Annotated in this window: 30 protein-coding genes and 1 pseudogene; 14 read left to right on the forward strand and 17 right to left on the reverse strand. The window is 36.1% G+C overall.

What is annotated here, in order from left to right:
* Nucleotides 1–448: 448 nt before the first annotated feature.
* Nucleotides 449–2,659: a phosphoketolase family protein gene (locus ACP6PL_RS09065; protein ID WP_426544724.1), complete on the reverse strand. Its 2,211-nt coding sequence runs from the start codon at nt 2,657–2,659 to the stop codon at nt 449–451.
* Between the two features lie 192 nt (nt 2,660–2,851).
* On the opposite strand from ACP6PL_RS09065, the gene ACP6PL_RS09070 reads away from it, so the two are divergent.
* From ACP6PL_RS09070 to ACP6PL_RS09095, 6 genes are all read left to right on the forward strand, one after another.
* On the forward strand, nt 2,852–4,252 hold the full coding sequence (locus ACP6PL_RS09070; RefSeq protein ID WP_426544726.1) for a cytochrome P450: 1,401 nt from the start codon (nt 2,852–2,854) through the stop codon (nt 4,250–4,252).
* Nucleotides 4,253–4,548: 296 nt separating this feature from the next.
* Nucleotides 4,549–5,922: a cytochrome P450 gene (locus ACP6PL_RS09075; protein ID WP_426544728.1), complete on the forward strand. Its 1,374-nt coding sequence runs from the start codon at nt 4,549–4,551 to the stop codon at nt 5,920–5,922.
* Nucleotides 5,923–6,022: 100 nt separating this feature from the next.
* A complete protein-coding gene (locus ACP6PL_RS09080) occupies nt 6,023–7,396 on the forward strand; it encodes a cytochrome P450 (protein ID WP_426544729.1) in 1,374 nt (457 codons plus the stop codon).
* A gap of 333 nt (nt 7,397–7,729) precedes the next feature.
* Nucleotides 7,730–8,701, forward strand: coding sequence for a quinolinate synthase NadA (gene nadA / locus ACP6PL_RS09085; RefSeq protein ID WP_426544731.1), 972 nt, complete (start codon nt 7,730–7,732; stop codon nt 8,699–8,701).
* Nucleotides 8,702–9,058: 357 nt separating this feature from the next.
* A complete protein-coding gene (locus ACP6PL_RS09090) occupies nt 9,059–9,679 on the forward strand; it encodes an SAM-dependent methyltransferase (RefSeq protein ID WP_426544733.1) in 621 nt (206 codons plus the stop codon).
* 6 nt (nt 9,680–9,685) lie between these two features.
* The gene (locus ACP6PL_RS09095) at nt 9,686–9,835 is read left to right on the forward strand and encodes a hypothetical protein (RefSeq protein WP_426544735.1); all 150 of its coding nucleotides are present in this window, start codon (nt 9,686–9,688) and stop codon (nt 9,833–9,835) included.
* Nucleotides 9,836–9,959: 124 nt separating this feature from the next.
* Here ACP6PL_RS09095 and ACP6PL_RS09100 read toward each other — a convergent pair whose 3' ends face one another.
* A complete protein-coding gene (locus ACP6PL_RS09100) occupies nt 9,960–10,811 on the reverse strand; it encodes a Uma2 family endonuclease (RefSeq protein WP_426544737.1) in 852 nt (283 codons plus the stop codon).
* Between the two features lie 246 nt (nt 10,812–11,057).
* On the opposite strand from ACP6PL_RS09100, the gene ACP6PL_RS09105 reads away from it, so the two are divergent.
* From ACP6PL_RS09105 to ACP6PL_RS09115, 3 genes are all read left to right on the forward strand, one after another.
* Entirely contained in the window at nt 11,058–12,236 is a 1,179-nt protein-coding gene (locus ACP6PL_RS09105) for a hypothetical protein (protein WP_426544739.1), read from the forward strand.
* Entirely contained in the window at nt 12,214–12,528 is a 315-nt protein-coding gene (locus tag ACP6PL_RS09110; RefSeq protein WP_426544741.1) for a hypothetical protein, read from the forward strand. The genes ACP6PL_RS09105 and ACP6PL_RS09110 overlap by 23 nt, the downstream gene beginning before the upstream one ends.
* 212 nt (nt 12,529–12,740) lie before the next feature.
* A complete protein-coding gene (locus tag ACP6PL_RS09115; RefSeq protein ID WP_426544743.1) occupies nt 12,741–13,808 on the forward strand; it encodes an LOG family protein in 1,068 nt (355 codons plus the stop codon).
* 195 nt (nt 13,809–14,003) lie between these two features.
* Here ACP6PL_RS09115 and ACP6PL_RS09120 read toward each other — a convergent pair whose 3' ends face one another.
* Nucleotides 14,004–15,479, reverse strand: coding sequence for a DUF2079 domain-containing protein (locus tag ACP6PL_RS09120; protein ID WP_426544745.1), 1,476 nt, complete (start codon nt 15,477–15,479; stop codon nt 14,004–14,006).
* A gap of 175 nt (nt 15,480–15,654) precedes the next feature.
* Here ACP6PL_RS09120 and ACP6PL_RS09125 point away from each other — a divergent pair, with 175 nt between their 5' ends.
* On the forward strand, nt 15,655–15,879 hold the full coding sequence (locus ACP6PL_RS09125) for a hypothetical protein (RefSeq protein ID WP_426544747.1): 225 nt from the start codon (nt 15,655–15,657) through the stop codon (nt 15,877–15,879).
* A gap of 436 nt (nt 15,880–16,315) precedes the next feature.
* On the opposite strand, the gene ACP6PL_RS09130 is transcribed toward ACP6PL_RS09125, so the two are convergent.
* Nucleotides 16,316–17,821: a DUF2079 domain-containing protein gene (locus tag ACP6PL_RS09130; protein ID WP_426544749.1), complete on the reverse strand. Its 1,506-nt coding sequence runs from the start codon at nt 17,819–17,821 to the stop codon at nt 16,316–16,318.
* A gap of 575 nt (nt 17,822–18,396) precedes the next feature.
* On the reverse strand, nt 18,397–19,377 hold the full coding sequence (locus tag ACP6PL_RS09135; RefSeq protein WP_426544751.1) for a glycosyltransferase family 2 protein: 981 nt from the start codon (nt 19,375–19,377) through the stop codon (nt 18,397–18,399).
* 360 nt (nt 19,378–19,737) lie between these two features.
* On the opposite strand from ACP6PL_RS09135, the pseudogene dxr reads away from it, so the two are divergent.
* From dxr to ACP6PL_RS09155, 4 genes and pseudogenes are all read left to right on the forward strand, one after another.
* A pseudogene (gene dxr, locus ACP6PL_RS09140) lies at nt 19,738–20,904 on the forward strand (1-deoxy-D-xylulose-5-phosphate reductoisomerase); the annotation flags it as partial.
* A 21-nt stretch (nt 20,905–20,925) separates the two neighbouring features.
* Entirely contained in the window at nt 20,926–21,369 is a 444-nt protein-coding gene (locus ACP6PL_RS09145; protein WP_426544777.1) for a tetratricopeptide repeat protein, read from the forward strand.
* 331 nt (nt 21,370–21,700) lie between these two features.
* Nucleotides 21,701–23,218: a site-2 protease family protein gene (locus ACP6PL_RS09150; RefSeq protein ID WP_426544753.1), complete on the forward strand. Its 1,518-nt coding sequence runs from the start codon at nt 21,701–21,703 to the stop codon at nt 23,216–23,218.
* Between the two features lie 296 nt (nt 23,219–23,514).
* Entirely contained in the window at nt 23,515–24,069 is a 555-nt protein-coding gene (locus ACP6PL_RS09155) for a Uma2 family endonuclease (protein ID WP_426544755.1), read from the forward strand.
* A gap of 136 nt (nt 24,070–24,205) precedes the next feature.
* Here ACP6PL_RS09155 and ACP6PL_RS09160 read toward each other — a convergent pair whose 3' ends face one another.
* The 12 genes from ACP6PL_RS09160 to ACP6PL_RS09215 all read right to left on the reverse strand — a co-directional run.
* On the reverse strand, nt 24,206–25,408 hold the full coding sequence (locus tag ACP6PL_RS09160) for an NAD(P)/FAD-dependent oxidoreductase (RefSeq protein ID WP_426544757.1): 1,203 nt from the start codon (nt 25,406–25,408) through the stop codon (nt 24,206–24,208).
* A gap of 276 nt (nt 25,409–25,684) precedes the next feature.
* A complete protein-coding gene (locus ACP6PL_RS09165; protein ID WP_426544779.1) occupies nt 25,685–26,461 on the reverse strand; it encodes an amino acid ABC transporter ATP-binding protein in 777 nt (258 codons plus the stop codon).
* Between the two features lie 122 nt (nt 26,462–26,583).
* Nucleotides 26,584–27,795 (reverse strand): amino acid ABC transporter permease, encoded by a 1,212-nt coding sequence (locus ACP6PL_RS09170; RefSeq protein WP_426544759.1) that lies wholly within the window; start codon nt 27,793–27,795, stop codon nt 26,584–26,586.
* Nucleotides 27,796–28,112: 317 nt separating this feature from the next.
* Nucleotides 28,113–29,279 (reverse strand): amino acid ABC transporter permease, encoded by a 1,167-nt coding sequence (locus tag ACP6PL_RS09175; RefSeq protein ID WP_426544761.1) that lies wholly within the window; start codon nt 29,277–29,279, stop codon nt 28,113–28,115.
* Between the two features lie 216 nt (nt 29,280–29,495).
* On the reverse strand, nt 29,496–30,533 hold the full coding sequence (locus ACP6PL_RS09180) for an amino acid ABC transporter substrate-binding protein (RefSeq protein WP_426544763.1): 1,038 nt from the start codon (nt 30,531–30,533) through the stop codon (nt 29,496–29,498).
* 162 nt (nt 30,534–30,695) lie between these two features.
* Entirely contained in the window at nt 30,696–30,932 is a 237-nt protein-coding gene (locus ACP6PL_RS09185) for a hypothetical protein (RefSeq protein ID WP_426544765.1), read from the reverse strand.
* A 730-nt stretch (nt 30,933–31,662) separates the two neighbouring features.
* Nucleotides 31,663–32,367: an HAD family hydrolase gene (locus ACP6PL_RS09190; protein WP_426544767.1), complete on the reverse strand. Its 705-nt coding sequence runs from the start codon at nt 32,365–32,367 to the stop codon at nt 31,663–31,665.
* Nucleotides 32,368–33,224: 857 nt separating this feature from the next.
* The gene (locus ACP6PL_RS09195) at nt 33,225–34,136 is read right to left on the reverse strand and encodes a class I SAM-dependent methyltransferase (RefSeq protein WP_426544769.1); all 912 of its coding nucleotides are present in this window, start codon (nt 34,134–34,136) and stop codon (nt 33,225–33,227) included.
* A gap of 74 nt (nt 34,137–34,210) precedes the next feature.
* Entirely contained in the window at nt 34,211–34,870 is a 660-nt protein-coding gene (locus ACP6PL_RS09200; RefSeq protein ID WP_426544781.1) for a TVP38/TMEM64 family protein, read from the reverse strand.
* A gap of 1,361 nt (nt 34,871–36,231) precedes the next feature.
* Nucleotides 36,232–39,798, reverse strand: a complete 3,567-nt coding sequence (locus ACP6PL_RS09205; RefSeq protein WP_426544771.1) for a WD40 domain-containing protein — start codon at nt 39,796–39,798, stop codon at nt 36,232–36,234.
* A 486-nt stretch (nt 39,799–40,284) separates the two neighbouring features.
* Nucleotides 40,285–40,674, reverse strand: coding sequence for an SMU1112c/YaeR family gloxylase I-like metalloprotein (gene gloA2 / locus ACP6PL_RS09210; protein WP_426544773.1), 390 nt, complete (start codon nt 40,672–40,674; stop codon nt 40,285–40,287).
* Between the two features lie 38 nt (nt 40,675–40,712).
* Nucleotides 40,713–40,914 (reverse strand): hypothetical protein (locus ACP6PL_RS09215; RefSeq protein ID WP_426544775.1); only part of this gene is annotated, 202 nt, incomplete at its 5' end.

Here is a 40,914-nt window from a genome sequence, read left to right on the forward strand (position 1 = left end):
TTTAACCAGAGGTAATTATCAATTATCCATTATCAATTATCAATTAATGAACTTATTTTTAACCTGTTTTTTCCTAAAGTCCAGTTATCGGGATTTTATATTACGCACCAATCACCATATCAAGTATGGGCAATTTGCGGAATGCTGCTAATTGTGAGGATCGCCAAATTAGATAAACCCGCCCCCATCCCATGTTCAATTTTTCCATAAACGTAGGGGCGGGTTTCACCAGAAATTTATCGGGATAAATATTACCAGGACTTACGCATGAGATACGAAAAACTAGGAGCTGAGATTGCTTCCCTGTCGGTCGCAATGACGAAAATACGTTGTAGTGCGTAAGTCCTAATTACATTAAATAAACCCGGTTTCTTCAAGAAACCGGGTTTCTGATTCCGTCTGCGTAAGTCCTGAAAAATTAGGGTTTGGTTTCCAAACCCCTACCATCTCAATGTACCAATTCAATTGCTCGCTTAGTTAAAGTCTCAGCAGTTATACCATTAAAATTCATCACCTGAGCAGCACTAGAGGCCGTATCACCTCGTCGCCAAGCAAACGTATCTCGCTTAACCTGACTCCGTAACATAATTGGTTCTAACATTAAACTCGCGCCACCAGTTACACCAATTAAAGCATCTCCGCCGAATAATTTCTCAAAACCAGCATCATCCAAAAATCCGCTATCAGGTTCAGAACAAGTATCCCAACCTGTATCCTGGGGACGATACAAACGTCGGGGGTTAATCACAGAAACTATCCGCACCCCAATACCTTCAGCTTCCAAAGCAGCAGCAGCTTCAAATACCGGAATTAATGGCATATCTCCCAGCACTGCAAAAACAACAGTCTTATCCCCTGCAACCTCTTCAAGAAGAATAGCACCATCCTGCAACCCTTGTCTTGTTTGTTCAAAAGTAGTCCGAATAGGTAATGGTGACTTACTAGCAGTAATAGTCACACCCTTATTTTTAGTAGTCAACGCCCAATCATAACAAACTTGAATACTATTAGCATCGGGTGGGAACAGGGCAAACACATTCCCATTCCGCATCATTGCTGCAAAATAAGCCTCAATTTCCGGACGTTGGTGTGTCCAACCATTACGCCCCTGCTCTAATGCTCCCGCAGTAAATAATGTAATTGTTGAAGGAGTGAGGTGACGTAATTCTGCCATTGCTTGCGTCACAGTTTGCCAAATAGGTACGCCGTTAATAGCAAAAGATTCATAAGAACACCAAACTGTCCGCGCTCCCATCAATGCTAAACCCGCTGCCATTCCAGCACAAGCATCTTCGCTCAAAGGTTCGTAAACCTGACCTTTCGGACCTTGGAAATAAATGTCGTCTGGAGTGGGGTGAATAATTTTCAATGCTTGGTTAATATTATTAATACCTGATGCAGCGTTACCATCAGCATTGGTAATTAGGAAATGAGGATCTTTTTGACCGACATGAGCTATTAATGCTCCCATTGCAGTTGTGGCAACTTTGGGGTCGCCACCAACAGCATATTCTTCTAAAGGTAGTTGACCTAATTCTGCTAATGGGTACTCAAATTCAGTGACAACAGTTTTAGAAGCAGGACCTCCACCAGCACGTTCGCAATTTTTCCGTACTAACTCCCAAGCTGCTACTGGTAACGCGCGTTCTTTGAGAGCATTCATGATTTGGGGACTGTCGAGGGTGTCTTTTGGATAGAGGTTATGAGATTTTGAACCTCTAGCATGAACCCCTGCACCCTTGAGTTGTTTGATAATAAAAATGGTGAGTTTGCCACCAAGTGCAGATTTTCCTGCTTTGTCAATATTTTCTAATACTGCTTTGGTAAATTCCAGACGTTTTTCCAAGGAGAAGGCGCTGCTATCAACGTAGTCACCTGATTGGTTTTTGTCGTCGAAGTCTTTCGCATCTACCAATATGACTTCTGCAAAACCATTACCTTTCCAGTAGGCAATCATTTCTTCATTGGTTTTGGTCGAGACCATACTGTGGTGTTCTTGACTATAACCATTCCACACTAATACTGGTAAAAAGTTGGTGACATCAGGATAGGCAGTGTTGAAGTGTGCCATGGCACTAACTGGATAGGGTTCCCCCATCCCACCATCTCCTAAAGTGAAAGGAAATAGGGTATCGCGATGTAATAATGCTGCTGCCATAGCAAAATGTTGGCCTTGACCTAGTGGACCTGCGGGATTTAAAAGTCCCGGAATATAGCCAGATAGGTGTCCGAGAAGTCCGTGCATTTCCCGGAAGCGATCGCGCATTTGTTGGACTGTGAAGATTTCCATATCTTCTAGGGAGCGGTCAAGAAATACCGCGCTATAGAAACCGGGGGCGTGGTGTCCGACTTCTGTTAGAATATTTTTGTAGCCTAACATAACTAAGGCTGCATAAGCTTCAGCTTGACTGGCAAAACCGCCTGGGTGTCCTGATGCTTTACTGCCTGTTACTTGTAGCATTAGATAACGGAGAGCATCGGCGTAGAGTAGGGTTTGATATACGCCAGTAGGGTCGCTTGGTGAGGCGATCGCTTTACTACCTTCTGCTATTGCTGGTGTTTTAGCGTGGGTCTCAAAATCAGGCCAAGCTTCTCCGAAGTATTGAATACCTTCGCAAAAATCTGGGACTGTTGTTGGTTTTGGGGTTGTTGCAGTCATAGCAATTTTCCTATTTTTCTCTTTCTTATTTCTGCTTAATAATAATTTAACATCTGTGGGGATCGATGTTAATTCATTTTACTTTAGATAGTAATAAGTTTGGGCAATGTTGTTCAAGTTATAGACAATCAAAAAAATTAATAGTTACAATAATCAAAAAATCCAAAAGATAACTAAATTAAGAATATAACAATGACACAACTGCCAGGTCCAAAATCTCCACGTTTGATTCAACTCCTCCAGTGGGTAGCCGAACCCTTGACATTTATGGAAAAATGTGCAATGCAATACGGCGACGCATTTCAAATAAAATTGAATTACCCAATGGTATTTATCAGCCATCCCAAGGCCATTGAGGAAATTTTCAAGGCTAACCCAAAACAGTTCGACTGTGGTGTGGGAAATCAGGTGTTGCTACCATTGTTAGGAGATTTATCCCTGGCTTTGCTAGACGGTACTCCTCACCAACGTCAACGTCAACTATTGATGCCACCTTTTCATGGAGAAAGGATGCAAGCTTATGGTGAGTTAATTTGTAATATCGCTGGGCAAGTAGCTAGTAAATGGCAAGTGGGGGAACGATTTTCCATGAGAGAATCAACCCAAGATATATCTTTGAAGGTAATATTACAGGCAGTTTTTGGTTTATATGAAGGAGATAGATACAATAAAATAGAGCAAATTTTGAGTGAAGCTCTAGAGTCGTTGGGTTCTCCCTGGAAATCAAGTATGCTATTTTTAAAGTTTCTACAAATAGATTTGGGTGCTTGGAGTCCTTGGGGTAGATTTATTAGACAACGGCAAGAAGTTGACGAGTTGCTGTACGCAGAAATTTCTGAACGTCGTCAACAACTAGATCCTACAATAACACAGGCTGGAAGCATGTGCCACAGGTCTGACATTTTGACAATGCTTTTGTTAGCACGAGATGAAGAAGGGCAACCCATGAGCGATCTAGAATTGCGGGATGAATTGATGACATTGCTGTTTGCCGGACATGAAACTACAGCAACCGCATTAGCTTGGGCGTTTTATTGGATTCATCACCAAGCAGAAATTTATAATAAGCTATTACAAGAACTGGAAAACCTTGGAGATAACCCAGACCCAATGGCAATTATGAAACTGCCCTATCTGAATGCAGTTTGCTGTGAAACCCTGCGTATTTATCCAGTGGCAATAATTGCATTTTCACGAATAGCAAAACTACCAATAACGATAATGGATCGAGAATATCCAGAGGGAACTGCTTTAAGTCCCTGTGTTTATCTAACTCATCACCGAGAAGATTTGTATCCTGAACCAAAAAAATTTAAACCAGAACGATTTTTAGAACGTCAATACTCCGCTTACGAATTTTTACCTTTTGGCGGTAGTAATCGACGTTGTATTGGAGCAGCATTTGCCATGTTTGAAATGAAACTGGTATTAGCAACTATTCTTAGACACTATAATTTAGCATTGGCAGAGAAACAACCAGTAAAAGCAGTACGTCGGGGTGTAACTTTAGCTCCTGCGGGTGGAGTAAAAATGGTGATGACTGGGAAACGTATGCAGGCAGAAAAAAAATCCCCTTTTGTGGCAACTGTATAAAAATCTGTTAAATTGTAGGAAGTTAACAGTAGAATAACAAACCCAAACTACTAGGACGTCTAGCTTTAAAATGTGGGTAAAGAGCGAGTCAATGAAGACCTCTCCCCCGACCCATCTCCTGCAAGGAGAGGGGCAAATTCTTCTCCCCCTTCCCTCCTCCCCCCTTTCCAAGGGGGGTAAGGGGGGATAGGAAGGGTGTTGGGGGGTTAGGTTTTTTTACCCACAAATTTAGCCTAGACACGCTACTACTGTTAATTTTCCCTCTTAAAAAATCCCAAAACTCAAAATTAATTAATATGAAATCAATCAAAGGATCGAATACACTACCCTTATTTGAGAGACTGAAATTAATTTTCGCTCCACTCAATACTCTTGAATCCTATGCTAAGAAGTATGGAGATATTTTTACAATGATAACTGCTGTAGGTGAGGTTGTATGTGTCAGTAGTCCAAAAGTTTTGCAGGAGATATTGACAAAGGATAATAAAGAGTATGAATCTCCTGGTAGTAAAGTTTTACAACCTTTGTTTGGGGAATACTCAATGTTGTCCTTAGAAGGCGATCGCCACCGCCGAGAACGCAAATTATTAATGCCTCCCTTTCATGGCGACAGAATGCGGAACTATGGTGAGTTAATCTGTAACATCACCAAAGAAGCAGCCAGCAATTTAACAGTGAGTCAAACATTTATTGCTCGTAAACTGATGCAAGAAATTACGATGCAGGTGATACTCCAAGCTGTTTTTGGTCTATATGATAGCCCCCGCTTATCACAAATTAGGTTAATGTTGACAGATTTTATAGAACTCACAGCCTCTCCACTCCGAGCTAGTTTATTATTTTTTCCCTGGTTGCAAAAGGATTTGGGTTCTTGGAGTCCTTGGGGTAAGTATCAGCGTCAACAACAAAAACTTAATGAACTCCTATATACAGAAATTGCTACTCGTCGCTCTCAACTAGATCCGAATCGTACTGATATCCTGACCTTAATGCTATTAGCACGAGATGAAGAAGGTCAAGGTATGACAGACCAAGAAATTCGGGATGAGCTGATAACAATGTTAGTTGCTGGTCACGAAACTACTGCAACAGCTCTAGCTTGGGCAGTTTATTGGGTTCACAAACAACCAGAAGTATATCAGAAATTAATGGAAGAGTTGGAAACTCTGGAAACCGATGCTGACCCGATGACAATTTTCCGTTTACCATATCTCACAGCAGTTTGTCAGGAAACCTTGCGAATATATCCGGTGGCAATTTTGACATTTCCTCGTCGGACAAAACAACCTGTTGAGTTGGAGGGTTATCAATTGGAAGCAGGTAAAATGATTCAGGGTTCTATTTATTTGACTCATCACCGGGAAGATTTATATCCAGAACCGAAAAAGTTTAAACCAGAGCGATTTTTAGAGAGGCAGTTTTCTCCTTATGAGTATTTACCCTTTGGAGGTGGTAGTCGTCGTTGTTTAGGAATGGCATTAGCAAATTTTGAGATGCGGTTGGTATTAGCAACTCTATTATCTAATTTTGAGATGGAGTTAGCAGAAAATCGACCAGTGAAACCTCAACGTCGAGGATTGACTTTAGGACCTGCTGGTGGAATAAAAATGGTGATGAAAGGGAAACGTATGCAGGCAGAAAAAAAATCCCCTTCCTTCGTAACTGTCTAAAATATTGTTAAACTGTAGAAAGTTAATAGAAGAGTGACATACTCATGCTTACTGTTAACTTCTAAAACTCAATAGTCCCAAAATTCATCACTAATCTAACATGAAATCAATCCCCGGGCCAAAAACACCAGCCCTATTTCAGAGACTGCAATTGCTTCTTGCTCCACTCAATACTCTTGAATCCTATGCCAAGAAGTATGGAGATATTTTTACAATGATAACTTCTCTAGGTAAAGTTGTTATAGTCAGCATTCCACAAGCTTTTCAGGAGATATTGACAAAGGATAATAATGAGTATGAAGCTCCTGGTAGTAAACTTTTACAATCAATGTTTGGAGAATACTCAATGTTTTCCTTAGAAGGAGATCGCCACCGCCGAGAACGCAAATTATTAATGCCTCCCTTTCATGGCGACAGAATGCGGAACTATGGTGAGTTAATCTGTAACATCACCAAAGAAGCAGCCAGCAATTTAACAGTGAGTCAAACATTTATTGCCCGCAAACTGATGCAAGAAATTACGATGCAGGTGATACTCCAAGCTGTGTTTGGTCTATATGATAGCCCCCGGTTATCACAAATTAGGTCAATGTTGGCAGATTTTCTTGAACTCACAGCCTCTCCACTTCGAGCTAGTTTATTATTTTTTCCCTGGTTGCAAAAGGATTTAGGTCCTTGGAGTCCTTGGGGTAAATATCAGCGTCAACAAGAAAAACTTAATGAACTCCTATATACAGAAATAGCCACTCGTCGTTCTCAACTAGATCCGAATCGTACCGATATCCTGACCTTGATGCTATTAGCACGAGATGAAGAAGGTCAAGGTATGACAGACCAAGAAATTCGGGATGAGCTGATAACAATGTTAGTTGCTGGTCACGAAACTACTGCAACAGCTCTAGCTTGGGCAGTTTATTGGGTTCACAAACAACCAGAAGTATATCAAAAATTAATGGAAGAGTTAGCTACTTTAGAGGGAAATACTGACCCCATGACAATTTTCCGTTTACCCTATTTGACAGCAGTTTGTCAGGAAACCTTACGAATATATCCGGTAGTAATTTTGACATTTCCTCGTCGGACAAAACAACCTGTTGATTTGCAGGGTTATCACTTGGAAGCAGGTACAATGATTATGGGTTCTATTTATTTAACTCACCACCGGGAAGATTTATATCCAGAACCAAAAAAGTTTAAACCAGAGCGATTTTTAGAAAGACAATTTTCTCCTTATGAGTATTTACCCTTTGGAGGTGGCAGTCGTCGTTGTTTAGGAATGGCATTAGCAAATTTTGAGATGCGTTTGGTATTAGCAACTCTATTATCTAATTTCGAGATGGAATTAGCAGAAAATCAACCTGTAAAACCTCAACGTCGAGGATTAACTTTAGGACCTGCGGGTGGAGTAAAAATGTTGATGAAAGGGGAACGTAAGCAGATAGAAAATAAATCTCCTGCGGTTGCAACTGTATAAAATATTGTTAAACTGTACGAAGTTAACTGTAGAATGACACACCCAAAGTATTGTTAACTTCCAGTCTTAAACAGTCCCAAAATTTAGCCCTTGCAACAATTTTTCGGTTGCCCTAAAAGAAGTTTTAATTTCTGCGGGACGTTCCATGGAACGTTCCTACAAGGTTTTTTCTTAGGAGTGTATTCTATATTTCCAAAAACTGCTATAAGTTCTGGGGAAATATATACTCAAGTTTAACTTTTTGATGAATTTTACTATAATTAATCAAACTATATAAAGTGGCTATAATTGGCCACTTATTCACAAATAGATTACAGAAAAATTTAATTAATAATGTTTGCAACCCAACATCGAACCAACCAAAATTTTAATAGTATACCTCACGATTTGTTTGAAGCGATCGCCGACCTTAAGCAAGAATTAAATGCTGTTATTCTAGCTCACTATTATCAAGAACCGGATATTCAAGATATTGCGGACTACATTGGTGACTCTCTTGGTCTTTCCCAACAGGCTGCTGAAACTGATGCAGATGTGATAGTTTTTGCAGGAGTTCATTTTATGGCGGAAACTGCGAAAATTCTCAACCCTAATAAACTGGTACTTCTACCAGATTTAGATGCAGGTTGCTCCCTTGCTGATAGTTGCCCACCAGAAGAGTTTGGTAAATTTAAAGCTGCTCATCCTGATGCAATAGTAGTTTCTTATATTAATTGTAGTGCTGCTATTAAGGCAATGAGTGATATTATCTGTACCAGTTCCAACTCTGTCAAAATAGTTAAACAAATACCAATAGACCAACCTATAATTTTTGCCCCAGATAAAAACCTAGGTCGCTATGTCATGGAGCAAACTGGACGGGATTTGATTTTGTGGGAAGGCAGTTGTATTGTTCACGAGACATTCTCTGAGAAAAAGATTGTGCAATTAAAAATAGAGCATCCCGAAGTAGAGATTATTGCTCATCCAGAATGCGAAGCAACAGTATTGCGTCATGCAAGTTACATTGGTTCAACCACTGCTTTATTAAAATATTGTCAGGAAAGCCAAAGTCAAGACTTTATTGTGGCAACCGAACCGGGAATTATTCATCAAATGCAAAAGAAAGAACCCAGTAAAAACTTTATTCCAGCGCCAGCAATGAATAATTGTGCTTGTAACGAATGTCCTCACATGAGGCTGAATACTTTAGAAAAACTGTATCTGGCAATGAAAAATCAGACACCAGAAATTATGATTCCTGAAGAAACACGAGTAGCAGCATTGAAACCTATTCAAAAGATGTTAGAACTTTCATTTAATTAGGTAAAAATTATAGATAGATTCCTTGAAACATCTGCAAAAATTAAAGTTTGCCTTTCAAGGAACTCAGCTCAAGCTGTTTACACTGTGAATTGAGTAATGATATAAAAAGATTAGAGCTTTCAATTGTTTAGATATAAAGTATAGTAGATAATAGAATACATGACCAATAAATAATGTCTCAAGAGTCCCCTTGGCTGCGCCACGAGCAGTCGCTCTACAAGGGGATAAAAAAGGAAATTTAGGATTTTCTTACCTCCTAATCCAGCCGGAGGAACTGATAACTGATAACTGATAACTAAAATGACAGAAGCAGTAAAAGTTGCCTAACAATATTATGATAAGACCAAAACTGACAGAATGTACGCGACTATCTGGGGTGGAGAATATATTCATTATGGCATCTATACCAGACCTAACGAACCCATCCACGATGCTTTCCTGCGTATAGTAGAAACTATTGCCCAAACTCTGGAGAAAATAGACAGAAATTCGCAGGTCATTGACCTGGGATCTGGATATGGAGGGGCAGCTCGGTATTTAGCGAAAACCTATGGCTGTTCTGTCTGTTGCCTCAACTTAAGCCAGTTGCAAAATCAACGCAATACTCAACTAAATCAAGAAAAAAACTTATACCATTTGGTAAAAGTAACTCAAGGCAGTTTTGAGAATATTCCCTATTCAGATAACTCTTTTGATATTGTTTGGTCTCAGGATTCTATTTTGCATAGTAGCGATCGCCATCTAGTTTTCCAAGAAATCAAGAGAATATTAAAATTAGGGGGCGAATTGATTTTTACTGACCCCATGGAAAGTGATAATTGTCCCCCAGGAGTATTGCAACCTGCTTTTGACCGTTTGGGAATAAGTGACATGGGGTCTTACCGCTTTTACAGTCAAATGGCAAAAGAGTTTGGTTTTGAGGAAATACATTTTATCGACCTTTCCAAAAATGTGCCTACCCACTATCGACGTTTTTAGGAGGAAGTGCGACAGCGATACGATGAATTGGTAAAATTGACTTCAACGGAATTTGTAGACAAAACTTTGAATAGCATTCAACCTTGGATTGAACGTTATGAACAAGGATATATGCAATGGGGAATTTTACATTTTCGTCTGTTGGAGAAAAATTAATCAACATAACCAAGATTTGAGGAAAGGACTTACGCAAAACCCAGGTCATTAATGTCATTGCCACGATATAAAGCAATTTCAAACCCTGGCGTTTCGTTGTTAAAATGCGTAAGTCCTGATGATATTAGACAGAATCAGGATCTATCCCTAACTCTTTTAGTTTAGCTGCCAGACGTTCAGCACGTTGCTGTTCTTGTTCGGCTCGTTGCTGTTCGTGATCAGCCCGTTGCTGTTCTTGTTCAGCCCGTTGACGTTCTTGTTCGGCACGTTGCTGTTCTTGTTCAGCCCGTTGCTGTTCCTGTTCAGCACGTTGACGTTCTTGTTCAGCAACTTCCCCAGGCAATAATACTAAGTTTCCTTGCCCATCATAAAATCTTAACCACACTGCCGACTCTTGCAGAATAGTTCCTTCCCAAGTCCCTAACCATAGCTCTAACCTCTGGCACCACAAGCATCCCTTATTATTCTTCTGTAACTCCTGATATTGATGATTTTTTAGTTCCCATCCCTGTAATGACTTCGAGTCAAATGGATCGAAGATAAAATAATAGGGAGTACGGAATGTTTGCTCATAAATATCCTTTTTCTTGCCAATATCTACATTAGCAGTTGAAGGAGATGTGAGTTCAACTATCATATCAGGATAACGACCTCCTTCTTCCCAAACTACCCATCCTTGACGATCTGTATTGCCTTGAACATTCAAAACCACAAAGAAATCAGGACCTTTGAAATCGCGATTTCTGGCTTGATCGCTGCTATAATAAATAAACATATTGCCGCCTGCAAAAAAGTCATTGCGGTCTGACCAATATTGATACAAGGAATCAATCAGAACATTCATGGCAATACGGTGACGGTTGCTTTCCAAGGGTTCTCCATCATCAAAGATTAAATCTGTAGGTGGCATGGGTGGTTCCCAGTCGGGAGTAACTTCGGTTAGTAACTCGGTTTTGGGAGATGTTTCTGTAGTCATTGTTAGCCCCCTATTTTTTGGTTTCATTATTTAGAGTAGCATAAATTTAATAATATTATGTTGGGTTGAATAGTCTAAATAAACATTAATAGCTAATAGTAAATAAGGAAGAAAAAGAATATTCACGATAATAGGAAACAGGATTTTTTTTCTCTTTGGTGTATTAAGGTGACGATCTGAATGGATTTATTTTTTCTATTAAAATGAAAGTTGTTAATTGTACAAATACTCTTTTTTCTACAGATTATGGATTGCAAAATATTTTATTCTTGGCAGTCAGATTTACCGAATAATACAAATCGTGGATTTATTGGGGATGCTCTTGAGAAAGCTGTAAAATCTATTCGTAATGATGATTCTATTACAGTGGAACCAGTTATAGATAGAGATACTAAAAATGTACCTGGTTCCCCAGATATTGTTAATACTATTTTTGATAAAATTGAGCAGGCTCAGATTTTTGTCTGTGATGTTTCGATTATTAATAAAGATGCAGATTCTCGCCCTACTCCAAATCCAAATGTATTAATTGAGCTTGGATATGCAATGAAAACTTTGGGAGAGGGAAATTTTATTATGGTGATGAATATTGCTTTTGGTAATCCCGAACAACTACCTTTTGACCTGCGAATGAGACGGGTTATTACTTACAATATGCCTGTGGATAATCAAGAAAAATCTCCAGAGCGTCACAAGTTAGCAAAAGATTTTGAAAGAGCTATTCGTCCTATTTTGCAAGAATTGGAAAAGGAAATAAAAAGAAAAAGTTCAATTGCAGAAATAGTAAAAAAAGATATAATGGAAGGAGATATATATGGTGCGGGAGTTAATTGGTATATCAGATCCTTAAATTCTGAAATAGTACAACTTGCACCAAAATATTCTAAAAAAAGGGTGATAAATGAAAGTGTACTGATAAAAGCAATCGATCTAACAGAAGAACTGGTTATAGAATTTGCTGGTGTTGCAGAAGTAATAGCAATTACAACAGAATCTAGTGATACAGCTATTAGCTTATATCAAGGTTTTGGAGAAATTATTAGTAATTATTCTCAGCCAGTAAAGCTTTATAAAATTGTAGATAAAAATAGACATCAAGATTCTGAGTCTGTGAGGCAAGAAAAATCCTTTGATTTAGATTTATACAAGTTTATAGGTCACGAATTGTTTGTCATATATTTTTCTTTTCTAATTCGAGAAAATCGGTGGGTATTAATTTCAGAAATCCTGGAAAAAGAAATTTTTTATACTAGCTCTCCATTTGATATTCTTGAGAGCGAATCTATACCATTCAATGACATATCTCAACCTGTAGAATTATTTAAAAATTCCTCAAATAATCGTCATTCAGAGATATTAAAATCAACGTCATACAAATGGAAAACTTGCAGAAATTGTGCCAATGCAGAAATTTATAGAAGCTGATTTTTTCTTATTTCTCTTATCTGAAAGTAAAACAAGATATGACAGTGATTCATATTGGCATGGTTGGAGTTTATTGTACATGAAACAGACTCCTAAATATTTATTAGAAGCAAAAAAAGTAGATTTTGCCAAACAATTATTGTCGCCTTTAGGTTTAGAAACAATAGAAGAACTCCGCGATTTAATATCTCATGCCAAAACCAAATCAGAAAAAATATATAGCAACTCATCTATGACATCTCCCTATCTACCTTTAATAAATTTTCAATCAGAAGATATTGGCTCTATTTAATTAATTATTCATAACTTTAGTAGTGGATTAACATACCTAAAATCATAATAGTAGGGGCGGGTTTTAGTTAGAATTTTCATCCTCAACCTAAGATTAGATAAACCCGCCCTAATGCACAAAATTAGTTGCGTTAGTCTACTACAAATTACTGATAACTGATAACCAATATCTGCTATAAGTAAATAAAGTTGTCTAGGATATAGAAACAATCTATGGCCTCAGATTTTGAGAAATCTACAATTGAGTTTATCGAGGCAGAAGTAAGCAAGTTACTCAAGAATTTGCCCAACTTGAAACAGCAAAAATGGATCGGGCGATCGCTCTCTACTATAGTTAATATGGCAGCAGAAGAACTCGATCGCTTGGACTGGAAGATATTAGCTGCCTCTTTACAAGATATGGAAAAGGGTTTTCAAACATTTTATCCCTATCGTCATATTCGTAAAATTACTATATTTGGTTCTGCACGAATAACTCCAGATACTCCAGAATATCAAATGGCAGTAGCATTTGCTCGTCGAATTACCAAACAAGGTTTTATGGTAATGACGGGTGCAGGTGGTGGGATAATGCAAGCTGGTAATGAAGGTGCGGGAAGCGACAAATCTTTTGGTTTAAATATTCAGTTACCTTTTGAGCAAAACTCTAATGAATTTATCGCAGGTGATAATAAATTAATTAACTTTAAATACTTTTTTACTCGTAAATTATTTTTCCTCAAAGAAAGTGATGCTTTGGTATTATTTCCTGGTGGTTTTGGTACTATGGATGAGGCATTTGAAAGTTTAACATTAACACAAACAGGTAAATATGGTCCTGCTCCTCTGGTATTAATAGATTATCCTGGAGGAAATTATTGGCATGACTGGAATGATTTTATTCATAAACAATTACTGCGACGAGGTTTAATTAGTCCAGAAGATCCTAATTTTTATACTATTACTGATAATTTAGAATCAGCTTGTGAAGCGATCGCTAATTTTTATAGAGTATATCATTCTAGTCGTTATGTAGGAGAGAAGTTTGTAATTCGTCTCAACTCAGAAATTTCACAAAAAAATGTCGATTTTTTGAATCAAGAATTTAGGGATATTTTGACTGTAGGAAAGATTGAAAAAAGTCAAGTTTTACCAGAAGAGTCAGAAGATGAAACTTCTCATTTACCACGTTTAATTATGCACTTTAACCAAAAGGATACTGGTAGATTATATCAAATGATTAGTCAGATAAATCAAATGGGAGAAAATACAACAGAATTAACTCATCCAGAGCATAAGTAATTAGTAAGCATTCAGCAGTCAGCTATTAGCTTTCGAGTTACATCTACATTTCCTGTCACCTAGAAGTACAGATACAGCAGATTAAACCGTAAAATTTTTGTAGCACAGGCATCTTGCGTGTTAGCTGTGTACTTCACGCCGGATGGAACGCTGTATTAAAAAGCTGAGAGCTGAAGGCTAATAGCTGAATGCTGACTATTTATTTTCAAACAAATAAACATCATCCTGTTCATAACTAAGCTGAAATTCTGAATTAATTTTTAGTTTATCGACTAATTTCCGCGAATATTCCTGACTGCTTTTCCAACCGGGATAACGTACATTTACTAATATATAATCATACTCAGCTAAGGCTTCATCTCTAGGTAAATCCTCCTCTTCAACAATTAACTTAATAAACTGACGATGACTTAAATGAGGAGCAATTTCAGAAGTAGTTAAAACACCACCTTTTGTCTGAACTAAACTAATTGCCGTTCGTGCTGGTTGCCAAGTATCTAAATAATCTAAATAAATAGACCAAAAATAACCATATTTAGCTAAAGCCAAAAATCCTATGCAAGACCAAATTATGATAAATTTTGGTAAGCGGTTATTAACAATTGTAGATATATTTTTACCCTTATCTTCTTGAGGGCGACGCAAATTCCAGAGCCAATACCATAAACCACATTTACCATCAGCGATCGTATAAATTACAGTCATTAACAAAAAAGGTAATATTGGCAAAGAATATTGATGAATTAAATCTCGTTGAGCATCAATATCAGACAAAATATTCATAGCCAAAACTGGAGAAGCAGCTATTAAAGGAGTGAAATATTTAGGAGCAAGCCACCAAATTATCGGCAGATTTAGCAATAATAAATATTCTAAAGTCTTGAGAGAAATCAATCTACCAAATACCAGTTCAGGTCTTAAAAAAAGATTCAATAAAATTTCTGGAATAGAGTCTCCTAAATATCGATAACGTCCAACTCCTCCAGGGGGCAGACCATTCTTAAAATAAGGTATTAGTATCTCAGTAGCAATAATAAACCAAGCCGTACCAGCAAATAAAGCTATTGCACCGCAGACTCGCTTTTTTTCATAGAAATATAACCAAAAACCCATAGCAGCAATAGGTAAAGATAAAGCAGCTTTGCATCCTAAAACCCAGATAATAGCTAAACAAAACCAGAAAATTTTATCTAATTTGGCGGCTAAAATTGCTCCTAATATTGCTGGTAACGCCATTACCTCTGGATGAAAATCAAATAAGTTGAGATTAAACACCACTGGGTATAACAAATAAACTATTACTATGGCAAAAGCTTGCTTTTTATCTAACCCTGAATAACGGGCTAAACTCCAAGTAGGAAAAGTCCCTATTGCTAAACAAATTGCTTGTATTAGTAATAAGCAATAAACTGAAGGATAAATTTTATAAAATAATGCTACGGGATACATTGCCCAAGCAGCATGATTGCCCAAATGATGTACTTCTAAAAAGGAAGAAAAGGGGGATAAACCTTGACTTATTAAATAAGTAACTTGGTCATAAATTCCCATTTCAAAAGCACTAGATTGAAATAATAAGTGACGCACACTGCTACAGAGAAATAAAATTACGGCAGCAATAATAGTTATTGGAAGTAGAAAATTAGATTTTAATCGTTTGATAATTAGCATTTTTAGAAGGAACAAGGAAGAAGCAAGAAGGAAGAAGCAAGAAGTGAGGAATATTATAGCAATTATATTTCAGTTGTCAGATTTATAACTTGCGATAGAAGATTAATCAATCGCTGTCAAACTTTATCAACTATTAAAACTGCTAATCCTGTTTATTTTATCACTGAGGTATCTTATGAAAACCAGAACAACTAACGAAAAACAATTGATTCAAGAAGCACTTTTAATTCTTAAAGATCATTTAGAACTCTTAAAATTTTTCCAATTTGTTGCCGCTTGTAATTTAGGAGAAGGAGATTATCTTGAGTTCAGAGATAAGCTATTTGAACATGAAACCCACGAAAGGTTGTATCAAAAAATTCTTGAATTTAGAAAAGCTAAAGAAATAATGGATAATTGATAATAAAAACTATCTCTAATTAGGATTTGCTGAATAAAGTCTTTTGGTAAGGGTAGGAGTCATTTCAGTTAGCCTCTTGCCTCCTGCGGAGGAGCTACGCTAACAGAGGAACTGCCTCTTACAGAGGAGCTTCGCTAACGTTAACAGTTATCAGTAACCCCTACTTAAATAAGAGGCTTGAAATACTGAATCGGATATTTTTTTATCTCCTTAAAAGGGAAGGCTTGAGACCTTATCTATTGGTCAGGATAAATAGTAATTACAAAGAAGGTAGTAAGAACAATTGTATAAGTAATTTTTCTGCCATAGTCAACCCAAAATGCTAAATTTTTGAACCTGAAAGACCTAAAAGTTTGCACTTGAGTTTCAACCTAAAAAAACTAAAATCTTTACCTGTAAATGCTTTGATATTTAATCAGCAAATCCTAATTATCAATTATCCATTATCAATTACTTCTTCTTTCCTTTGAAATACTATTACATCATTTTCTTGATAACTTAATTCCCATTCTTGATTATTTTGGAGATTTTTAGACAGAATAATACCTGCCTCCTCAGTATCCGGCCAAGGATGACGTAAATTCAAAACTACATAATCGAATTCATCTAAATTATCTGGTTCTGTTTGATTCAATAATTTTACCATTGAACGATGAGTAAAATGGGGTGCTAATCGATTATCTGTAAGTACCCCACCTTTAGTTTTAACGTAACTAATTGCATTATTTGTAGCTTGCCAAGTATCAAAGCTACCTACATAAGAAAATAAACTTCCTAGATTACCAAACAAAAGAAATATTAAAGTAGACCACAAAATAATTATGCGGGGATATTGAAAATTTGGTATTGGTAATCTCAGATTAAATTTTGGAATTTCTAACTTAATTATCCAAGTTAATTCTCTCTCAATACTTTTATTTTCTGTTTGAGAAGCTGCTGCTAAACAGGAAATTGCTGTTAATAATAAAAAACTAATGGCAGGTAAAGAATACTGATAATTTAAACTTCTCTGAAATGATACTTCAGACAGAACATTCAACATAATTGTGGGAATAGTTGGAATGAGAGAAATAAGATTAGGTAAAACAGCCTGACTTGTCTGAAACAGTGGAAATATTCCCCAAATTACAGGTAAAAATAACACAAAAATATATTTGATAGTTTCAAAAGATAATATTTTGCCTAATACTAATCCTGGTTGTAGCAAAATATTAATTATAATTCCCACAACCGAATCTCCCAGATAACTATAACGCCCGACTCCAGCTACTTCTTTACCACTGAAAAAAGGAATAATTCCCTGAGTAACAACTATAAACCAAAAAATTCCTAAAACAAGAGCAATTAAACCACAAAACTTACGCTTTTCAAAAGCTAGTAACCACAAACCAATAAAAGCTACAGTCAATGATAAAACTGCTTTACAACCTAACACCCAAATAATAGCAATACAAAACCAGAAAATACGTTTTAGTCTAGCTGCTAAAATTGCTCCTAAAATAGCAGGCAAAGCCATAACTTCCGGGTGAAAATCAAATAAATTGATATTAAAAATTACTGGATATAAAAGATAGGAAATAGCGATCGCTACTGCTTGTCCTTGATTTAACCCCGCCAGTCTGGCCAAACACAAAGTCGGCCAACTTCCCAAGGCTAAACATATAGCTTGTAGTAAAAGTAGCCAATGGACATCAGGATAAATCATATAGAATAATCCTAAAGGATAGACAGACCAAGCAGCATGATTTCCTAAATGGTGATATCCCAAAAAAGAAGAAAAGGGAGATTCTCCTTGACTAATTAAATATACAACTTGGTCATAAATACCCAAGTCAAATCCTGTAGAGTAGAACAAAGCATGGCGTAAACTACTAGAGATAAATAGAACTAATGCTGCTAGAGCTATCATCCTACTCACAACAGGCGGTGGCAAAAACGTCATATTTTTAAATCTCACATTCCCCAAGTCAATTTGTCAGATAAAAAGTAGCACAAAGCACAAAAACTGGCGACTTTTATCCAGAATTTTTCTATTTGAGGATTAAAATATAGCAATTAGGAATGATTTATGAGATATTTCAGAACAATTAAGAAGGCTCAAAATCCTTCAATATTCTGACTCCTGACTCCTGTCTCCTGACTCCTAACTACTACTAAAATCTCACAACTGAAATATGATTCCTATATAAGCAATTAACTATTCCTACTCCATGCACTACCCTATATTCGTTACTACTATACTGACCTTGGGCAAGCTCAATATGCATGGGAATATTTTTTATTCATAACTATACTATGGAGCGCAAACATTAAATAACCATCTTCAGTAGTTACAATTTTCTTCCTAAGATTTTGCCACAAAATTTCCGTCCCGTGCTTCAATATTTTTTAAGTAATGATAGAAGATAAAAGGAGGATTTTTCTTACCAATAATCAGTATTTTTTACATAATTTTACGGATTAAATTTTGGGAAAAATTCCTAATATAAACATAACTATTATTAAAACAGTAAAAAGCTAATCAAAATCATAATTTTTAGGGTTATTTTCTAATGAGTTAGCAAAAAAATTACGTCGTAATTTTAATTGAATATCTTCTAAAAGCTTACGATTAACTGACATCAAATCAGCAATTAGAGCAAAAATAAATAGCTGAAATCCCATTAAAATTAAAATTGCGGCTAAGACTAAACTAGGGACATGAGCTCTCGTAGTGCCACTCCAGTATAGAATTAACCAACGTATACATAAGATGAAACCAAAACTAAAGGGAATAGTCCCTAAAATTGTGAAAAACTTTAGAGGCTTATAAGTCATAAAAATCCGAATGATCGTAAAAATCGATCTTTGGATATAAACTGGAATGCTTTTAACTAATCTGGATGGTCTTAAATAACCATTAGTTCTAATGGGGACAGAAATAATTGTCATTCCTTTTTGTCCAGCTTGGATAATAGTTTCTAGTGTGTAAGTATATTCATTAAAAACATTTAATTGTAGTGCTGCATTACGAGTAATAGCACGGAAACCACTAGGAGCATCAGCAATGTTTGTTTCACTAGCAATACGGACAACTAAACTACCTATTTTTTGTAAAAATTTCTTGATTGGTGAAAAATGTTTAATTTCTTGAATTGGCCTAGCACCAATTACTATTTCTGCTCTTCCATCTAAAATTGGTTCAATTAGTTTAGGTATATCTGCTGCACAATATTGATTATCAGCATCCGTATTAACAATAATATCAGCTCCATGTTGCAAACAGGCTTCTATTCCCGCCATAAAACCTTTTGCTAATCCTCGATTATATTTAAAATTAACAATATGATCTACTCCCGACGCTTTAGCGACTTCTACAGTTTTGTCAATACTACCATCATTAATAATTAACCATTCTATCCGATCTATACCAGGAAGTTGTCGAGGTAATTCAGTTAGAGTCATTCCTAAAGTAGCTTCTTCGTTATAACAGGGGATTTGTATAATTAGCTTAGTCATTAATCTTTTTTCCCTTTATTTCTTTTGGGGAAGTGGTATAATTTTTCCGCTCTTTAAATCAGGCAATACTGGAAAATTTTGATGGTAAAGATTGAGTTTTATCTGGGTTAACTTCAAAGTTTCTCTAATTTTTCAAAAAGCTCAATTTTCAACATCCAAATAAGCTTTTAAAATTAGTTTTTCAGAAATTATGGTTTACTTTGACTATTGATTTTTTTTGCCTATTTAAGTCTCTAATAAATCTTATAATCCCATAAATATGTATTTTGTGAATATATGTAATTGATATTGTACAGCTACTTAACACAAAATGACCAATGAATCGTATAGTGGAATTGTGGACAACTTTCTAAAAAAAATATGAAAGCAATTACAATCTTGGGATCTACAGGGTCCATTGGTACTCAAACCTTAGACATTGTGACTCACAACCCAGACAAATTTCGAGTTATTGGATTAGCTGCTGGAAGCAACGTAGAAATATTAGCCCAACAGGTCAGACAATTTCGCCCTCAAATTGTTGCTATTAATGATGAGTCCAAATTTTCGGCACTACAAGAGGCCATTGTTGACCTGGAACCTCAACCTATATTGCTTGCTGGCCAAGATGGTGTGACAGAAGTAGCTAGATATGGCAAATCAGAAGCTGTTGTGACAGGTATTGTCGGTTGTGCTGGTTTATTACCTACTATTGCTGCTATTGAAGCAGGCAAAGATATTGCTTTAGCAAATAAAGAAACACTTATCGCAGCAGGTCCGGTTGTTAATCCTTTAATTGAAAAATATGGAGTAAAATTATTACCTGCAGATTCAGAGCATTCAGCAATTTTTCAATGTCTTCAAGGTATACCTAAAGATGGTTTACGCAGAATTATTTTAACTGCTTCTGGTGGCGCTTTTCGAGATTGGCCAATTGAGAGATTATCAAAAGTAAAAGTGGCAGATGCTATTAAACATCCTAACTGGTCAATGGGTCGAAAAATTACCGTTGATTCTGCCACAATGATGAATAAAGGTTTGGAAGTTATTGAAGCTCATTATTTGTTTGGATTGGATTATGACAATATTGATATAGTGATTCATCCTCAGAGTATAATTCACTCTTTAATTGAGTTACAAGATACTTCTGTTTTAGCTCAATTGGGTTGGCCAGATATGCGTTTACCTTTGCTTTATGCTTTATCTTGGCCGGAAAGGATTTATACTGATTGGGAACAGTTAGATTTAGTTAAAGCTGGAACACTGACTTTCAAGGAACCTGATAATTTGAAATATCCTTGCATTCAGTTAGCTTATTCTACAGGTCGTATGGGTGGTTCTATGCCTGCAGTTTTGAATGCAGCAAATGAACAAGCTGTAGCATTATTTTTAGAAGAAAAAATTCCGTTTTTAGATATTCCTAAATTAATTGAATATGTATGTGAAAAACATAAGTCAAGTTATCAGGAAAATCCTAGTCTAGATGATATTTTAGCAGCAGATAAATGGGCAAGAAAAGAAGCTTTAGCAGGAAGTAGTATAGTAAATAATTCTCTCACAAATATCAACTTGGTTAATGTTGATGAAAATCAAACAGAAACGGAAACGGAAACAGAAACAGAACATGAGCCGACAGAATTTAATCATTTTTATCAACAGGGATTAACTAAATATGAAGAACAAGATTATCAATCAGCTTTAGCAGAATTTGATCGGGCAATAGATATAGACTCCGGTCATGTAGATGCTTATATTCATAGAGGTGATGTTAAAGATAAATTAGAAGATTATCAGGGAGCAATTGCTGATTATAATGAGGCAATTAAAATAGATTCAACTCATCCAAAAGCTTATTACAGACGGGGAAATGTACTGCGAAAAGCTGGTGATAATTGGGGAGCGATCGCTGACTATAATCAAGCAATTAGACTAAATCCTAATTATACATCTGCCAAGCATCGGAGTCATATTCATGCTAACCCAGAAACTATAGAAAAATTGCTACAGGACTAAGTTGATTTAATCAATTTTTATAGAAAGGGAAAACAAACAAACATATACCAAGCAAAACTGAAATTACTACCTACTATTTAAACAACTATAGTAGTAATAAATTAAGTTTTGAAATCTTTAAAAATAGTTATAGACAATCAAAAAAATAAACAAGCAAAGTCTTTCCTTTGATAATCAAAAAATATATCTATGGAAGACTTATTGATTGTTACTAAAAAATAAGGTCTTAAGCCTCTCCTTTTAAGGCTATAAAAAAAACAAAATTCAGTATTTAAAGACTTCCTATTACAGGAGGTACTGATAACTGATAACTGATAACTGATAACTGATTATGTACACCACATCCGAAAATACAACCACAGTAATAGTAGCTTTGATTGCTCTTGGAATTCTGGGCTGGGGATACTACAGAGCTAGACCTTATGGTAAAACAGGCATTTTGGCCTGGTTACAATCGGTAGTTTTAATGGCGCCTTGGCTACTATTTTTTGCTCTATTTGCTGCGGGAATCTATATCAACTTAGTATTGATTTTATTTCTGCTAATAGCTTGTACAGGATTGTACATTTATTTGGGACGACAACTACGAATAATAGCAGCTCAAGAAGCAGAAAAAAAACCTGATATTGAATCTATTAGTAACTCCTCAAAACCTGATTTTAGTGAAGAGAAAACTCAATTAACAAATCTAGAGAAAATAGAAAATGAGGAAAAGAGAAAAGAAGAAACTCTAGAATTTATTCCTATTCCTACTGAAGACTTGCAAAAAGTAAAAGACATTTTTGGTATTGATACCTTTTTTGCCACTGAAACTATCCCTTATCAAGAGGGAGCTATTTTCAAGGGTAATTTACGGGGAGATACAGAACAAGTTCATACTAAATTATCAGCAAAATTGGCAGAAAAACTGGGCGATCGCTACCGATTATTTTTATTGGAAAGTCCAGAAGCTAAACCAGTAGTCATCATTTTACCAAGCAAAACTGACCCTCAACCTGCCACTACATCCCAGAAAATTCTGGCAGTTATTCTGTTACTGGCGACTATTGCCACCAGTTTTGAAGCGGGTGGGTTGTTGCTAGGGTTCGACTTTTTCAACGAACCTATGAGATATCAAGAAGCATTACCTGTTGTCATTGGTCTGTGGATAGTTTTAGGCGGTCATGAAATAGCTCACCAAGTCTTGGCAAAACGTCACAATGTTCGCTTTAGTTGGCCGTTCTTTCTCCCCGCTTGGCAAATTGGTAGTTTTGGTTCTGTTAACCGTTTCGAGTCCATGATCCCTAACCGAAAAGTTCTGTTTGATGTTGCTTTTGCCGGACCTGCTGTAGGAGGACTAATTTCTTTGGTAATGTTATTAGGGGGTTTGTTGCTTTCCCACGAGGGTAGTCTGTTTCAAATGCCATCAGAATTTTTCAGAGCTTCTGTTTTGGTGGGAACTCTAGCGCGAGCGATCTTAGGTCCGGCAGTACATCAAAATATAGTAGATGTTCACCCACTAGCAATTATGGGTTGGTTGGGTTTACTTATTACAGCAATTAATCTGATGCCTGCGGGTCAGTTGGATGGTGGTAGAATTGTTCAAGCAGTTTATGGTCGGAAAGTTGCAGGTAGATCAACATTTTTTACTTTTATTGTCTTGGCGATCGCTTCTTTAGTTAATCCTTTGGCGTTGTATTGGGCAATTATTATTTTGGTATTACAGCGAAATTTGGAACGCCCTTGTTTGAATGAATTAACTGAACCGGATGATGCGCGAGCTGCTTTGTGTTTGTTAGCTTTGTTTTTGGCGATCGCTACTTTGTTCCCTCTAACTCCTGGTTTAGCTGGTAGGTTGGGTATTGGATAATGGATAATGGATAATTGATAATTGATAATGAGAAATATCTTTAATTATGGTTTGCTGATTAAATCTAAAAGCAGTGACAAATAAAAGTAAGTGTGGGAAGCAAAACTTGTAGGGTGCGTTATACGACTTAAGTTCAGACTATCAAAGGGATTCAGCAATCCATCGTAATGCACCATTTTAGATGTGTCGGTCTACTACATTAATAAAAACCGACTTTCCCCTCCTAGGAGCAGTAGGGGTGGGTCATCCTCCTCCCACACTCTCCTGTTCTCTACTAACCTTCTTTAAAAATAACTATGATTGCAGAGACAAAACTAAATTTAGAACAGTTTTTAGCTCTTCCAGAAGGAGATATTACTTATGAATTAATTGATGGAAAAGTACAACCTAAAATGTCTCCAAAAAGATTTCATTCTCGCTTAAAAGGTACTCTTTATCTACTTCTTACTAACTGGAGCCAATCAAAAGGAGAAGTAGGAATAGAATGGGGAGTTACTCTAGCAAAAAATGGTAAAGATTGGGTTCCTGTACCCGATTTGTTATATATTTCTTATGATAAATTACCCCTAGAAAGATTTGAAGATGAATTGTGTCCGTTTCCTCCTGAATTAGCTATTGAAATTATTTCTCCTGGTCAATCTTTTGGCGATTTAAGTGAAAAAGCAACAGATTATTTGAATGCAGGAGTTTTTAGGGTTTGGATTGTTGATTCACAAGCAAAAAGCATTACTATTTTTTATCCTGATGCTCCCCCACAAACTAAACGAGGAAAAGAGAATTTAGCAGATGAAGTTTTGCCAGAATTAGAAATAACTGTTGAACAAGTTTTTCACCAAGCAGGTTTGGTTTAAATTCAAAAGGCAAAAGTCAAAAGGCAAAAGTAATAGGGAAATCAGATTATTATAAAGTACGTTTCATATTTAAAAATGTCATTTACCGAGTGCGAGCTAGAAGCTGGCGAATATTCTTCCAACTTTTCCCTATTCCCTAAATCTCAAAACCTCTAGCTTCTTCAACTTGAACAGTATCGGGTGTTAAATGTCGCCATCTAAATCTTTGGGAAAATTGATTTGATTTCCCTTCCACAACATCTGCTGCAATTTCTCCTAATAAAGGCGCCATTTTAAAACCATGACCGCTGCCACCGCTACTAACAGAAAGACCTTTAATTTCTGGATGGTTATCTATCCAGAAGTGTCCGTCAAGGGTATCAGTATATAAACATCTGCGAGTATACACCAAAGGTGCATCTAACAGTTCGGGTAAAGTCATCTTCAAAAAAGACCGCATATTTTCCACTTCATTATCCTGAATTCGGCGATCGCTACTTTCAGGATGAATAGGTACACCAATAGAATGTTTAGCTATCTTGACAACACCATATTTAGGCAAAAAAGGAAAACCATACCACCCCGAATTAGAAATATCGGCAGCAAAAACACTTAGATAAGGTGACGAAAAATATTTGGGGTTTTGAGGTTTCAACCAAAATACAGGATGACCAGTTACTTTCATGTAAGGTTGTAGTTCTGGCAAAATATAGGAAGTATTAGCACCTGCTGCCACTAGCGCATGACCGCATTGAAAAGTATTTCCCTCTCTAGTTTTGACTGCTTGTAGCTTCCCCTTTTCCAGTACAAAACTTTCTGCGGTTTGCCCTTGATAAATTTCTACACCTAAAGAGCGAGCATACTCAGTTAGTTTTTCTACTACAAAGGAAGATTCTACATAACCTGCTTTGGGATTAAAATTTGCATCTATGTAAACCGAGGTATTCACCACCGGAAAACGTTCTTTGATACCTTTGGCATTTATTCTATCTGGAGAATAACCACTTTCGATAAGATTTTGATAACTAAATTTTTCAAAGCTGTGGCGATCGCTTTCAATTTTATCTTTGCACAGCATTAAAAAACCTACCTCATGGTACAACTCTTCCCCGAAAAGCTCATTCCATTCTTTCCAGCGATCAATACATATTTCTGCCATGCGGAAATATTCTTTATCGCTACCATATTCCAGACGCACAACTTTAGTAATATCAGTAGAAGCTGCCAGATGATGGGGAATGGTATCTGGGTTAATAACTGCCACTTTATATTTTCTTTTTGCTAATTCTACAGCAGCAGTGATACCAAAAATTCCGCTACCTACAATTAGAAAATCATATTTTGTGTTGGAATTCTTCATTAGTTTCTATAAATTTTCAAGACATCTGAATTTTCAACTTGCTTCTGTTAATTGACTGATTTGCTGGCAAGACTTCATTAAGTCTTCAAAAGCATTTGTTTTTGTCGAAATATACAGCTTGATTATTGGAATAATGATTTTAGCCAGATTATAAGTTTGTTCTTCTATCGCTTATCAGTTATCAGTTCCGCTGAGGTTTGAAACCTCTCGGTTCAGGTTGAAAATCTGTAAAATCTTACTTTTGACTTTTGACTTTTGACTTTTAAATTTTCACTCCTACAATATCTGTGACAAAAACTTCCGAGTACGCTCTTCTTTCGGGTTTTGGAAAAATTCCTCTGGGGTTGCCTCCTCTACCAATAACCCATCCGCCATCAACACAATTCTATCTGCTACCTCCCGTGCAAACCCTACCTCGTGAGTCACTACTACCATCGTCATTCCAGAATCTGCTAAACTACGCATAACATCCAAAACTTCCCGCACCATCTCCGGATCTAACGCTGAAGTTGGTTCATCAAATAACATAATTTTAGGCTGCATCGCTAAAGCACGAGCGATCGCTACCCTCTGTTGCTGCCCCCCCGAAAGTTGACCAGGGAATTTTTTCGCCTGTTCTAAAATACCTACTCTTTCCAAAAGTTGCATTGCCACTTCTTCCGCCTTAACTTTTGGCCATCGGCGCACCCAGATGGGGGCTAAGGTCACATTTTGCAAAACTGTTAAGTGAGGGAATAAATTAAACTGCTGAAATACCATCCCTACTTCTTGTCTAATAGTTTCAATATTTTTCAAGTCGTGGGATAAACTGATGCCGTCTATAATAATGCTGCCTTTTTGAAATTCCTCTAGAGCATTAAAAGTACGAATAAAAGTAGATTTACCAGAGCCACTTGGCCCCATAATTACTACTACTTCCCCACGTTTTACTGTGAGACTTACTCCACGGAGAACATGAAAATTATTGCTATACCATTTCTGGACATCTGTGGCAATAATTCCGATATTGGCATCTATTTGTGCTTCAGTTTTGTTTGTTTCTGCTTGTTTCATTTTCATCTTTAGGGAATAGGGATTTCTATTAATATAGAATTAGATTTTAATATTTTATCGTAGGGTTTTGCTTTGCAAACCAGTATGGTTTTTATCGCAAATCATTGAGGGTTATCACATAATTAATGAGTAGTATTTAATTTTTTCTCCAACTGCCGACTACCTACTGACATGGCATAACAAATAATCCAAAAAAGTACACCATCAAATAAATAAACTTCGGCATAATCTCCTAAAAATTGAGGTTGAGCTAAAACCGAACGACTAATACCTAACAATTCTACTAATCCTACAATTGATAATAAAGTTGTATCCTGAAATAGACTAATAAATTGACCGACTATTGATGGAATAGCAACTTTTAAAGCTTGAGGTAAAACAATTAATCCTAAACTTAATGGAGTATTTAAACCTAATGCTTTTGCCGCTTCATTTTGACCTCTAGGTACAGATTGTAAACCACCTCTAACATTCTCTGCTAAATAAGCGGAACTAAATAAAGTTAATCCTAAAATTGCCCGTAAAATTCTATCTGGTCGCATTCCATCTGGCAAAAATAGGGGAATCATTATTTGCCCCATAAATAGAATTGAAATTAAAGGCAATCCTCTAATAATTTCAATATAACCAATAGAAAATATTCTAATTACTGGCAATGTACTTTGTCTGCCTAAAGCCAATAAAACTCCTAATGGGAAAGATAAAAAAATGCTAACTACAGCCATTAATATAGTTAGCATTAAACCACCCCAGTCATTTGTAGATACAGATTTTAATCCTAATCCACCTCCGATTAACCAGATAATTAATAAAAAGGCAATAAACCAAGCAAAAGATAGATATTTACCTAAGTTGTTATTTTTTCTCCCTAATTGTTTTCCTATCCAGGCAGTAGCAATAACTAAAATAACCATTCCTACCAGTAATAGTTTAAATAATATAGCTACAGGAATTAATAACAGAATAGCTGGTACAACAGCAATTAAAATCAATACTGGCAATGTAAATAATGTACTTGAGTTTCTAGCAATAACTCCCCAAGAAAAACCAGAGAAACTAGAAATCATGCCGAGTATTAACCAGATCCGCCAATATTGGTCTCTCGGATATCTACCCACCATTAATAATGGCAAGTTAACCTTGATAACCTGCCATTCTGCTTCTGTTGTTGCCCAGGAAATAAAGTTAGTTATTGACCAAAAAATTAAGCTGAATAATATTAGTGTTAGTAATGTGTTGTACCAGGTACTAAAAAAATTCTTCCTTAGCCATTCTATGGAATTAGTTTCTGGAAATGGTGGAGCAGAAGATTTATTTGTATTTATTGTTTTCATACATTTATATATAATAGAGTAAAAAAATTAAATTCCGTAGGTTGGCTTGAGGAACCGTTAGCGGAGCTTATCCGTAGGGTAAACCAAACATTTTTAGTGGTACGTGTTATAGAAATTTGATAAATGTTTGTTAAAAATAGTAAAAGTAAGAAAGAATGCTTCAGTTATCTAGGAGAGAAGAAGTAAATTTGAATAAAAAAGAGGGAAATGATAGAGATGATTGTCTGAAATGAAGCAGTATTTTTTGAAAGTAGCATCAAAGTTTTGAGCAGATAAAATCTTACTTTTAACTTTTGAATTTTGACTTTTGAATTTTCCTATCTTTCTCTTAATTGAACACTTTGATTTAAAAAGTTCATACACAATGAAATTGTCAAATTTATAGAAAGATAAACCACCATTAAAATGATAAATACTTCAATTGGGCGACCTGATTGATTATAAGTAGTATTAGCCACAGCATATAAATCTGGATAACCAATAGCTATTGCTAAACTAGAATTTTTTGCTAAGTTCATATATTGACTATTTAATGATGGAATCATCACCCTTAATGCTTGAGGAAAAATTACCAATCTCATTACTAAACCAGACTTTAATCCTAAAGACCTCGCTGCTTCCCATTGCCCTTTCGGTACTGCTTGAATCCCAGAACGAACAATTTCAGCAATAAAAGCACCTGTATAAAATACTAATCCTACTAGCAAAGCTGAAAGTTCTAATGTTAAATTTAATCCGCCTTCTGTACCTCCTGTTTCTGTTGCTATAGGTGCTTGCCAACCCAATCCAAATATAATAATAAATACTGCAATAATTCCCATACTAATTAAAGCAATAATTTGTGGTTGACCAGATGCTGCTTTTTCTGTCATTAATTTATTCCGCCATTGCCAAATAAATATCGCAGCGATCGCTCCCACAACTAAAACTATTAACCATAACCAAACATTCAAACTATTTTCCGGCCAAGGAATAGCTATTCCTCGTTTACTCATAAATATTGGTCCGGGTAATTCTAATTTTTCTTGAGGTTTAGGAAGACTGAAAAAAACTGCAAAATACCAGAAAAATAATTGCAATAATAGGGGAGTATTTCTAACAACTTCTACATAAACTCGATTCAAATTCCGCAGTAACCAATTCTCAGAAAAACTAGCAATACCCGCTAATATTCCGACTATTGTTGTGAATAAAATCCCTAAAATCATTACTCGCAGAGAATTAAAAAAACCTGCTAATAAAACTTGAGTATAAGGGTCTTTTGGTTTATAAGGAATCAAGCTTTCACTAATACTAAATCCTGCTTCATTATCTAGGAAACTAAAGCCAAACTTTGTACCTTGTTGTGCTAAATTACGGCTGAGGTTACTAATCATTATAACTACAACCACAACAAAAACTATTATGGCAAGAACTTGTAAGGCAATACGCCAAAATCTCTCATCTCGCCACAGGGGTATTTTTTGATTTTTTTCGTCAATCATAATTTTAGGGAGTAGGGAGTAGGGAGTAGGGAGTAGGGGAGTAGAAGATATAGAAACCTATAATAATCGAAGCAAAAATTAGGACATTTATAAGTGCCCAAACTTGGTTATAGATATTCTGACTTTTGAATTTTGAATTTTGACTTTTGAATTTATAAAGACTTGGGAAATTGAGTGTAGATTAATTCCCAAATCTTTGCTGTTGTGAGTTTATTATTAACGGAAAGGCGGAGAATAAAGCAACCCACCATTAGTCCATAAATCATTTATACCGCGAGGTAACTTAAATTGAGAATTTTCTCCTAAGTTACGATTGTAGACTTCACCGTAGTTACCAACTTGCTTAATTACTCTATAAACAAAATCATTACTTAAACCTAAACCTTCACCCAGGTCTCCCTCTACTCCTAAAAAGCGTTTGATTGTAGGGTCATCAGAATTTTGCTTCAGGTCATCTACATTTGCTTGGGTAATCCCTAACTCTTCAGCTTCTATCAAAGCATAAGTTACCCATTTTACCACATCAAACCAAGCTGAATCATTATTTTTTGTTACTGGACCCAAAGGTTCTTTGGACATAGTAACATCTAGGATAATATGGTCTTCGGGATTGGGTAGTGTACTACGACGACTTAATAGTTGAGATTTATCAGAAGTCATTCCATCACAACGTCCATCCGCGTAAGCTGCATAAGCTGGATCTGCTTGTTGGAATGTTAATGTTTCTGCTTCAACATTTCGTTGGCGAAGATTATCTGTTAAGTTTAATTCTGTAGTTGTCCCTGCTTCGACACAAATTGATTTACCTTTGAGCTCCTCCAAAGATTTAACCCCACTATCAGCACGAACCATCATGCCTTGACCATCATAAAATGTAGTAGGGGCAAACTCCAGACCAACAGTAGTATCTCGGCTAATAGTCCATGTGGTGTTCCGAGATAGCATATCTACCTCTCCACCATTAAGAGCGGTAAAACGTTCCGTTGAATCTAAGTTACGATATTCTATAGCATTTAAATCATCAAATAAAGCAGCAGCAACCGCTTTGCAGATATCTATATCTATTCCTGAGTATTTACCATTTGAGTCTACAAAACTGAATCCAGGAATACCACCTTCTACACCACATATCAATTTACCACGCTCTTTCACTACATCTAGACGACTGGTGGCTTGTTGATTTTCCTCTTCGCAAGCTGTTAGTGGTAGTGCCATCAACATAGCTGCGATTAGAATAGATCCCCATTTTTGCATAGTTTATTCTGATTTTTTTGTTTTGACAAAAGTGATCTACTCAAAGCTACCATAGTGTCAAGCTTGGCGATCGCTTCTGGAACATCTCAAGCAATTACTTTCCACATTTTTTCCTTTTTATCTCAATACTTTTGATTTTTGATTTTTACTTGAAATTCAAACCTATACTGATAGTGAAGGTCCACTTTCCAAACGTTCCTCAGCTAAATCCCTAATCAAGGACAACCGAGATTGGATATATTCGTTAATTAAATCTGCTTCTGTACAATTTAGGGTACTTCTTTTTTTCAACTGTTTAATTAACCACTGAACTAAGGTGGCATCATCTAGTGAGACTAAGGTTGTAGGTTGAGAGTTTTCTACTACAGACCAAAGCTGACGTAACATTGTGGGAGTCATAGGAACCTCCATATAAATTTCATATCCGTCTTTCTTTAGAGAATTGGTCAAGAATAGTAATTAGGACGTATCCTTGAACACATATTTACCCAATTTTGTGTTTCCTTAACTATTCCTTTAGATTTACTAAATCATAACTGAACTTTACTTATATCAGAGGCAGTTACACATAATAAGTTACAATTGTTGCTAATATCTTTACAAACTGATGTGTTTCTTTACTTATCTTTGATGGGACTTAATCATATTTGGTAAGTTCATAAAATACCTTTAGTCCTTTATTTTCTAGTGTTATGCTTACTAATCTTAACAACCTTCAAATATTTGAGTTGTTTTTCAGTGTGAGTTTTTGTACTCCAACATTTAGCTTCAGAATTTGAAATTTAAAAGAAGTTTATCACCTAAATACATACTTTTTTCAAAAAAAAAGTAGTTTTTTATACAAAAAATTAATATATAGCAATATGGAATTCGCCATTACTAGGGCAAGCATTCTCAAATGTATGCACAGTAAGAATGAACGGGGGCATGGCTATTCTCCCCTAATGACTTCTAATATGAAATACGTTGATGTTTGCTACCAAAGATTGATTGGGAGATTGGGAGATTGGGAGATTCTTAATATTTGTACAATTTTTTGTATCTCATATTAGAAGCTTTGTCTGATGCTTTATTTGTAGCATAATTTTTTGTATTTCATATAACTTCATTATTGGTGATTAGGCCGACATCATATAATTTCTTGATTAACCTTTTGTATTCTGTCCAATTCTAAATCGGAAAGATAATCCACACACCAATTAGCCAAACGTTGGAGCATATGAAATGGATAAGTATGAGCAACACCAACTACAGCCATTCCTGCTAGTTTAGCTGCTTCAATACCTGGAAAAGTATCCTCAATTACTAAACATTCTGAAGGTTGAAGATTAATGTCTGTATATTGTTGATTTAAAATATCTACTGCTAATAAATAACCATCAGGTTGTGGTTTACTAGCCTCAACATCATCCCCAGCAATAATTACCTGGAAATAATCAGCTAAATTAGCTTTATTTAACACTAATTCCACTTCAGCTCGCATAGCACCAGTAACCACAGCCATTTTCAGATTAGCTTGAGAAACCCGATCAATAAAATCTACCGTATCTGAATAAATTGGTAACTCTTCAATACTTTCTAACTGTTTTTGATAAGCTAGGGTTTTGCGTTTGATTAACTGTTCTAAATACCCTTCATTTATATATCTACCTCTTTGGGTCAATATATCTTCCAAACAAGCACAATCGCTTCTTCCTAGACAAAATTTGTGATATTCCCCTGGTTTAAGCAGCAGATTTTCCTCAAGTAGGACTTGTTCTATTAATTTTTCGTGGAGAAATTCATCATTAATAATTACACCATTAAAGTCGAACAAAACAGCTTTGAGAGTCATTTCAGTTATCAGTTATTGTATTCTACAGAATCCGGGTAATTAGTTATGTTATAGTTAAATATTTAGGATAAATAAAGGATTTGAACAGCATGAATTTTTAAATTGGATATGGCGAGGAAACCTCGCCATCCCATCCTAACGGACTGCTCCGCAAACGACCGCTTTTTCCTCTTGAAAGAGGAGGCTTTAAACCTGAATTATTAATAATTAATAATTAATAATTAATAATTAATAATTATTCGGTAAGGAATTTAGAGAAGGCAGGAGAAAGAATTATCCTTCACTCTGTCCAAATCTTGTCTGTTAATACTAACTTTTTGAGGCTTTTCAACTCAAAGCGAGCGTAATTTTTCCAGACTTAAAAATGCCAAAAGCAATATCAGTAAACACTTTCAGATTTATTCAGCAAACCCTAATTAATTTTGCTTATGCACTTATAAATAATTTAGTAGCTTAAAAAACTTTACTTATAAATGTTAATTTGACTAAAAACAGAGTTTTACTTTAATAAATAATTATAGACTATTCCTACTGACTTATTATTCCTTGAAATAGCTTAAGTATTTGTAGCAAAAATTTTATATTTTATATTACTTATCAGTACCTCCGGCTGAGAGCCATTTACTCAAAATATTGAAGTTTATTTTTTTGTACCCTATCCAAAAAGAGATTATTGACCTTATTTTTTGGTCATAAACTGTTATATAGCAATCATATTTCAGTTGTAAGATTTTAGTGGTAATTAGGGATAGGGGAGATTCGCGTTTGCGGAGCATGAACTTAGAAAATCGCCCCTATAGGAGTCAGAATATAAAAGGATTTTGATTTATCTTAATTGTTCTTAAATATCTCATAAATCATTCCTGATTGCTATATAAATAATAAGCAGGAGTAGGAAAATGACCACTATCATTATCCCAATTTGGTAGATTATGGTTTACTTCTAGTATCATCTCAGAGTCTCGATCTAAAAGTGGCTTAACAGCACTACTAACCTGATGAAGCCACCATATATCGTGACTTTCCACTGCACCAAATCCCGCAGCACCTAACCAAGCATCAATATTACCTCTAGCATAAGACTTAATATAAGGTTCCTCAAAGATTTCTGTCAGCCACTCAGTTTGTTGCAAGGTTTTTTGGTTACCATCCAGAATAACAACTTGGCCTCCAACTATTAACAGTCGAAAAATTTCCTGCAAAATACTTCTTGATACCTGTGGTGGAGTTTCATGGAATAATAAAGCCATTGTTACTAAATCAAAGGAAGCATCTGGAAATCCTGTTTTTTCTGCATTGCCATGTCGCCACTGAATATTTAACCCTGCTGTTTTAGCTTTAGCTTCTGCACAGACAAGCATATATGGTGATAAGTCTATACCGATAACTTCTGCTTGAGGGAATGTCTGTTTCAGCATCAAGGTCATAGAACCTGTGCCACATCCTAAATCTAGTATACGTCTTGGTCTAACCTGAATTCTATCAACTAAACCTTTTCTGACCCAAGTTTCATTAGGCGGTAAAGCATACTGAGTAATAGGATCATAAGTAACTGCGGCATCTATAGTTAGATAACCTCCTTCAATACCGTGGAAATTCCCGGAGGTATAATATTCAGGATGAATTAGGGTAGGATTAGTTAGGCGATCGCTTTCTGCCTCCCAATCTATACTACTGCGGAACCGTTTCATAGCTTCTTGGTCAATCAAAAAGTTGTTGACCAATGGTGAAAGAAATTTCTCGTATACTGTATCTTTCCTAACTGTCATCAAATTTTGTTGACCATAATGTCCTAGTATTTAATTATAAAGCCCAATCCTTTTACTAACACTGCTGATATAAATTAGGAGATTTTCTTTTCTAAGGCTTTTTTGGCGATTTTCGTAACATAAATAGTTACAGCAACTGTAGCGACTAGACCAACTCCGTATAGAACCCATTCTGCCGTAGTGCGGGAGCCACTTTCTGTGCCCAAAGTTGCCAAACTTCCAGCTAAGGAACCCAGATATACATACATTACTGTACCTGGCATCATGCCAATCCAAGATGCCAAACAATAATCCCGTAGAGAAACTTGAGTTAGACCAAAAGCATAGTTGAGCAAGTTAAAAGGAAAAATAGGAGATAAGCGGGTTAGGCCAACGATTTTCCATCCTTCATCAGCCACAGCTTTATCAATGGCCTTAAATTGTTCATTTCCTTCTATTTGTTTGGAAACCCAACCTCGTGCTAAATATCGACCGACTAAGAAGGCACAAGTTGCACCTATAGTTGAACCAATAGAAACGTAAACGGAGCCAAAAAGAGGGCCAAAGAGCAGACCTGCACCAAGTGTTAGTAGTGAGCCAGGCAGGAATAAAACTGTAGCCAAGATATAGATAATGATAAAAGCTATCGGACCCCAGGGGCCAAGTGTATCAATCCAATTTAAGGCATTATTCAATAGTTGTTGAGCATTAAAAAATTTCTGAGCAACAATTAGTATAGTTGCGACTCCAAACATAATTAATAGTGGTTTGATTAGCTTGTTGAGTTTAGGCTTTTTTTTTGTTGTTTGTTGTAGATCGTTCATCATATATAAGCTTGAAAAATCTATGTGTACTGATTAATATTATAATCATTTTACAACTAAAAGCATTATTTTTAAGTTGAATTTCATCAGATTATTATCTGATTTTCATAATTGTTTTCTGACCAGTTTTTTGAGGAATATGCAATAATGAAATATACCCTAATCAAAAATTAGTTAAAAATCTTTAATTCTGACAGTTTATTTGATACTAATATTCTGCAAAATTGTCTGCGATTTTATACTCTATAATTAGTTTATTAGATTATAGGAGATTTACTTGCAATATTAATTATAAACGTTATCGAAAAAATCATCAAAAGTATTGGTATTGCTATAGTTAATAAACTGGCAAAAATAAGGTTTATTCATAACTGAAGTTAGCAAATATCAAGTATTTACTTCAAAAAATAATATGTTAGAAATAGGAAATCAAAGTATAGCAAAATTTCTCAAGATAATTGGGTTGCGCCACTTCGCCTTTTAATCAGTTCCTAAGTTATAATTACGTTTTTTCTTTGTTGAAGTAGCATTCAGCTATCAGCTTCTAGCAGCGTTTATGATTGGGGTTTGATATCAAATCCGCTTAATTCGGTATAAAAAAATGTTCCATCTTTACCTATTGGAAAATATGCTCGCTTATTTCCCCATCTCCCCACACCAGTAAGAATGCTACTGGATTTGATATGAATTCCCATAAAAGGCGAACCACTAATTTTTTAAAATATAGTAGGGGACTTTTACCCTGGAATTTTTAGCGCTCCAGCTAAATGCTGTTTGCGGAGGATTCCAGAACGGAAAAGCTGATAGCTAGTTAGAGCTTGCGCTCAAAAGGATGAAAGTGTTTACTGATATTGCTTTTGGCATTTTTAAGTCGGGAAAAAGTGCGCTCGCTTTGAGTTGAAAAGCCTCAAAAAGTTAGTATTAACAGCAAGATTTGGACAGAGAAATTGAGGGATCATTCTTTCGACTGCTTTCTCTAAATTCGTTACTCCTCCTGTCTCCTGTCTCCTGTCTCCTGTCTCCTGACTCCTACTCTCACCCATAAGACTTTTGAACACAAACCCTAGTTAGTTAGGTCTTGCTGATTAATTTCCCAAGCATTGACAGGTAAAGGCTTGAAGCTTTTTGGGAATCCAAAAATTCTTATGTATCACATCTAAAACGCTAAAAAAGTTAGCATTTTCGGCCAATTAAGGAGATAAAAATTAAGGGACAATTCTTATTCCTACCTCCTCTAAATTTCCCGTTTCTCCTGGCTCCTATTCCTACCAAAATAATTGATTCAGTAAACCCTAATTAATATCATCGCATAGACTTCTGTCGCCCTCTTCGACTTCCACATTAGTTTCTAGATAATCCCTTACCCACTCACAACCATAACTAAGTACATCCTCAAAGGCGATCGCATTATCCAAATCCCACAAAATCACCATTTTATCTTCCGCTGCCGAAGCTAGGGTTTTGCCATCTGGACTGAAAACAAGTCCTCTAATGGCTGAACGATGGCCTAATAGAGTCGCCAATAACTGACCATCCGGCTGCCATAGCTTCACAATTCCTCGATCATTTCCGGTGGCTATAGTTTTACCATTAGGACTAACCACGATCGCCCAAATTTCTTCACCAGATGTGTCAATACGAGAGAGTAACTCGCCTTCCTGACTCCAGATTTTCTGATTTTTACCAGAATTCCCGGTTCCGATCCAAAAACCATCAAGACTCCCAGCAATACTGTAAATAATACCTTCACCGACTAAAAATGTTTTGAACAACTGACCATCTTGGTGCCACAGCCGAACAGTACCATCACCACTACTAGAGCCGATCAAGGAACCATCATCATTAAAAGCAACTCCCCAAACTCCGGCTTGATGGCCTTTCAAGGTTATAACTTCTTGACCATCTAAAGACCAGAGTTTTAAGGTTTTATCGCCACTGGTAGAAGCAAGGATATTACCGTCAGGACTAAATGCTAATTTGCGAGTCGGGGAAAGATGCCCTCTGAAACTATTGAGCAATTCCCCATTAGTCTGCCACACTTGCACTACCAGTCCGGCACTTACAGCAAAGATATTTCCTTGGGGACTAAAAATAACGTCACTGAACGTGGAGTTTTTTCCTTCGATTTTCTTTTCCATTGTACCATTAAACTGCCACAGAATAGTTTCCCGACCGCTGACGCTGGCAATTAACTTACCATCAGGACTAAAAGCCACCCCTTGCACCCCAGCCGTATGTCCAGACAAGCGAGTTAAGAAGGGATTTTGTAACCGCCACATTTTCACCATAGAATCAGATCCTGCTGAGGCTAAGATTTTACCGTCAGGACTAAAGGCAAGTGATCTCACCGAACCATTATGGCCTTTAATCGTGTTGAGTAATATGCCTTCCTCATTCCAGAAGGCGATAGTTTTATCATCAGAAGCCGAAGCTAGGATTTTACCGTCGGGACTAAATTCCAGATCCCAAATACCTGCTGTATGTCCTGTGATAGTTTTCAATAGTTTACCCTCTGGAAGTTGCCGCAGGTGAATTTTGCCATCCCTGCAACCTACTGCCAACATTTGACCATCAGGACTAAATTCTAAGTCCCAAAACTTTTCTTTTTTCTGCATGATAGTGGTGTGAAGCCAGGCTATTCCTTCCTTGTACCACAATTTAATTGTGCCATCTTCGCTGACCGAAGCGAGTATTTTTCCATCGGGACTAAAGGCAATTTTTCGGACAACTCCTTCATGTCCTCGGAGAGTCTTGAAAAGGGTTCCATCCTTGCGCCAGAGTTTAATGGTGCGATCCAGACTTGATGAGGCAATGATTTCTCCATCTGGGCTAAATTCCACATCATTAACTGGTGCTTGATGGCCTCTTAAGGTATACATTAGAGTTCCGTCACTCTGCCAAAGTTTAATGGTGGTGTCTCCACTGCTAGAAGCGAGGATTTTGTTGTCGGGACTAATTGCCACGGCTAAGATTGGGCCTTGATGACCAAACCATTTTTTGGGTAAGGTTAAACCAATTGTATGCAGCACAATTTCCGTCTCACTTCCGATGAGGAGCTGCCTACTATCCTGACTAAACTCAAGTCCCCTAATTCCAGAATTGCTAGGGACAAAATGATTAAACTCCATCGCCGCATAAATTGAGCGCCGTAGGGCTAACTCTATCATTTTTTCTGTTTGGGGTTCACTGATTCTTAGTTTTTGCAGTTCTCGCCTCGCTTTGAGTCCTTGAATTAGAGAATCTAGCTGTTGATCTAAGGCAAAAAGCGCTTCTGAATAGCGAACCATGCTTTTAATTTTTGCCAGGCTTTCTTGACGTTGACTGTCTAAAGCATTGCGATATTGCCAAAAAGTGGTAATTCCCAAACCAGAAGCAGTAAAAAATCCTATACTAAATGCAACTAAAAACAACCTTTGAAATCTAGCAGTTTTTTCTTCTTGTCTGAGTCGTGCTTCTACTTCTTTTATACGTTCTGCTTCTATTAGAGTTCGCTTTTCTTTTCTCTCTATTTCTACAGAAGCATCTAAATACTGATAATCTAAATCACTCAAAATTTTTCCTCTTGCCCAAGCTTCAGCATCTTTTAGTGCTAGACCCCGCAATAGTCGTGATTTGTCTGTTTTCTGGGAAGATATCCAAGCATCAAAATTCTGAGCATAAGGTCTCAATAATCTTAATTTTTTCCCTATCCATTCTAAATTAAATACTTGTTCATATATCGGATTTTTTACTTTGAGAAATCCTGATTCTTTAACTATTAACCCTGATAATATTAGTTCTGTTTCTTCAGGGATTTTATCAACTTCTATATATTGTTTTTGCAGAATTTTTTGATATATTCCTAACAATCTCCCTACTTTGGTAGGATTGTATAATAACCGATTTTGAATTGTTCTTAAATGCTCTGGTTCGTCTTGATGTTGCCAATCATCTAATATTTTATTTCTGACTAGATTTTCTACTAATAATTTTCCATAACTTAATGGCACTTTATCAATTTGATGTTGCCAATCATATAAGTTCTTATTTTTCAGGATATTACCTTCATAAATAAATTTAAAATTGGCGAATTTATTTGATTCGGTAATGGTATCCATGACTAATTGACAGAGCTTGTTGGTTAAAAAAGGTTGCCCTCCCGTCCAGGATAATATTTCTTTTAATAATCTTTTACCCTGGTTTTCTTCTAGTAGTAAACTTGCTGCTAATGGCTCTATTTCTTCTATTGTAAAATTATGTAATTCTATGGCTGTACCTATATTAAATGGTGTTCTTTTCCGGTCTTGAATTAAATCAGCAGGTGTAGCCACTCCAAAAATGGCAAAATTAAGTCGATTATATTCTGGATTAATTGCTCGTTGATTGTAACAATAACGAATCAGGGCAAAGAAATCATCTACAGTAAAGTTTAAACTGAGAATACTGTCTATTTCATCGATGAATATACAAATATTTTCTGTAGGAAATTGTACTAATATTACTTCCTCAATAAATAGACTTAATTTTTGCACATCAGATATTTCTGAAAGTGATGACCACCAGGTTTGAAATGACAATTTACGACTCAATTTTAAACTCAGCCAGAGGTCGGCAATGATGCCTTGATACCATTGTTGGCAAGTGGTATTTTGACTACCAATATTAGTCATGTCAATAGTGGCACATTCAAATCCTTGTTGTTTTAATTGATGGTAGACTCTGACTAATAGGGATGATTTTCCCATTTGTCGGCAATTGAGAACGTAACAAAATTCGCCTCTATTTAAAGCTTGATAAAGTTGAGTATCAGCTTGTCGGGTGACGTAGGTAGAAGCATTTTTGCTGAGACTACCTCCGACTTGATATGTACGTCTAATCATGGTCTTGTTTATTTCAACTAGGAGTTGATTAACAAAGTTAATTTTGAAGGCTAGAAGTTCTTATATCATGTCCGGTTGAATAGTTATAAATAAGAAGGGAGAAAGGAGGAGTCAGGAGTCAGGAGTTAGGAGGGAAGAGGGGAGAAAGAAAGTATAAAAAGGAGAACATTTTTTATCACTAATTATCCGGACATGATATTAGTTATCGAAATATTGTGGTTTAAAGCCTCCCCTTTTAAGGGGATAATAAATAAAAAATTTCCTGTTCGTCAATCTTCTTCTTTTCAAGGATAGGTAATTCTCAATTCTTAATTCTCAATTCTTAATTCTCAATTCTCAATTCTTGAAAGCACCTTTCAGTTAAATATACCAATATCAATTATAAGTTATTAGCTAAATATTTTTTCTGGTTTTATCAAAGTAACAAAGTCATAATTTAACTTCAGACTTCGTTAAGCATTCTTCAGGTTTGGTATTTGCAAGATATTAACTTTCATAAATTTCTAAAGGTAATTGATCTGGGTCTGGAAAGAAGGTAAAACGCTTGCCAGTTATTTCATCAATTCTAATATCTTCTACTTCTATATCGTGGGATTTCAAATAATCAACAGACTCATCAATATTATCTACTTCTAATGCTAAATGTCTCAGACCACAAGCTTCTGGGCGAGTTAATCTTTTTGGCGGGTCAGGAAATGAAAATAATTCTATCTGATTACCATTACCTACACGCAAATCTAATTTATAAGAATTGCGTGCTTTTCTCCAAGTTTCTTGAATAATTTCACAGCCTAAAATATTCACATAAAAATGCTTTGATTTTTCATAATCAGAGCAAATAATTGCAACATGATTAAATCTTTTAATTTTCATCATAAAAATTTGTTCATTAATTAATAATTAATAATGGATAATTAGTTTTGTTTTCGGCTGTCGCCAACATGTTTGCGTTTAGCGTTCCGCACAACGCGCGTTTCGGCTCTTAGCCGACATGAAAAACGCTGCGCGAGATAAATGCGTAGCATTCCGCAGGAAAGGAAAGCTCCTCTTTCATTAATTGATAATTGATAATTGATAATGGATAATTGATAATTACCTCTGGTTAAAACCGTTCGG

Source organism: Dapis purpurea BLCC-M126 (genome assembly GCF_050015975.1).
GTDB lineage: Bacteria > Cyanobacteriota > Cyanobacteriia > Cyanobacteriales > Microcoleaceae > Trichodesmium.

What these genes read in the sequence shown, in the direction of transcription:
- ACP6PL_RS09065 (WP_426544724.1), bottom strand. Translation starts at nt 2,659, where the DNA reads ATGACTGCAACAACCCCAAAACCAACAACAGTCCCAGATTTTTGCGAA.
- ACP6PL_RS09070 (WP_426544726.1), top strand. Translation starts at nt 2,852, where the DNA reads ATGACACAACTGCCAGGTCCAAAATCTCCACGTTTGATTCAACTCCTC.
- ACP6PL_RS09075 (WP_426544728.1), top strand. Translation starts at nt 4,549, where the DNA reads ATGAAATCAATCAAAGGATCGAATACACTACCCTTATTTGAGAGACTG.
- ACP6PL_RS09080 (WP_426544729.1), top strand. Translation starts at nt 6,023, where the DNA reads ATGAAATCAATCCCCGGGCCAAAAACACCAGCCCTATTTCAGAGACTG.
- nadA (WP_426544731.1), top strand. Translation starts at nt 7,730, where the DNA reads ATGTTTGCAACCCAACATCGAACCAACCAAAATTTTAATAGTATACCT.
- ACP6PL_RS09090 (WP_426544733.1), top strand. Translation starts at nt 9,059, where the DNA reads ATGTACGCGACTATCTGGGGTGGAGAATATATTCATTATGGCATCTAT.
- ACP6PL_RS09100 (WP_426544737.1), bottom strand. Translation starts at nt 10,811, where the DNA reads ATGACTACAGAAACATCTCCCAAAACCGAGTTACTAACCGAAGTTACT.
- ACP6PL_RS09105 (WP_426544739.1), top strand. Translation starts at nt 11,058, where the DNA reads ATGGATTGCAAAATATTTTATTCTTGGCAGTCAGATTTACCGAATAAT.
- ACP6PL_RS09110 (WP_426544741.1), top strand. Translation starts at nt 12,214, where the DNA reads ATGCAGAAATTTATAGAAGCTGATTTTTTCTTATTTCTCTTATCTGAA.
- ACP6PL_RS09115 (WP_426544743.1), top strand. Translation starts at nt 12,741, where the DNA reads ATGGCCTCAGATTTTGAGAAATCTACAATTGAGTTTATCGAGGCAGAA.
- ACP6PL_RS09120 (WP_426544745.1), bottom strand. Translation starts at nt 15,479, where the DNA reads ATGCTAATTATCAAACGATTAAAATCTAATTTTCTACTTCCAATAACT.
- ACP6PL_RS09125 (WP_426544747.1), top strand. Translation starts at nt 15,655, where the DNA reads ATGAAAACCAGAACAACTAACGAAAAACAATTGATTCAAGAAGCACTT.
- ACP6PL_RS09130 (WP_426544749.1), bottom strand. Translation starts at nt 17,821, where the DNA reads ATGACGTTTTTGCCACCGCCTGTTGTGAGTAGGATGATAGCTCTAGCA.
- ACP6PL_RS09135 (WP_426544751.1), bottom strand. Translation starts at nt 19,377, where the DNA reads ATGACTAAGCTAATTATACAAATCCCCTGTTATAACGAAGAAGCTACT.
- ACP6PL_RS09150 (WP_426544753.1), top strand. Translation starts at nt 21,701, where the DNA reads ATGTACACCACATCCGAAAATACAACCACAGTAATAGTAGCTTTGATT.
- ACP6PL_RS09155 (WP_426544755.1), top strand. Translation starts at nt 23,515, where the DNA reads ATGATTGCAGAGACAAAACTAAATTTAGAACAGTTTTTAGCTCTTCCA.
- ACP6PL_RS09160 (WP_426544757.1), bottom strand. Translation starts at nt 25,408, where the DNA reads ATGAAGAATTCCAACACAAAATATGATTTTCTAATTGTAGGTAGCGGA.
- ACP6PL_RS09165 (WP_426544779.1), bottom strand. Translation starts at nt 26,461, where the DNA reads ATGAAACAAGCAGAAACAAACAAAACTGAAGCACAAATAGATGCCAAT.
- ACP6PL_RS09170 (WP_426544759.1), bottom strand. Translation starts at nt 27,795, where the DNA reads ATGAAAACAATAAATACAAATAAATCTTCTGCTCCACCATTTCCAGAA.
- ACP6PL_RS09175 (WP_426544761.1), bottom strand. Translation starts at nt 29,279, where the DNA reads ATGATTGACGAAAAAAATCAAAAAATACCCCTGTGGCGAGATGAGAGA.
- ACP6PL_RS09180 (WP_426544763.1), bottom strand. Translation starts at nt 30,533, where the DNA reads ATGCAAAAATGGGGATCTATTCTAATCGCAGCTATGTTGATGGCACTA.
- ACP6PL_RS09185 (WP_426544765.1), bottom strand. Translation starts at nt 30,932, where the DNA reads ATGACTCCCACAATGTTACGTCAGCTTTGGTCTGTAGTAGAAAACTCT.
- ACP6PL_RS09190 (WP_426544767.1), bottom strand. Translation starts at nt 32,367, where the DNA reads ATGACTCTCAAAGCTGTTTTGTTCGACTTTAATGGTGTAATTATTAAT.
- ACP6PL_RS09195 (WP_426544769.1), bottom strand. Translation starts at nt 34,136, where the DNA reads ATGACAGTTAGGAAAGATACAGTATACGAGAAATTTCTTTCACCATTG.
- ACP6PL_RS09200 (WP_426544781.1), bottom strand. Translation starts at nt 34,870, where the DNA reads ATGTTTGGAGTCGCAACTATACTAATTGTTGCTCAGAAATTTTTTAAT.
- ACP6PL_RS09205 (WP_426544771.1), bottom strand. Translation starts at nt 39,798, where the DNA reads ATGATTAGACGTACATATCAAGTCGGAGGTAGTCTCAGCAAAAATGCT.
- gloA2 (WP_426544773.1), bottom strand. Translation starts at nt 40,674, where the DNA reads ATGATGAAAATTAAAAGATTTAATCATGTTGCAATTATTTGCTCTGAT.